The organism is Mesorhizobium sp. B2-3-4 (assembly GCF_006442315.1).
Lineage (GTDB): Bacteria > Pseudomonadota > Alphaproteobacteria > Rhizobiales > Rhizobiaceae > Mesorhizobium.
Genome location: NZ_VFVY01000006.1, coordinates 112,704 through 169,109 on the forward strand (window position 1 = coordinate 112,704; position 56,406 = coordinate 169,109).

At 64.9% G+C, this 56,406-nt stretch carries 54 protein-coding genes, 2 tRNA genes and 1 riboswitch (2 of these 57 running past the window's edge); of the genes, 24 read left to right on the plus strand and 32 right to left on the minus strand.

From position 1 onward, the window contains the following. A protein-coding gene (gene sucD / locus FJ967_RS11575; RefSeq protein ID WP_140731839.1) for a succinate--CoA ligase subunit alpha crosses the window boundary here: on the plus strand, positions 1-412 show its 3' end. Its footprint begins 488 nt before the window's first position; the window shows 412 of its 900 coding nt (coding positions 489-900); its start codon lies off the left edge, out of view; it ends in the stop codon at positions 410-412. Positions 413-418: 6 nt separating this feature from the next. Then, a complete protein-coding gene (locus FJ967_RS11580; protein WP_140731840.1) occupies positions 419-3,103 on the plus strand; it encodes a phosphoenolpyruvate carboxylase in 2,685 nt (894 codons plus the stop codon). Between the two features lie 73 nt (positions 3,104-3,176). Here FJ967_RS11580 and FJ967_RS11585 read toward each other — a convergent pair. After that, a tRNA-Leu gene (locus tag FJ967_RS11585) sits at positions 3,177-3,261 on the minus strand. A gap of 235 nt (positions 3,262-3,496) precedes the next feature. Between FJ967_RS11585 and lipB the strand changes: the two genes are divergently transcribed. Continuing rightward, positions 3,497-4,240, plus strand: coding sequence for a lipoyl(octanoyl) transferase LipB (lipB, locus tag FJ967_RS11590; protein WP_140731841.1), 744 nt, complete (start codon positions 3,497-3,499; stop codon positions 4,238-4,240). 7 nt (positions 4,241-4,247) lie between these two features. On the opposite strand, the gene FJ967_RS11595 is transcribed toward lipB, so the two are convergent. The 7 genes from FJ967_RS11595 to mce form a co-directional block, all read right to left on the minus strand. Further along, positions 4,248-5,498: a site-2 protease family protein gene (locus FJ967_RS11595; RefSeq protein ID WP_140731842.1), complete on the minus strand. Its 1,251-nt coding sequence runs from the start codon at positions 5,496-5,498 to the stop codon at positions 4,248-4,250. A gap of 414 nt (positions 5,499-5,912) precedes the next feature. After that, positions 5,913-7,199, minus strand: a complete 1,287-nt coding sequence (locus FJ967_RS11600; RefSeq protein ID WP_140731843.1) for a lipoprotein-releasing ABC transporter permease subunit — start codon at positions 7,197-7,199, stop codon at positions 5,913-5,915. 212 nt (positions 7,200-7,411) lie between these two features. Continuing rightward, entirely contained in the window at positions 7,412-8,140 is a 729-nt protein-coding gene (locus FJ967_RS11605; protein ID WP_181175793.1) for an ABC transporter ATP-binding protein, read from the minus strand. Beyond that, entirely contained in the window at positions 8,092-9,378 is a 1,287-nt protein-coding gene (locus FJ967_RS11610) for a lipoprotein-releasing ABC transporter permease subunit (protein WP_140731845.1), read from the minus strand. Before FJ967_RS11610 ends, FJ967_RS11605 begins: the two co-directional genes overlap by 49 nt. After that, positions 9,375-10,703: a proline--tRNA ligase gene (gene proS / locus FJ967_RS11615; protein WP_140731846.1), complete on the minus strand. Its 1,329-nt coding sequence runs from the start codon at positions 10,701-10,703 to the stop codon at positions 9,375-9,377. The genes FJ967_RS11610 and proS overlap by 4 nt, the downstream gene beginning before the upstream one ends. A gap of 643 nt (positions 10,704-11,346) precedes the next feature. Further along, positions 11,347-11,631, minus strand: coding sequence for a DUF1467 family protein (locus tag FJ967_RS11620; RefSeq protein ID WP_140731847.1), 285 nt, complete (start codon positions 11,629-11,631; stop codon positions 11,347-11,349). After that, a complete protein-coding gene (mce, locus tag FJ967_RS11625) occupies positions 11,628-12,032 on the minus strand; it encodes a methylmalonyl-CoA epimerase (RefSeq protein WP_140731848.1) in 405 nt (134 codons plus the stop codon). The genes FJ967_RS11620 and mce overlap by 4 nt, the downstream gene beginning before the upstream one ends. A 127-nt stretch (positions 12,033-12,159) precedes the next feature. Between mce and FJ967_RS11630 the strand changes: the two genes are divergently transcribed. Next, positions 12,160-13,023: an MBL fold metallo-hydrolase gene (locus FJ967_RS11630; RefSeq protein ID WP_140731849.1), complete on the plus strand. Its 864-nt coding sequence runs from the start codon at positions 12,160-12,162 to the stop codon at positions 13,021-13,023. A 16-nt stretch (positions 13,024-13,039) separates the two neighbouring features. Here the strand turns inward: FJ967_RS11630 and FJ967_RS11635 are convergent, their stop codons facing one another. The 20 genes from FJ967_RS11635 to FJ967_RS11730 all read right to left on the minus strand — a co-directional run bounded on the left by FJ967_RS11635 (position 13,040) and on the right by FJ967_RS11730 (position 32,579). Beyond that, positions 13,040-14,710 (minus strand): ribonuclease J, encoded by a 1,671-nt coding sequence (locus FJ967_RS11635; RefSeq protein WP_140731850.1) that lies wholly within the window; start codon positions 14,708-14,710, stop codon positions 13,040-13,042. 95 nt (positions 14,711-14,805) lie between these two features. Continuing rightward, positions 14,806-15,627, minus strand: coding sequence for a biotin--[acetyl-CoA-carboxylase] ligase (locus FJ967_RS11640; RefSeq protein WP_140731851.1), 822 nt, complete (start codon positions 15,625-15,627; stop codon positions 14,806-14,808). Between the two features lie 4 nt (positions 15,628-15,631). After that, on the minus strand, positions 15,632-17,068 hold the full coding sequence (gene nuoN, locus FJ967_RS11645) for an NADH-quinone oxidoreductase subunit NuoN (RefSeq protein ID WP_140731852.1): 1,437 nt from the start codon (positions 17,066-17,068) through the stop codon (positions 15,632-15,634). 18 nt (positions 17,069-17,086) lie between these two features. After that, a complete protein-coding gene (locus FJ967_RS11650; protein WP_140731853.1) occupies positions 17,087-18,592 on the minus strand; it encodes an NADH-quinone oxidoreductase subunit M in 1,506 nt (501 codons plus the stop codon). Then, positions 18,592-20,565 carry an NADH-quinone oxidoreductase subunit L gene (gene nuoL / locus FJ967_RS11655; RefSeq protein ID WP_140731854.1) on the minus strand — a complete coding sequence of 658 codons (1,974 nt, stop codon included), beginning with the start codon at positions 20,563-20,565 and terminating at the stop codon, positions 18,592-18,594. Before nuoL ends, FJ967_RS11650 begins: the two co-directional genes overlap by 1 nt. Before the next feature lie 10 nt (positions 20,566-20,575). Then, positions 20,576-20,884 carry an NADH-quinone oxidoreductase subunit NuoK gene (nuoK, locus tag FJ967_RS11660; RefSeq protein ID WP_019858930.1) on the minus strand — a complete coding sequence of 103 codons (309 nt, stop codon included), beginning with the start codon at positions 20,882-20,884 and terminating at the stop codon, positions 20,576-20,578. Between the two features lies 1 nt (position 20,885). Next, positions 20,886-21,506, minus strand: a complete 621-nt coding sequence (locus FJ967_RS11665; protein ID WP_140731855.1) for an NADH-quinone oxidoreductase subunit J — start codon at positions 21,504-21,506, stop codon at positions 20,886-20,888. Between the two features lie 130 nt (positions 21,507-21,636). Further along, positions 21,637-22,128 (minus strand): NADH-quinone oxidoreductase subunit NuoI, encoded by a 492-nt coding sequence (gene nuoI, locus FJ967_RS11670; protein ID WP_027046992.1) that lies wholly within the window; start codon positions 22,126-22,128, stop codon positions 21,637-21,639. After that, complete coding sequence (gene nuoH, locus FJ967_RS11675) at positions 22,128-23,171, minus strand: NADH-quinone oxidoreductase subunit NuoH (RefSeq protein ID WP_140731856.1); 1,044 nt, start codon at positions 23,169-23,171, stop codon at positions 22,128-22,130. Before nuoH ends, nuoI begins: the two co-directional genes overlap by 1 nt. Positions 23,172-23,173: 2 nt before the next feature. Further along, on the minus strand, positions 23,174-25,255 hold the full coding sequence (gene nuoG / locus FJ967_RS11680; RefSeq protein WP_140731857.1) for an NADH-quinone oxidoreductase subunit NuoG: 2,082 nt from the start codon (positions 25,253-25,255) through the stop codon (positions 23,174-23,176). Further along, positions 25,255-25,566 (minus strand): pentapeptide repeat-containing protein, encoded by a 312-nt coding sequence (locus FJ967_RS11685; protein ID WP_140731858.1) that lies wholly within the window; start codon positions 25,564-25,566, stop codon positions 25,255-25,257. Before FJ967_RS11685 ends, nuoG begins: the two co-directional genes overlap by 1 nt. 9 nt (positions 25,567-25,575) lie before the next feature. Beyond that, positions 25,576-26,277: an NADH-ubiquinone dehydrogenase gene (locus FJ967_RS11690; RefSeq protein ID WP_140731859.1), complete on the minus strand. Its 702-nt coding sequence runs from the start codon at positions 26,275-26,277 to the stop codon at positions 25,576-25,578. Between the two features lie 65 nt (positions 26,278-26,342). Beyond that, positions 26,343-27,647 carry an NADH-quinone oxidoreductase subunit NuoF gene (gene nuoF, locus FJ967_RS11695; RefSeq protein WP_140731860.1) on the minus strand — a complete coding sequence of 435 codons (1,305 nt, stop codon included), beginning with the start codon at positions 27,645-27,647 and terminating at the stop codon, positions 26,343-26,345. Positions 27,648-27,658: 11 nt separating this feature from the next. Further along, positions 27,659-28,966: an NADH-quinone oxidoreductase subunit E gene (locus FJ967_RS11700; RefSeq protein WP_140731861.1), complete on the minus strand. Its 1,308-nt coding sequence runs from the start codon at positions 28,964-28,966 to the stop codon at positions 27,659-27,661. 22 nt (positions 28,967-28,988) lie between these two features. Next, positions 28,989-29,360 (minus strand): hypothetical protein, encoded by a 372-nt coding sequence (locus FJ967_RS11705; protein WP_140731862.1) that lies wholly within the window; start codon positions 29,358-29,360, stop codon positions 28,989-28,991. A gap of 2 nt (positions 29,361-29,362) precedes the next feature. Further along, positions 29,363-30,553 (minus strand): NADH-quinone oxidoreductase subunit D, encoded by a 1,191-nt coding sequence (locus FJ967_RS11710; RefSeq protein WP_140731863.1) that lies wholly within the window; start codon positions 30,551-30,553, stop codon positions 29,363-29,365. A 66-nt stretch (positions 30,554-30,619) separates the two neighbouring features. Then, positions 30,620-31,000, minus strand: coding sequence for a four helix bundle protein (locus FJ967_RS11715; protein WP_140731864.1), 381 nt, complete (start codon positions 30,998-31,000; stop codon positions 30,620-30,622). Between the two features lie 34 nt (positions 31,001-31,034). Beyond that, complete coding sequence (locus FJ967_RS11720; protein ID WP_140731865.1) at positions 31,035-31,637, minus strand: NADH-quinone oxidoreductase subunit C; 603 nt, start codon at positions 31,635-31,637, stop codon at positions 31,035-31,037. Positions 31,638-31,641: 4 nt separating this feature from the next. Continuing rightward, complete coding sequence (locus FJ967_RS11725; RefSeq protein ID WP_015317338.1) at positions 31,642-32,223, minus strand: NADH-quinone oxidoreductase subunit B; 582 nt, start codon at positions 32,221-32,223, stop codon at positions 31,642-31,644. After that, positions 32,214-32,579, minus strand: a complete 366-nt coding sequence (locus tag FJ967_RS11730; RefSeq protein ID WP_140731866.1) for an NADH-quinone oxidoreductase subunit A — start codon at positions 32,577-32,579, stop codon at positions 32,214-32,216. The genes FJ967_RS11725 and FJ967_RS11730 overlap by 10 nt, the downstream gene beginning before the upstream one ends. A 334-nt stretch (positions 32,580-32,913) precedes the next feature. Between FJ967_RS11730 and FJ967_RS11735 the strand changes: the two genes are divergently transcribed. The 8 genes from FJ967_RS11735 to FJ967_RS11770 all read left to right on the plus strand — a co-directional run bounded on the left by FJ967_RS11735 (position 32,914) and on the right by FJ967_RS11770 (position 42,957). Beyond that, positions 32,914-34,113, plus strand: a complete 1,200-nt coding sequence (locus tag FJ967_RS11735) for a winged helix-turn-helix domain-containing protein (protein WP_140731867.1) — start codon at positions 32,914-32,916, stop codon at positions 34,111-34,113. A 29-nt stretch (positions 34,114-34,142) separates the two neighbouring features. Continuing rightward, a riboswitch (cobalamin riboswitch) is annotated at positions 34,143-34,351 on the plus strand. A gap of 37 nt (positions 34,352-34,388) precedes the next feature. Next, complete coding sequence (locus FJ967_RS11740) at positions 34,389-34,817, plus strand: DUF1636 family protein (RefSeq protein ID WP_140732002.1); 429 nt, start codon at positions 34,389-34,391, stop codon at positions 34,815-34,817. 2 nt (positions 34,818-34,819) lie between these two features. Next, entirely contained in the window at positions 34,820-35,857 is a 1,038-nt protein-coding gene (cobW, locus tag FJ967_RS11745) for a cobalamin biosynthesis protein CobW (protein WP_140731868.1), read from the plus strand. An 18-nt stretch (positions 35,858-35,875) separates the two neighbouring features. Then, positions 35,876-39,310, plus strand: a complete 3,435-nt coding sequence (gene cobN, locus FJ967_RS11750) for a cobaltochelatase subunit CobN (RefSeq protein ID WP_140731869.1) — start codon at positions 35,876-35,878, stop codon at positions 39,308-39,310. Next, positions 39,307-40,788 (plus strand): precorrin-3B synthase, encoded by a 1,482-nt coding sequence (gene cobG / locus FJ967_RS11755; protein WP_140731870.1) that lies wholly within the window; start codon positions 39,307-39,309, stop codon positions 40,786-40,788. The genes cobN and cobG overlap by 4 nt, the downstream gene beginning before the upstream one ends. Before the next feature lie 14 nt (positions 40,789-40,802). After that, positions 40,803-41,435, plus strand: coding sequence for a precorrin-8X methylmutase (locus FJ967_RS11760; protein ID WP_140731871.1), 633 nt, complete (start codon positions 40,803-40,805; stop codon positions 41,433-41,435). Next, positions 41,432-42,196 carry a precorrin-2 C(20)-methyltransferase gene (locus FJ967_RS11765; RefSeq protein WP_140731872.1) on the plus strand — a complete coding sequence of 255 codons (765 nt, stop codon included), beginning with the start codon at positions 41,432-41,434 and terminating at the stop codon, positions 42,194-42,196. The genes FJ967_RS11760 and FJ967_RS11765 overlap by 4 nt, the downstream gene beginning before the upstream one ends. Then, complete coding sequence (locus FJ967_RS11770) at positions 42,193-42,957, plus strand: precorrin-3B C(17)-methyltransferase (protein WP_140731873.1); 765 nt, start codon at positions 42,193-42,195, stop codon at positions 42,955-42,957. Before FJ967_RS11765 ends, FJ967_RS11770 begins: the two co-directional genes overlap by 4 nt. Here FJ967_RS11770 and FJ967_RS11775 read toward each other — a convergent pair. Then, complete coding sequence (locus FJ967_RS11775) at positions 42,921-43,688, minus strand: cobalt-precorrin-6A reductase (RefSeq protein ID WP_140731874.1); 768 nt, start codon at positions 43,686-43,688, stop codon at positions 42,921-42,923. The genes FJ967_RS11770 and FJ967_RS11775 overlap by 37 nt on opposite strands. Before the next feature lies 1 nt (position 43,689). On the opposite strand from FJ967_RS11775, the gene cbiE reads away from it, so the two are divergent. The 9 genes from cbiE to FJ967_RS11820 are packed head-to-tail and all read left to right on the plus strand — an operon-like array spanning position 43,690 to position 51,656. Next, a complete protein-coding gene (cbiE, locus tag FJ967_RS11780; protein ID WP_140731875.1) occupies positions 43,690-44,934 on the plus strand; it encodes a precorrin-6y C5,15-methyltransferase (decarboxylating) subunit CbiE in 1,245 nt (414 codons plus the stop codon). Further along, on the plus strand, positions 44,931-45,317 hold the full coding sequence (locus tag FJ967_RS11785; protein WP_140731876.1) for a cobalamin biosynthesis protein: 387 nt from the start codon (positions 44,931-44,933) through the stop codon (positions 45,315-45,317). Before cbiE ends, FJ967_RS11785 begins: the two co-directional genes overlap by 4 nt. After that, positions 45,314-46,078: a precorrin-4 C(11)-methyltransferase gene (cobM, locus tag FJ967_RS11790; RefSeq protein ID WP_140731877.1), complete on the plus strand. Its 765-nt coding sequence runs from the start codon at positions 45,314-45,316 to the stop codon at positions 46,076-46,078. The genes FJ967_RS11785 and cobM overlap by 4 nt, the downstream gene beginning before the upstream one ends. Continuing rightward, complete coding sequence (cobA, locus tag FJ967_RS11795) at positions 46,075-46,893, plus strand: uroporphyrinogen-III C-methyltransferase (RefSeq protein WP_140731878.1); 819 nt, start codon at positions 46,075-46,077, stop codon at positions 46,891-46,893. The genes cobM and cobA overlap by 4 nt, the downstream gene beginning before the upstream one ends. Continuing rightward, entirely contained in the window at positions 46,890-48,203 is a 1,314-nt protein-coding gene (locus tag FJ967_RS11800; protein ID WP_140731879.1) for a cobyrinate a,c-diamide synthase, read from the plus strand. The genes cobA and FJ967_RS11800 overlap by 4 nt, the downstream gene beginning before the upstream one ends. Positions 48,204-48,206: 3 nt before the next feature. Continuing rightward, complete coding sequence (gene cobS / locus FJ967_RS11805) at positions 48,207-48,989, plus strand: adenosylcobinamide-GDP ribazoletransferase (protein WP_140731880.1); 783 nt, start codon at positions 48,207-48,209, stop codon at positions 48,987-48,989. Positions 48,990-49,013: 24 nt separating this feature from the next. Next, on the plus strand, positions 49,014-50,024 hold the full coding sequence (gene cobT / locus FJ967_RS11810) for a nicotinate-nucleotide--dimethylbenzimidazole phosphoribosyltransferase (protein WP_140731881.1): 1,011 nt from the start codon (positions 49,014-49,016) through the stop codon (positions 50,022-50,024). A 19-nt stretch (positions 50,025-50,043) separates the two neighbouring features. After that, positions 50,044-50,376, plus strand: a complete 333-nt coding sequence (locus tag FJ967_RS11815; RefSeq protein WP_140731882.1) for a hypothetical protein — start codon at positions 50,044-50,046, stop codon at positions 50,374-50,376. Positions 50,377-50,399: 23 nt separating this feature from the next. Beyond that, positions 50,400-51,656, plus strand: coding sequence for an MFS transporter (locus tag FJ967_RS11820; protein WP_140731883.1), 1,257 nt, complete (start codon positions 50,400-50,402; stop codon positions 51,654-51,656). Between the two features lie 69 nt (positions 51,657-51,725). On the opposite strand, the gene FJ967_RS11825 is transcribed toward FJ967_RS11820, so the two are convergent. Both FJ967_RS11825 and FJ967_RS11830 read right to left on the minus strand, forming a co-directional pair. Next, a tRNA-Lys gene (locus FJ967_RS11825) sits at positions 51,726-51,801 on the minus strand. 129 nt (positions 51,802-51,930) lie between these two features. Further along, positions 51,931-52,839: a PhzF family phenazine biosynthesis protein gene (locus FJ967_RS11830; RefSeq protein WP_140731884.1), complete on the minus strand. Its 909-nt coding sequence runs from the start codon at positions 52,837-52,839 to the stop codon at positions 51,931-51,933. Between the two features lie 101 nt (positions 52,840-52,940). On the opposite strand from FJ967_RS11830, the gene FJ967_RS11835 reads away from it, so the two are divergent. Genes FJ967_RS11835 through FJ967_RS11845 form a run of 3 tightly spaced genes read left to right on the plus strand, consistent with a single transcriptional unit; the run spans position 52,941 to position 56,159 of the window. Beyond that, the gene (locus tag FJ967_RS11835) at positions 52,941-54,227 is read left to right on the plus strand and encodes an efflux RND transporter periplasmic adaptor subunit (RefSeq protein ID WP_140731885.1); all 1,287 of its coding nucleotides are present in this window, start codon (positions 52,941-52,943) and stop codon (positions 54,225-54,227) included. A 4-nt stretch (positions 54,228-54,231) separates the two neighbouring features. Continuing rightward, a complete protein-coding gene (locus FJ967_RS11840; protein WP_140731886.1) occupies positions 54,232-54,939 on the plus strand; it encodes an ABC transporter ATP-binding protein in 708 nt (235 codons plus the stop codon). Positions 54,940-54,941: 2 nt separating this feature from the next. Then, positions 54,942-56,159: an ABC transporter permease gene (locus FJ967_RS11845; RefSeq protein WP_140731887.1), complete on the plus strand. Its 1,218-nt coding sequence runs from the start codon at positions 54,942-54,944 to the stop codon at positions 56,157-56,159. A gap of 34 nt (positions 56,160-56,193) precedes the next feature. Here the strand turns inward: FJ967_RS11845 and FJ967_RS11850 are convergent, their stop codons facing one another. After that, positions 56,194-56,406, minus strand: the final stretch of a protein-coding gene (locus FJ967_RS11850) for a lysozyme inhibitor LprI family protein (protein ID WP_140731888.1). 639 nt of this gene lie beyond the right edge of the window; the window shows 213 of its 852 coding nt (coding positions 640-852); its start codon lies beyond the right edge, outside the window; its stop codon occupies positions 56,194-56,196.

The following is a 56,406-nucleotide window of genomic DNA, read 5'->3' on the forward strand; positions in this document are numbered from 1 at the left end:
CGAGGCGGCCTCGCAGATGAAGGCGCTCGGCATCGGCGTCTCGACCAGCGTCGGCATCGGCGGCGATCCGATCAACGGCTCCTCCTTCAGGGACGTCCTGAAGCTGTTCGAGCACGACGACGAAACCGACGCCGTGGTGATGATCGGCGAGATCGGCGGCCCCCAGGAAGCCGAAGCCGCGATCTGGGCGCGCGACAACATGCGCAAGCCGCTGATCGCCTACATTGCCGGTCTGTCGGCGCCGAAAGGCCGCCGTATGGGCCATGCCGGCGCCATCATCTCGGCCTTCGGCGAGTCGGCGCAGGAGAAGGTCGAGATCCTCAAAGAGGCCGGCGTCATCATCGTGCCGACACCGTCATCCTTCGGCGAGGTGGTGGCCGATACGCTGGCGCGGACGAAGAAGGCGGCTTGAAACGGTTTGGAACAGAGCAGGCGCATCAAATTTCGCGAGGACGAGCGCAGCCTCCTGTTGCGCCTGCTGCTTCAGGTCGCCAGCGCGCGTGAGCCCGAGATCGCCGCCGTCCTGAACGGACGCAGGTCGCTCGTCTCGCTCGCCCCGCAACAGCGCATCCCGGCGCTCCAGGCGAGCGGCGTCTGGTTCCAGTTGCTGGCGATATCAGACGAGTTGCTGGCCATGCGGGCGCGGCGCGAGCTGGAACAAGGCGCCGGCGTCGACGACGTGCCGGGATCCTTCGCCAGCGTGATCGCGCAGATGGCGGCGAACGGCCACTCGGGCGCAGACGTCCAGGCGCGGCTCGATGAACTCTGTGTCGGCCCGACCATGACCGCGCACCCGACCGAGGCCAAACGCGTCACGGTGCTGGAGATCCATCGCCGCATCTATCGCAAGCTGACCGAGCTCGACCAGCCGCGCTGGGCGCCGCGCGAGCGCGACCTTCTGGTCGCCGATCTGGAAAGCGAGATCGAGCTTCTGTGGATGACGGGCGAGCTGCGGCTGGAACGCCCGACGGTCGAACGCGAAATCGCCTGGGGCCTGCATTTCTTCCGGGAAGTCATCTTCGAGGCAACACCCCAGCTCTACGGCAAGCTTGAGGACGCGCTGGAGCGCCACTATCCCGGAGCGCCGATCCGAATCCCCTCCTTCATGCGCTATGCCTCATGGATCGGCGGCGACCGCGACGGCAATCCCAATGTGACGGCCGCGGTCACCGCGCACGCCATCGCCGAATACCGCGATACCGCCATGGGCTGGTATCTGGCGCAGGTGCAGCGGCTGGTGACGGTGCTCAGCGCCAGTTCGAACGTCGTCGAGCTGCCGACAAGCTTCATGCCGGTGCTGAAAACGGCGCTCGATAGAAGCGGACAGGCCGACCTGATCGCCGGGCGCAACCCTGACGAACCGCTTCGCCAGTTTGCTTCGGCCCTGCTTGCACGGCTGGAGGCGACGCGGGACGGCGGCACGGCGGCGTACCCGTCGGCGGAGGTGTTTCGTGCCGACCTGAGCGCGCTGTCTTCGGTCCTCGATAGGATCGGCGGGCGCGCGGTCGCCAGGCGTTTCGTCCGGCCCCTGCTTTGGCAAGTCGGAAGCTTCGGCTTCCGCACGGTCTCGCTCGACGTGAGGCAGAACTCGACGGTCGTCAACCGCGTGCTGGCAGAGCTGTTCGCGCTGACGGATCCCGCCGATCCTGTCACGTCGGGGACACCGCAATGGTCGGCGCGCATTCGCAAAGCCATCAGCGAGGGCGAGCGGCTGGAGATCGACGCTGACCGGCTCTCGGCGGAAGCTGGCGACCTGCTTTCGACATTCTCCGTCATCGCCAGACATGCCTCCAACGAGGATCCCGACGCAATCGGTTGTTTCGTTCTGTCGATGACCCGCTCCGTTGACGATCTGCTCGCGGTCTATCTGCTGGCGCAATATTGCGGGCTTTCGACCGCGCCCGGTGGCGGCGGCACGGTCAGGCTGCGGATCGTACCCTTGTTCGAGACCATCGCCGATTTGCAGGCGGCCCCCGGCATATTGAACGGGTTGCTCGACATCTCGCTGGTGCGGCGCACGGTGCGTGATTTCGGCGGGCGCCAGGAAATCATGCTTGGCTATTCCGATTCCAACAAGGATGGCGGCTTCCTCGCCTCCAACTGGGAACTGGCCAAGGCGCAAAAGCACCTTGCCGCCGTCGGCCGCAAGCACAAGGCCAGGATCAGCTTCTTTCACGGTCGCGGCGGCTCCGTCAGCCGTGGCGGCGCGCCGACCAGCCGCGCGATCGCGGCGCAGCCGCAAGGCACCGTCGCCGGCGCCATGCGGGTCACCGAGCAGGGCGAGGTCGTATCGTCGAAATTCGCCAATCGCGGCACCGGCCTCAACCAGCTCGAGATCCTGGCCGCCGCCGTACTGGCCCACAGCGTCGGGGCGCCGGGCGATGCCGAGCAGGAGGAAACGCCCGAGTTCAACGAAGCGCTGGAAGCGCTGGCCGGCATGTCGCAGGCATCCTATGCCACGCTGATGGCCGAGCCTGGTTTCCTCGACTATTTCAACCAGGCGAGCCCGGTCGCGGAACTGGCGCTCCTGAAAATGGGCTCAAGGCCGGATCGCCGTTTCGGCGCCAAAGGCATTGCCGATCTGCGCGCCATTCCCTGGGTGTTCGCCTGGAGCCAGAACCGCCTTCTCCTGACCGGCTGGTATGGCATCGGCAGCGCGCTGAACGCCTTCGTCGCGGTGCGCGGCGAGGCCGGGCGGGAGCTTCTGGCCCGCATGTTCGAACACTCGCGCTTCTTCCGCCTGATCGTCGACGAGGCCGAAAAGACGCTCTACCAGGCCGATATGGAGATCGCGCGGCTCTACGCCGAACTGGTGGCCGACAGCATTGCCGGCCAACGAATCCATGCCCGGATCGCCGCAGAATACGAGCTGACGCGGCGCCTGATCGGCGATCTCACCGGAGGCGACCTCTCCGCGCGCTTTCCAATGTTCAAGCGGCGTTTCGACAGCCTGCGGCGGCAGATGGACGACATCCACCGGCTACAGGTCGATCTCTTGCGCGATGTCAGGAAAAACACCGGCACTGCGGATCAAAAGCGGGCGACCGACGCCCTGCTTGTGTCGATCAATTGCATTTCGGCGGGCCTGGGGTGGACGGGATAGGCGCGTTCTCGCCGAACTCCGCTGCTGTCCCGAAGGACGCCCTCACCCGGATCACAAGGTCGGTCGGGATAATTGGTGCGGTCGAGAAGACTCGAACTTCCACGGGTTGCCCCACAGCGACCTCAACGCTGCGCGTCTACCAATTCCGCCACGACCGCACGTGGTAGGAGCCGGAACCGACCGGCTCGCGGCGTGTAGCAAATCGTTTCCGGCGAAACAAGTGCGCAATGCGCAATAATCCTAAGCGATTGGCATAACAGTCCACAGGATCGGAATAAGCACGCAAAACTGGACGTTTGCGCCCGATATCGCCATATGGATGGCAATTGCACATCGCCCGAAAGCGCAAGGCGGTTTTGGGAGCGGGCGTGCATCGAGCGAAAACGAAAAGTCATGCCAGAACGCAGCCAGATCGCCACGTCGTTCCTGCCCCTGCCCGGCTCGGCGCCGGTCGAATGGGCGGTCGAGCCCGGCCTCACCGCCTATCCCGATGCGCTTGCCTTCATGGAGGCGCGCGCCGAGGCGATCCGCAGCGGGGCCGCCGGCGAGATGGTCTGGCTGGTCGAGCATCCGCCACTCTACACGGCCGGCACCAGCGCCCATATCGAGGACCTGATCGAGCCTGACCGCTTTCCGGTCTTCGCCGCCGGCCGCGGCGGCGAATACACCTATCATGGGCCAGGCCAGCGGGTCGCCTATGTCATGCTTGATCTGAAGCGCCGGCGCGAGGATGTGCGCGCCTTCGTCGCCGCGCTCGAACAGTGGATCATCGGCACGCTCGCCGCCTTCAACGTGCGCGGCGAACGCCGCGAGGATCGGGTCGGCGTCTGGGTGGTGCGGCCGGATCGCCCTGCCCTGCCGGACGGAACGCCGGCCGAAGACAAGATCGCGGCCATCGGCATCCGGCTGCGGCGCTGGGTCAGCTTTCACGGCATCGCCATCAATGTCGAGCCTGACCTCTCCCATTTCGGCGGCATCGTGCCTTGCGGCGTGCAGGACCATGGCGTCACGAGCCTCGTCGACCTTGGCCTGCCGGTCACCATGGCCGATCTCGACCTGGCCCTGAAATCCGCCTTCGAGGATGTGTTCGGTCCCGCCGCGGCCTTGTCGGTCGAAGCGGCTCGTAAGACCGGCTGACCGGGCTTCAGATCAACTGCGCTGATGCCCACAGCACGCCGCAGCCATGGATGGCGAACACTGCGAGCAAGGCACCGGCAATGACGAAGCGGTCGACGGTGCCGATCGGTTCCAGTTCGTGACGGGGTTTTACCCCGCTGCCGACGGTGAGCAGGCTGAGGATCGAAAACACCGCCCCGGCCGCCAGCAGAAAGCCCAGCGAAAAACCCGCCTGCCAGCCGAGAGCCAGAAAGGCCGACAGCAGCGAGAAGGATGCCAGCGCCAGCACGATCGGCCCCGGGCAGATCTGGCGCAGCACCTGGCCGCCGTCGAATTTCCACACCGGCACCAGATTGGCGATGTTGAACAGCGCCGCGCAGCCGGCCAGGGCCGCCAGCAGCGCCGCGGCCGCCTTGTGGCCCTCGCCGCCGGCCAACACGCTGGCGGCAATGACGATCGGCACCAGGAAGGCGGAGAACCCCGCCCCCATCAACGCCACGAACGCCACTTCGAAACGGCTGTTGTAGGGCCGGCCGCCAATGGCTATGCCGCCGAGCAGCGGGATGAAGATCATCCGCGCCCTGCGATGGCCGGTCAGCCGGAACGCCGCCATGTGGCCGAGTTCGTGCAGCGCCACCACAGACGTCAGGATCGCGGCCAGCGCCAGCCCGACGAGATGGAGGCCGAAGAACGGCCACAGGATCAAAGCCGACAGAACGGCAAAGCCGACCTGGCTCAGCGGATGCTCGAACCAGCCGCCCTTGCGGTACTGTCCGGTTCTTGCCCAGCCCTGCAGCTTGGAGAGCTCGCGGCGCATGGCGAAGAACCGGAACACCAGGAAAGCGACGCCGCGATACCGGTCGGTCTGGGTCAGCGTCACCCGCGTGCCGCCGTGCACCGACACCAGTTCGGCGGTCTCGCAGTAATCCTTCCAGAACGAGGTATCGAGCGCGGTATCCTCGACCACACGCATTGAGAAGCGGCTGCCCTCGACGACATCCTCAAACCGCGCCTTGCGCTCGATCGGCTTGCCGTCGCGGCCTTCCCACGACAGCATGATGCGGGCCACGCCCTCGTGGTCAAGGGGCTGCGCCGACAGGATCTCGCCGGACCAGCCGGCATCGCTGCCAAGCGGCCACAGCGCCTGCCAGAGGCGCTGCCGGTCCATTGCCACGATGCGGCTCGACCTGACCGTGCGCAAACCAAGCGGCACGGTCATTAAGAGAAAAATCAGCCCGAGATTGCTGGCCACGAGAATGGCCGTGACGATGGGCGACACGTGCGCGCTGCTCCCTGCCTTGGAGCCTCATCCTAGAGCCGCCTCGGCAAGAAAGACTTAACGGCGCCACGGCCTTCGATGACCGCGCCGGCAAGATCGGCAAAGGCCGCAAAATCACATGGCTCCGATCCACATCGCCATGGAAACGAGAAACGCGCTCATGCAAACCAGCGAGACGACATCCTGAACCAGATCGGTCATAACTCTCTCCTGTTGTTGATATGTTTTTAATTTGTTCTAATTTTGTTCCAAAGTCAACGCACATCAGCCGCGGGAAAGACGAAATCGCGAGGCGTTGGTATCGCAAGGTTAAGAGAAGGTTTACGACCTGATATGCCGGCCGAAGAGCTCACGCACCCGCACTCTCCGAGACAGTGATGCAGGACGCTTTTCAGCTCAATGATGGGCTGGGCACTACTCGTGTCTCAACGCTTCGACCGGATCGAGGCGAGCCGCCTGCCAGGCTGGAAACAGCGTCGCCAGGAACGAAAGCACGAGCGCCATGGCGATGACCGAAACGGTCTCGCTGAACTCCATCCTGGCCGGCAGCTCGTTGAGGAAATAGAGCTCGGGATTAAACAACACCTTCCCGGTCATCCAGGAGAAGAACTGGCGGATGCGTTCGACGTTGAGGCAGATGAAAACGCCAGCAAGCACACCGGCAAGGGTACCGACAACACCGATCGCCGCTCCAGCCATCAGGAAAATACGCAGGATGGCCCCACGTGAGGCGCCCATCGTGCGCAAGACGGCGATGTCGTGCCCCTTGTCCTTCACCAGCATCACAAGGCCCGAAATGATGTTCAGGGCCGCCACCAGCACGATCATCGTCAGGATCATGAACATCACATTGCGCTGGACCTGCAGCGCCGAGAAGAAACTCTGGTTACGCTGGCGCCAGTCGTTCAGGTAGATCTGCTGCTGCGCAGCCTCCTCCACCTTGGGCCTGATTGCGTCGACGTCGTCGGGATTGTCGAGATAAACCTCAAGGCTCTGGGCCTTCCCCTCCGAATTGAAATACAATTGCGCTTCGGAGAATGGCATATAGATGATCGAAGCGTCGTATTCCGACATGCCGACCTCGAAGATCGCCGTCACCGGATAGGCCTTCAGCCGGGGTGTGGTGCCGAACGGCGTCACGTCGCCGTCCGGTGAAATCAGCGTGATCGTGTCACCGAGCGTCAGGCCGAGATTCTTTGCCATGCGCCCGCCGATGGCGACGCCGCCCGCCGTATCGAAACCGGCGATCGAGCCTTGCTTGATGTTGCCGGTGACCAGGGTGACCTTGCCGAGGTCGCCGCCCCTGATACCACGCACCAGGGCGCCGCTGCCGGCACCGACATTGCCTCGCGCCAGAACCTGGCCTTCGACCAGCGGAACGGCATATTTGACGCCGGCCACTCCGTTGATGCGCGTGGCAAGCCCTGCATAATCCTCCAGCGGAAGATCGACCGCCGTGACGACGAGATGCCCGTTGACGCCAAGAATGCGCGACAAAAGCTCGGCCCGGAAACCGTTCATGACAGCCATCACCACGATCAGCGTCGCCACACCCAGCATGATGCCGAGGAAGGAAATCGATGCGATGACCGAGATCACCGTTTCCTTGCGCCGCGAGCGCAGATAGCGCCACGCCACCATGCGTTCGAAACCCGAGAACGGTCCGGCGCCGGCCGGCCTGATTGCCGAAGCCTCGCTCATGCGGCGATACCCAGGCGTTTGAGAGCGGCGGGCAGCCCCACTGATTGGCGCTTACCGCTCTTGCAGGTCAGCAAATAGCGGGACAAACGCATGATCCGGTCTGGAAGGCCGTGACGGAACAGACGCATGACCTGCTTCGATGCAAAGGCTTCATAGTCTTTTCACCCCGACGAAAACCCGCGCCACTCCGGAACACCGCGAATGGCGCGTGCCTACAGCGGCACCACTTTCCCCTCGGCCAGCGTCACGCGCCGGTCCATGCGCGAGGCCAGCTCGTGATTGTGCGTGGCGATCAGCGCCGCAAGACCCGATTGCCGCACCAGCGCCTCCAGCGCCTCGAAGACGTAGGACGCGGTCACCGGGTCGAGATTGCCGGTCGGCTCGTCGGCGAGCAGCACCAGCGGCGCGTTGGCGACGGCGCGCGCGATGGCGACGCGCTGCTGTTCGCCGCCGGACAGTTCGGAAGGCCGGTGCGACGCGCGCTTGCCGATCTGCATGTAGTCGAGCAGCTGCGCCGCGCGCTCGCCCGCTTCCTTGCGCGACAGCCCCTTGATGAGCTGCGGCATCATGATGTTTTCCAGCGCCGAGAATTCCGGCAGCAAATGATGGAACTGGTAGACGAAGCCGACATCGTTGCGGCGAATCGAGGTGCGCTCGTCGTCCGACAGGCGCCCGCAGGCGCGTCCGGACAGGATCACGTCGCCGGCATCAGGCCGTTCCAGCAGGCCGGCCGTATGCAGCAGCGTCGACTTGCCGGTGCCTGACGGCGCCACCAACGCCACCATCTCGCCGCGGCGCAGCGAGAAATCGGCACCGTTCAAAATGGTGAGCTTGCGCGGCCCCTGCACATAGTGCCGCTCGACGCTCTTCAGCTCGATGATCACCTCGGCCACTACTCGTACCTCAAGGCTTCGACCGGATCGAGGCGGGCGGCCCGCCATGCCGGAAACACCGTTGCCAGGAAGGACAGCGCAAGCGCCATGATGATGACATAGGTCGTCTCGCGCGGATCCATCTTGGCCGGCAACTGGCTGAGGAAATAGAGCTCCGGATTGAACAGCACCTTGCCGGTCATCCAGGAGAAGAACTGGCGGATCGATTCGATGTTGGTGCAGATGACGACGCCGAGCAGCACGCCGGCAAGCGTGCCGGTGACGCCGATCGCCGCCCCCGTCATCAGGAAGATGCGCAAAATGGCGCCGCGCGAGGCGCCCATGGTGCGCAGGATGGCGATGTCATGCCCCTTGTCCTTCACCAGCATGATCAGTCCGGAAATGATGTTGAGCGCCGCCACCAGCACGATCAGCGTCAGGATCATGAACATGACGTTGCGCTCGACCTGAAGGGCCGAAAAGAACGTCTCGTTGCGCTGGCGCCAGTCGACGAGGTCGATCGGGCGTTGCGCGGCCTCCTCCACCTTCGGCTTCAGCGCGTCGACATCATCGGGATTGTCGACATAGATCTCGATGGTCTGCGCCCGGCCGTCCATGTTGAAATAGAGCTGCGCTTCCGAAAACGGCATGTAGACGATGGAACTGTCATATTCGGACATGCCGACTTCGAAGATCGCGGCGATCTTGTAGCCCTTCATGCGCGGCGTGGTGCCGAGCGGCGTCACATCCCCGTCCGGCGAGATCAGCGTGATCGTGTCGCCGAGCGTCAGGCCGAGATTCTCGGCCATGCGCTTGCCGATGGCGACACCCTCGCCCGTGTCGAAGCCGTCGAGCGAGCCTTGCTTGATGTTGCTGGCCACGATGGCGATCTTGCCGAGGTCTTCGCCCCGGATGCCGCGCACCAGCGCGCCGGTGCCGCCGCCGACATTGCCTTGCGCCAGCACCTGGCCATCGATCAGCGGGATGGCGTATTTCACCCCGGACACGCCGTTGATGCGGCTGGCGACCTGGGCATAGTCCTCGAGCGGCGAATCGAGCGGCTGCACGATCAGATGGCCGTTGACGCCCAGGATGCGCGTCAAAAGCTCGGCGCGGAACCCGTTCATCACGGCCATGACCACGATCAGCGTGGCGACGCCCAGCATGATGCCGAGGAAAGAGATCGAGGCGATCACCGAGATCACCGTCTCCTTGCGCCGCGAACGCAGATAGCGCCACGCCACCGTGCGTTCGAAGATGGAAAAGGCGCCGGCGCCCGCCGATCTCGCTGCCGCCGCCTCGCTCATGCGGCGGCACCGAAGCGTTTTGCGGCGTCGGCGATCGGCAGCGTGACGCGCTCGCCGGTCTTGCGGTTCTTGATCTCGACTTCGCCGGCGGCCACGCCGCGCGGCCCGACGATCACCTGCCAGGGCAGGCCGATCAGGTCTGCGGTGGCGAATTTGCCGCCCGGCCGCTGGTCGGTGTCGTCGTAGAGCACGTCCTTGCCGGCGGCGGTGAAGGCGGCGCTGAGTTCGTCGCAGACGCGGTCGCACTCGGCGTCGCCGGCCTTCATGTTGATCAGGCCGATGTCGAACGGCGCCACGGCCTCCGGCCAGATGATGCCGTTCTCGTCATGGCTGGCCTCGATGATCGCCGCCACCAGCCGCGACGGGCCGATACCGTAGGAGCCGCCCGAGGCGAAATGGTCCTTGCCGTCGGGTCCGGTCACCTTGGCGCCCATCGGCTTGGAATACTTCTCGCCGAAATGGAAGATATGGCCGACCTCGATGCCGCGTGCCGAGACCTGATCAGCCGCCGGTACGCTTGCCCAGGCCGCCTCGTCATGCATCTCGTCGGTTGCCGCGTACGGCGTCGTCCATGTCTTGACGATATCCGATATCTCGCCGTCATTGGCGAAATCGGTGTTCGCGCCGGGCACGGCAAGCGACAGATAGTCGCGATGGCAGAAGACCTGGCTTTCGCCGGTGTCGGCCAGGATGATGAATTCATGGCTGAGATCGCCGCCGATCGGCCCGGTATCGGCCCGCATCGGGATGGCCTGCAGGCCCATGCGTGTGAAGGTCCTGAGATAGGAAACGAACATCCTGTTGTAGGCGGCTCGCGCGCCCTCGAAGTCGAGATCGAAGGAATAGGCGTCCTTCATCAGGAATTCGCGCGAACGCATGACGCCGAAGCGCGGCCGCACCTCGTCACGGAACTTCCACTGGATATGGTAGAGGTTGAGCGGCAGGTCCTTGTAGGACTTGACGTAGGCGCGGAAAATCTCGGTGACCATTTCCTCGTTGGTCGGCCCGTAGAGCATGTCGCGGTCCTGGCGGTCCTTTATGCGCAGCATCTCCTTGCCGTAGTCGTTGTAACGGCCGCTCTCGCGCCAAAGATCGGCCGACTGGATGGTCGGCATCAGGATCTCCAGCGCGCCGGCGCGGTTCTGCTCCTCGCGGATGATCTTGCAGACCTTGTCCAGCACCCGCTTGCCCAGTGGCAGCCAGGAGAAACTGCCTTGCCCCTGCTGGCGGATCATGCCGGCACGCAGCATCAGCCGGTGCGAGACGATTTCGGCCTCGCGCGGATTTTCTTTCAGGATAGGCAGGAAATAGCGCGACAAACGCATGGACTGGTCCGTGATTGAGAATGGCAACGCCAGAATCGGCGCGGCGCAGGCTTGCTTGCCCCGGCTTCATAGCGATTTCATGACGGAATGGAAACCCGGCCATCCCAGCACATCGGCCCGCTTCGGCCCGGAATCCCTCGGTTTTCGATCGGCCCGCGCCAGCAATCGGGCATACCGAATGTCTTCGGAAGTGACCGTCAATTCTTTGCGCGCGTCAATCGCGAACATGCCGCAAAGGCTCTAACGGCCCTCATTGGTCGTTTCAAAAGCAAAGCCTGCCGCACTATTGTGCAGTGCAGCACGAGAATGCCCGTTTCAAGGCAAAATTCTTCGTGACATTTTCATTTCCCTTAGGCTAATGTGCCCCGATAACCGAGAGGGCAGAAAAAAATCTGCCTTCCTACGCGGTCAAAGTCTTGGGAGGATGCGATCTAGGCGCGGTTACTCGCTGCCGCCGGAAACCGGAAACAGATCGGACGCGTTTAATTGCAAGGCCTCGTGCCTTGCATTTTTTTTGTGCAATCATCTGGTTAGCACCGAGACTTGCCAGGCTGCATGACCTTGCGTCAGCAGTTGATGGCCGCCAGGCAGGCGGGCCTGCCGATGCCGCTCCGATCTTGTCGAACCACCCTCCCGGGGCGGCCTACTTAGCGGGGGTCTGGCCGAAATCCGGCACGATGTGCGGGATGTCGTTGAGGCTGTATCCCAGCCCGTGGGTCAAGCCGTAGAAGGTGCCCATGACAATAGCCGTGACGATGGTGGTGCGGATCACCGCGCGCAGCATATGCGGCCCGCGCGGCGCGCTCGCGACTGTACCAAGCGTCACGTCGTGATCGTCGTCCTGCGTCCTGACGCTGAACGGCAGCACGACAAACAGCACCACCCACCAGGTCGCGAAAAACAGCGCGGTGAACGAAACCCAGCTCATGATTGCTCCAGTTCGATCAGCGTACCGAAGAAGTCCTTCGGATGCAGGAACAGAACCGGCTTGCCATGCGCGCCGGTCCTGGGATTGCCGTCGCCGAGCACCCGGGCGCCGGCGGCCTTGAGCTGGTCGCGCGCGGCCAGGATGTCGTCGACCTCGTAGCAGAGGTGATGCATGCCGCCAGACGGGTTCTTCGCCAGGAACGCCGCGATCGGCGAGCTCTCGCCAAGCGGCTCCAGCAATTCGATCTTCGTGTTGCCGACATTGACGAACACAACGGTGACGCCATGCTCCGGCAAGGCCTGTGGCTCGGTCACTTCGGCGCCGAGCGTGTTGCGATAGGCTGCAACGGCGGCAGCCAGATCCGGCACCGCAAGCGCGACGTGGTTCAGCCGTCCGAGCATGTGCGCGTCTTTTTCTCCGAGGTCCAATGACTGGCGTCATACGTCAAATCGATCGCGATCAACAGTCTTTCGCCAGGAGCGCACTGTCGCACCTGTTCCAGCCTGTCCGCGCGAAGTACAAGGGCCAATGTCCGGAACCAGCCCTGCCCGCCCCCGCGTTTTCAACTTCGATCTCGGATCTTTCAAGGTTGCCGCCCTGCTCGACGCCGCCGATATCAGGGACAATCTTGCATCGGCCTTCGCGGTCGGCCAGCCGCCGGCGGCAGTGCTCGAACTCGCGGTCTCGAACTTCATCGACCAGGATCGCTACGAGCACTGCTTCATCCCGACGCTGATCGACACCGGTTCCCAAAAGATCCTGTTCGACACCGGCTGCGGAGATGAGGACAGTTCGCTTCTGGATTGCCTGCAAGAATTGGGGCTCGGCCCCGAAGATATCGATGTGGTGGTCATCACGCATGGGCACCCGGATCACATAGGCGGGCTTGTCCGGGACGGCGAACCGGCTTTCAACCGCGCACGCTTTGTGTTCGGCGCGGCGGAATTCGCCTTCTGGACCGAGGGCAAAGCGGTGCGCCCCGCCAGGTTGGCCAATCGTGATCTCTTCAGGCGCATCTGCACCGACCTGGCCGACCGCGCGACATTCATTGAGCCCGGAGACGAAGTGGTGCCGGGCATCACCGCCATCGACGCGGCCGGTCACTCACCCGGGCTGCTGGCATTCCTTGTCGAAAGCAGTGGACGGCAATTGCTGATCTGGTCGGATGCTTTCCTGCACTATGTCGTGTCCGTCCAGCGTCCGGACTGGCACGCCGATTTCGACGACGACAAGGAAAAGGCAGTCGAGACCCGCAAGCGGCTGCTGGCCATGGCTGCCGACCGGCGACTGCTCGTCGCCGGCCACCACATGCCGTTTCCGGGCCTGGGTTATATCGGACGGATAAACGGCACCTTTCGCTGGATTCCGGTCAGCTACCAGTTGAACACCTGACCAGCCGTCGCCCGTTTCAGCGGGTGACGAAAACCGTAACCAGCGGTTTCTTGCCCCAGGCTTCGTTGGCCGCGCCGCGTACCGCGCGCCGCACCGCCTCCTGGACCAGGTCCAGGTCCTTGCGACGCTGGCGGGGGATCGAATCGACCGCGCCGACGGCCGCATCGATCATCAAATCCTCGAGCGTCTCGCCGCTGGCGTCGGCCTCGGCAACGCCGATGGCGACGAGATCGGGATCGCCCGCCAATTCGTACTTGTCGTCGAGCACGACATTGACCGCGACATGGCCCGCGAAAGACAGTTTGCGCCGATCGCGTATGCCCATCGCCTGGTCGGTGCCGATCAGATTGCCGTCCTTGTAGACGCGGCCGAACGGCACCTGGTCGATGATGGTGGCGGGACCGGGCGCGAGCCGCAGCATGTCGCCGTCGCGCACCTGCGCCACCTGGCCGATGCCCGACATCGACATCAGCGAGCCCTGCGCCACCAGATGCGCGGCCTCGCCATGCACGGGGACGCCGATTTGCGGCCGCACCCACTCATACATCTTGCGCAGCTCGCTGCGGCGGGGATGGCCCGAGACATGCACCAGCGCATCGCCGTCCTCGATGATCTTGATGCCGAGATCGATCAGGCGGTTCTTGATCTCGAGGATCGCCTTCTCGTTGCCGGGAATGGTGCGCGAAGAAAACACCACCGTGTCGCCAGCTGTCAGCGACACCGATTTCATCTCGTCACGCGACAGCTTGGCAAGGGCCGCCAGCGGCTCGCCCTGGCTGCCGGTGCAGATGATGACCAGGTTCTCGCGCGGGATGAAGCCGAAATCTTCCTCGGCGATGAATTCCGGCAGCCCGTCCATATAGCCAAGCTCGTCGGCCACATCGATCACCCGCTTCAGCGAGCGGCCGAGCACCAGACATTGGCGGCCGGCATCGCGCGCCGCCCTGGCGATGGAAACGATGCGCCCGACATTGGAGGAGAAGGTGGTGACGGCGACGCGACCCTTGGCCGCCTGGATGACGCCCTTCAAGCCCTCGCCCACGGCCACTTCCGAAGGCGATTCGCCTTCGCGCAGCGCATTGGTCGAATCGCAGATCAGCGCCAGCACGCCCTTGTCGCCATAGGCGCGAAAGCGCGCTTCGTCGGTCTTGGGTCCGATCGTCGGTTCCGGATCGATCTTCCAGTCGCCGGTATGGATGACGGTGCCGGCCGGCGTGGTGATGGCCAGCGACATCGGCTCGGGAATGGAGTGCGCCACCGGAATGGCTTCGATCTGGAACGGACCGACGGTGAACTTTTCGCCGGCCCGGTAGATCGTCACCGGGATCTTCGGCGCGCCCTGCTCACCCTGCCGCTTGGCGTCCAGCAGGCCGGCGCTGAAAGGCGTCATCCAGACCGGCGCCTTCAGCTTCGGCCAGATGTCGAGCAGCGCGCCGTAGTGGTCCTCATGCGCATGGGTGATGATGATGCCGCGCAGATTGGCGAGGTTTTCCTCGATGAAGCGTGTGTCGGGCAGGATCAGGTCGACGCCCGGATGCGCCGTGTCGGGAAAGGTGACGCCGACATCGATGACGATCCACTCGCGCGCGCTCGCCGGGCCGTAGCCGTAGAGGGCGAAGTTCATGCCGATCTCGCCGACGCCGCCGAGCGGCACGAAGACGAGTTCGGCGGTGTCCGCTTTCGCCATGATATTTTCCTTCCTGGCCCTCAGGCCAAGCCGTTAAAGCAATTCCGCCAAAAGTGTCTAACGGTTTTCAATCCGGAATTGCTCAAAAAACAAAACTATACCCGGGCGGACGCGACCGCGCCGAAATGCACATCGCCGGCGGCCACCGTCAAAACAACCCCTTCATCGTCGCGGATCACGAAACGGCAGTCCTCGTCAATGGTCTCGAAGACGCCACGCACCACATTACCGTCAATTCTGACAGCAACCTCGCCGCCAAGGCCCGCCGCGCGGGCCAGCCAACGCTTCCTGATGGCGGCAAGGCCACGCCCTTCGTCCCACAGGCGGGCATTCTCGCTCCAGGCATCCGACAGCGCCAGAAACAGCGTTTCGGCGTCGCAGGCCGCGCCGAGCGCATGCAGCGACGTCGCGGGGTACGGCAAATCCGGCGGATGCGCCACGACATTGACGCCGATGCCGACCGCCACCGCGAAGCGGCCGCCATCAAGCATCGCCGACTCCAGCAGGATTCCTGCCAGTTTGGCGCCGGAGGCGAGCACGTCGTTCGGCCATTTCAGCTCGAAGCGGTTCTGTCCCTGGCTGGCGCCGTCGAGGCCGATGGCGATGCGCCCTTTCGGCACGACCGCGTCGAGCGCATCGGCAAGTGACAGGCCGGCAACGAACCCCAGCGTTGCCGCGACACGAAGCTCGCCACCGGTGATGACGAGCAAGGTCGCCGCCATATTGCCTTCAGGCGACACCCAGGCCCGGCCGCGCCGCCCTCGCCCGCTCTCTTGCTTCTTGGAGACGACCCACAATCTGCCGGGATCGCCTGCCCTTGCATGGTCGAGCGCCACCGTGTTGGTGGAGCCGACGCTGTCATGGGCTTCGAGCCGGAACCCTTCCGACGCCGAGGTTGGAGCCAGCCGAAATGCCATCCCGTCAGAAGAACGTCTTGGCCGCGGCTTCGGCATAGGTGCCGATCGGCCCGCCGATCAGCACATAGAACAGCACGAAGGCGCCCGAGACGCCGAGCACCAGGCGCAGCTCGCTGGCCATCGGCACGAAGCCGCCGACCGGCTCGTCGAACCACATGATCTTGATGATGCGCAGATAGTAATAGGCGCCCACCACCGAGGCCAGCACGCCGATGATCGCCAGCGCATAGAGATTGGCATTGATGGCGGCGAGGAAGACGTACCACTTCCCCCAGAAGCCAGCGAGCGGCGGGATGCCGGCCAGTGAGAACATCAGGATGGTCAGGATCGTCGCCATCACTGGGTTGGTCGACGACAAGCCGGCCAGATCGCTGATCTGCTCGACATTGCCTTCCTTGCGCCGCATGGCGAGGATGAAGGCAAAGGTGCCGAGCGTCATCACCAGATAGATCAGCATGTAGATGGCGACACCGCGCACGCCGGCCTGGCTGTTGGCGGCAAGGCCGACCAGCGCGTAGCCCATGTGGCCGATCGAGGAATAAGCCATCAGCCGCTTGATGTTGGTCTGGCCGATCGCGGCGAAGGCGCCGAGCGCCATGGAGGCGATCGAAATGAAGACGATGATCTGCTGCCAATCGGCGGCGACCGGCTTGAACGCGCCCATGGTGACGCGCACGATCAGCGCCATTGCCGCCATCTTGGGCGCTGCCGCCAGGAAGGCGGTGACCGGTGTCGGCGCGCCTTCGTAGACGTCCGGCGTCCACATGTGGAACGGCACCGCCGAGATCTTGAAGGCAAGGCCGGCCAGCACGAAAACGAGACCGAAGACGAGGCCAAGCTGGCGTTCGCCGCTGCCAAGTGCGGTGGCGATCTCCTGGAATCCGGTGTTGCCGGTATACCCATAGACCAGGCTGATGCCGTAGAGCAGCATGCCTGACGATAGCGCGCCGAGGACGAAATATTTCAGGCCGGCCTCGGTCGAGCGCAGATTGTCACGGTTGATCGCCGCCAGCACATAGATCGCCAGCGACTGAAGTTCGAGGCCGAGATAGAGCCCGATCATGCCGTTGGCCGAGATCATCAGCATCATGCCCAGCGTGCACAGCAGGATCAGCACCGGATATTCGAACTTGTCGAAACGTTCCGCCTTGGCAAAGCGCATCGACATGACCAGCGTCACCGCCGAGCCGACCAGCGCCAGCACCTTCATGAAGCGGGCGAAGGAATCCTGGACGAAGGCATGGCCATAGGCACTGCCCTGCCCCGTGGAAAAGAGCAGCCAGGCGCCCGATATCACCAGCACGGCAACCGCAAGGCCGGTCACCGTGTTGGCGGTGTTGGAGCGCGAATAGGCTCCGACCATCAGCAGCGCGAGCGCGCCGATGGCAAGGATCAGCTCGGGCGTCGAGAGCGACAGGCTGGAGAGAAGGTCCGGCGTCATGGTTCGCAAAACCCCTGATCAGTTCGCCGCCGCGGTCTGCGCGGCGCCGATGGATGCGGTGACATTGGTGACGAGCGCCTTGACCGACTGGGCCGTCGCATCGAAGACGGGGGCCGGATAGACGCCGAAGAAGATGACCAGCACGACCAGCGGGTAGATGATCGCCTTTTCGCGTGTCGAGAGATCAAGCAGCCCCTTCAGGCTGTCCTTGGTCAGCGCGCCGAAAATCACCCGGCGGTAGAGCCAGAGCGCGTAGGCGGCCGACAGGATGACGCCGGTGGCGGCGAAGAACGCCACCCAGGTGTTGACCCGGAACACGCCCAGCATGGTCAGGAATTCGCCAACGAAGCCCGACGTGCCCGGCAGGCCGACATTGGCCATGGTGAAGATCAGGAACACGGTGGCGTATTTCGGCATGTTGTTGACCAGGCCGCCATAGGCCGCGATCTCACGCGTATGCATGCGGTCGTAGATGACGCCGACGCACAGGAACAGCGCGCCCGAGACCAGGCCGTGGCTCAGCATCTGGAAGATCGCGCCCTGTACGCCTTCCTGGTTCATGGCGAAGATGCCCATGGTGACGAAGCCCATATGGGCGACCGACGAATAGGCGATCAGCTTCTTCATGTCCTCCTGCATCAGCGCCACCAGCGAGGTGTAGATGATGGCGACGACCGAGAGCGTGAACACCAGCGGCGCGAACATCTCGGATGCCAGCGGGAACATCGGCAGGGAGAAGCGCAGAAAGCCGTACCCGCCCATCTTCAGGAGGATGCCGGCCAGGATGACCGAGCCGGCGGTCGGCGCCTCGACGTGAGCGTCCGGCAGCCAGGTGTGCACCGGCCACATCGGCATCTTCACCGCGAAGGAGGCGAAGAAGGCAAGCCACAGCCAGGTCTGCATGTTGGCCGGGAAGTTGTGCGTCAGCAGCGTCGGGATGTCGGTCGTGCCGGCCTGGAAGAACATCGCCATGATGGCGAGCAGCATCAGCACCGAGCCGGCGAGCGTATAGAGGAAGAACTTGAACGAGGCATAGACGCGCCGCTTGCCGCCCCAGACGCCGATGATGATGAACATCGGGATCAGGCCGGCTTCGAAGAAGACGTAGAAGAGCACGATGTCGAGCGCGCAGAACACGCCGATCATCAGCGTTTCCAGGAGCAGGAAGGCGATCATGTAGGCCTTGACGCGCTTCTCGATCGCTTCCCACGACGCCAGGATGCAGAGTGGCATCAGGAAGGTCGTCAGGATGACGAACAGCATGGAGATGCCGTCGACGCCCATATGGTAGGAGATGCCGGAATCGAGCCAGGCGACCTTTTCGACGAACTGGAAGCCGGCCTGCGAATTGTCGAAGCCGGTCCAGATGAACAGCGACACCACGAAGGTGAAGGCCGTGGTTATGAACGCGATGGCGCGGATGTTGCGGCGCGCATTTTCGCTGTCGTCCCTGATGAACAGGATAAGCAGCGCACCAACCAGCGGCAGGAAGGTGACCAGCGAGAGGATTGGCCAGGCGGTCATCAGAGCATCATCCAGGTGACGAGTGCGGCAACGCCGATCAGCATGGCGAAGGCATAGTGGTAGAGGTAGCCGGTCTGCAGTTTGACGACACGGTTGGTGACATCGACGACGCGCGCCGAAATGCCGTCAGGCCCAAGCCCGTCGATGATGGTGCCGTCGCCGGTCTTCCACAGGAAGGAACCGAGGCGCTTGGCCGGCCGCACGAACAGGAAGTCGTAGAGCTCGTCGAAGTACCACTTGTTGAGCAGGAACGCGTAGAGCCCGCGATGCTGCGCGGCGAGATTGGCCGGCATTTCCGGCGAGCGGATGTAGAACTTCCAGCCCAGCGCCAGGCCGATCAGCATGGCGATGAAGGGCGACAGCTCGACCCACAGCGGTAGTTCGTGGATTTCGTGCAGGATATGGTTGTCCGGCAGCGTGAACAGGGACGCCTTCCAGAACTCGCCATAGCCTTCGCCGATGAAGGAATTGTGGAAGATGATGCCGGCAAACAGCGCGCCTGCCGCCAGCACGAACAGCGGCACCAGCATCACCGGTGGCGATTCATGGACGTGGTGCATGACCTCGTGGCTCGCCCGCGGCTTGCCATGGAAGGTCATGAAGATCAGCCGCCAGGAATAGAAGGAGGTGAAGCCGGCGGCGATCACCAAGAGCACGAAGGCAAGGCCAGCGACGGAATTGTGCCCGGCAAAGGCCGTCTCGATGATGGCGTCCTTGGAGAAGAAGCCGGCGGTGCCGATGACGGTCACCGGGATGCCGACGCCGGTCAGAGCCAGCGTGCCGATCACCATCATCCAGTAGGTGGTCGGGATCAGCTTCCTCAAACCGCCCATCTTGCGCATGTCCTGCTCGTCGGACACGGCATGGATGACCGAGCCCGAGCCGAGGAACAGCAGCGCCTTGAAGAAGGCGTGCGTGAACAGATGGAAGATCGCCGCGCCATAGGCGCCGACGCCGAGCGCCACGAACATGTAGCCGAGCTGCGAGCAGGTCGAATAGGCGATGACGCGCTTGATGTCGTTCTGGACGAGACCGACGGTCGCCGCGAAGAAGGCGGTGAAGGCGCCGATGAAGGTGACCACCGTCAGCGCCGAATGCGACAGCTCGAACAGCGGCGACAGCCGCGCCAGCATGAACACGCCGGCCGTCACCATGGTGGCGGCATGGATGAGCGCCGACACCGGGGTCGGGCCTTCCATCGCGTCCGGCAGCCAGGTGTGCAGCGGCACCTGCGCCGACTTGCCCATGGCGCCCATGAAGAGCAGCAGGCACACGACCGTCATCGCCGCCTGCTTGTCCAGCGCATGGCCGAGGAAGGTGAGCACGGCGGCGCCCTGCGGCGCGCCTTCAGCCGGAATGAACGTCGCCGCATTGGCGAAGATGGTGCCGAGATTGACCGAGCCGAACAGCACGAAGACGCCGAAAATGCCGAGGGCGAAGCCGAAGTCGCCGACGCGGTTGACGACGAAAGCCTTGATCGCCGCGGCATTGGCCGACGGCTTCTTGTACCAGAAGCCGATCAGCAGGTAGGACGCCAGGCCCACCCCCTCCCAGCCGAAGAACATCTGCACGAGGTTGTCGGCCGTCACCAGCATCAGCATGGCGAAGGTGAACAGCGACAGATAGGCAAAGAACCGCGGCCGGTTCGGATCGTGGTGCATGTAGCCGATCGAATAGATATGGACCAGCGCCGACACGGTGTTGACCACCACCAGCATCACCACAGTCAGCGTGTCGATCCTGAGCGCCCAGGAGACGTCGAGCCCGCCGGACTGGATCCAGTGCAGCACCGGCACGGTGAATACCTCGCCATGGCCGAAGCCGACGCTGAAGAAGGCAACCCATGACAGCACCGCCGAGATCACCAGGAAGCCCGACGTGATGTATTCGGACGCCTTGGCGCCGAGCGCGTTGCCGAACAGGCCTACGATCAGGAAGCCGAGCAGCGGAAGGAAGACGATCGCTTGATACATAATAGCCCCGTCAACCCTTCATCATGTTCACGTCTTCGACCGCGATCGACCCGCGGTTGCGGAAGAAGACGACGAGAATGGCAAGTCCGATCGCCGCTTCAGCCGCCGCCACCGTCAGCACGAACAGCGCGAACACCTGGCCAACCAGATCGCCGAGCGCCGCCGAGAAGGCGACGAAATTGATGTTGACCGCCAGCAGGATCAGCTCGACCGACATCAGGATGACGATCACGTTCTTGCGGTTCAGGAAGATGCCGAACACGCCGAGCGTGAACAGGATTGCCGATACGGTCAGATAATGTGCGATGCCGACGACCATCTCAGACTCCTTCGCCCGACTTGACCTTGCGGATTTCCATGCCGGTCGCCGGCGTACGGCCGACCTGCGCTGCGATCGACTGCCGCTTGACCCCTTCCTTGTGGCGCAGCGTCAAGACGATGGCGCCGATCATGGCGACCAGCAGCACGAGGCCCGAAATCTGGAAGTAGTAGAGGTAGTCGGTATAGAGGATGTCGCCGAGTGCGGCCGTGTTCGAGCGCGCGGCAAGGTCAGGAATGGGCTTTGCGACCGTCGCGGCAAGTTTCGGCGCGAAGGTGTAGCCGCCGAGCACGACAATCAGTTCCGCCGCCAGGATCAGCCCGACCAGCGCGCCGATCGGCGCGTATTGCAGGGCGCCGCTCTTGAGCTCCGCGAAATCGACGTCGAGCATCATGACGACGAACAGGAACAACACCATGACGGCGCCGACATAGACGACGAGCAGGATCATCGCCAGGAACTCGGCGCCGGTCAGCATGAACAGGCCGGCGGCGTTGAAGAAGGTCAGGATCAGGAACAGCACCGAATGCACGGGGTTGCGCGACGAAATGACCATGAACGCCGATGCCACGGCGACAAAGGCGAAGAGGTAGAAAAAGGCCGCCTCTAGTCCACTCAGCATTGGGGATCCCCCGGGTTCCTGTCCAAACAGGACGCTCGTCCTGTTTGTTGTCTTTGGCTTCGTCCCGCCTCCGGTAGCGAAGCCGCGTTGTCCTTAGACGAGGCCCCTCGCCCCGTCCATGCGTCAAATGTCAGCGGTAAGGCGCGTCCAGCGAGATGTTGCGCGCCAGTTCGCGCTCCCACCGGTCGCCATTCGCCAACAGCTTGTCCTTGTCGTAGTAAAGTTCCTCGCGCGTCTCCGTCGCGAACTCGAAATTCGGGCCCTCGACGATGGCGTCGACCGGGCAGGCTTCCTGGCAGAAGCCGCAATAGATGCATTTCACCATGTCGATGTCGTAGCGCACCGTGCGGCGTGTGCCGTCATTGCGGCGCGGGCCGGCCTCGATGGTGATCGCCTGCGCCGGGCAGATCGCCTCGCACAATTTGCAGGCAATGCAGCGTTCCTCGCCATTGGGGTAGCGGCGTAGCGCATGCTCGCCCCGGAAGCGCGGGCTGGTTGGCCCCTTCTCGTGTGGATAGTTGATCGTCTCCTTCGGGGCGAAGAACTGGCGCATCGACAGGAAGAAGGCGCTGACGAAATCCTGCAGCAGCAGCGATTTTGCGGCCTGGGAAAGAGCGGACATCACGCAAACCCCGTGATCTTGAGGAAGGCCGCGGTGGCGACGACCATGAACAGCGAGATCGGCAGGAACACCTTCCAGCCCAGCCGCATCAGCTGGTCGTAGCGGTAGCGCGGCACGAAGGCCTTCACCATGGAGATGCCGAAGAACACGAAGCAGACCTTCAGCACGAACCAGATCACGCCCGGCACCCAGGTGAAGGGCGCGAAATCGAACGGGGGCAGCCAGCCGCCGAGGAACAGGATGGTGGCCAGCGCGCACATCAGCACGATCGCGACATACTCGCCGAGGAAGAACAGCAGGAACGGCGTCGAGGAATATTCGACCATATGGCCGGCGACGAGTTCCGATTCGGCTTCGACCAGGTCGAAGGGCGGGCGGTTCGTCTCTGCCAGCGCCGAGATGAAGAAGATGACGAACATCGGGAACAGCGCCAGCCAGTTCCAGTCGAGGAAGGTGTTGGGCAGGCCGAGCCGCGTGCCCAGCCCGTCATGCTGGGACAGCACGATATCGCTGAGGTTGAGCGAGCCGGCGGTAAGCAGCACCGTGACGATGACGAAGCCGATCGAGACTTCGTAGGACACCATCTGCGCGGCCGAGCGCAGCGCGCCGAGGAACGGGTATTTCGAGTTGGACGCCCAGCCGCCCATGATCACGCCATAGACCTCAAGCGAGGAGATGGCGAAGACATAGAGGATGCCGACATTGACGTTGGCGATCGCCCAGCCCTCATTGACCGGGATGACCGCCCAGGCCGAGATTGCCAGCACCGCCGACACCAGCGGCGCCAGGAGGAACACGCCCTTGTTGGCGCCCGACGGAATGACCGGCTCCTTGAAGACGAACTTCAGCAGATCGGCGAAGGCCTGCAGCGTGCCCCAGGGGCCGACGACGTTCGGACCGCGGCGCAACTGCACGGCCGCCCAGATCTTGCGGTCGGCGTAGAGGATGTAGGCGACGAAAACCAGCAGCACGACGATCAGCACGACCGACTTCAACAGGATCAGCAGCGCTGGCAGCACGTAGAAGGAGAAGAAGGTGTCCATGCTTATTCCGCCGCCTGCTTGAAGCCGCTCTTGGCCAATGCCGAGCACTCAGCCATCACGGCCGACGCCCGCGCGATCGGGTTGGTCAGGTAGAAATCCTTCACCGGCGAGGTGAAGGTGCCCTTGTTCAGCCGTCCGCCGAGCTTCGCCACGCCGGCGATGTCCCCGGCATTGCCGGCCGCGACCTGGTCGATCCGGGCCAGATGCGGGTACTCGCCATAAAGCTTGGCACGCAGTTGCGGCAGCGAATCGAACGGCAGCTTCTTGCCCAGCACGTCGGACAGCGCCCTCAGGATCGCCCAGTCCTCGCGGGCATCGCCCGGTGCGAAGCCGGCGCGGTTGGTCTGCTGCACGCGCCCTTCGGTGTTGACGTAGGTGCCGGACTTTTCGGTGTAGGCGGCCGCCGGCAGGATGACGTTGGCGCGGTGCGCGCCGGCGTCGCCATGGGTGCCGACATAGACGACGAAGGCGCCGCCGGTCTTGCTCATGTCGATCTCGTCGGCGCCGAGCAGGAACAGCACGTCCGTTTCGCCCAGCATCCCGGCAACATTCTTGCCGCCCTCGCCCGGCACGAAGCCGATGTCGAGGCCGCCGACGCGCGCCGCCGCATTGTGCAGCACGGCAAAGCCGTTCCAGTCGGCGCGGGTGGCGTTCACGGCGCCGGCGAGCCTGGCTGCCTGGCCGAGCACGGCCGCTCCGTCGGCGCGCGCCAGGGCGCCCTGGCCGACGATGATCAGGGGATGCGTCGCCTTCTTCAGCGTCTGGAAGAACTTGCCATTGCCATCGGCCAGGTCCTTCAGCGAATCCGGTCCGGCGCCGAGCAGTTCGTAGTCATAGCGTGTGTCGCCGACATCGCCGATGACACCCACCGGCAGATTGCCGAGGCGCCAGCGCTTGCGGATGCGGGCATTGAGCACCGAAGCCTCGAAGCGCGGATTGGCGCCGATGATCAGCACCGCGTCGGCCTGCTCGATGCCTTCGATGGTCGGGTTGAAGATATAGCTGGCGCGTCCGAGCGACGGATCGAGCGCCGCGCCATCCTGGCGGCAATCGGTGTTCTTCGAGCCGAGCGAAGCTATCAGCAGCTTCAGCGCATAGATTTCCTCGACGGCGGCGAGATCGCCAGCGATGGCGCCGATCTTGTCGGGAGCCGCCGCCGAAACCGCGCCCTTGATCGCCGCGAAAGCTTCGGCCCAGCTTGCCGGAACCAGCCTGCCGTCCTTGCGCACATAGGGGCGGTCGAGGCGCTGCGTGCGCAGGCCGTCCCAGATGAAGCGGGTCTTGTCGGAAATCCACTCCTCGTTCACCGCCTCGTTGACGCGCGGCAGGATGCGCATCACTTCACGGCCACGGCTGTCGACGCGGATCGCCGAGCCCACGGCATCCATGACGTCGATGGATTCGGTCTTGGTCAACTCCCACGGCCGCGCCTGGAAGGCGAACGGCTTGGAGGTCAAAGCGCCAACCGGACAGAGATCGATGACATTGCCCTGCAGCTCCGAAGTCATCGCCTGTTCGAGATAGGTGGTGATCTCGGCGTCCTCGCCACGACCGATCAGGCCGAGTTCGGAAATCCCGGCGACCTCGGTGGTGAAGCGCACGCAGCGCGTGCAATGGATGCAGCGGTTCATCACCGTCTTGACCAGCGGGCCGATATACTTGTCTTCGACGGCGCGCTTGTTCTCGTGATAGCGTGAGGAATCGACGCCGAAGGCCATAGCCTGGTCCTGCAGGTCGCACTCGCCGCCCTGGTCGCAGATCGGGCAATCCAGCGGATGGTTGATCAGCAGGAACTCCATCACGCCTTCCCGGGCCTTCTTGACCATCGGCGTGTTGGTGAAAATCTCAGGCGGCTCGCCGTTGGGGCCGGGGCGCAGGTCGCGCACGCCCATGGCGCAGGAGGCCTGCGGCTTGGGCGGTCCGCCCTTCACCTCGATCAGGCACATGCGGCAATTGCCGGCGATCGACAGCCGCTCATGGAAGCAGAAGCGCGGCACTTCCGCGCCCGCGTCTTCCGCCGCCTGCAGCAGCGTATAGTGGTCGGGTACAGTGATTTCTTTCCCGTCGACCTTGAGCTTTGCCATCAATTGCCCCCGGCGGTCTTCGCCGTCTCATATGCTTTGAAAAGGTCGCCGAGCCTGATGCCATTGATCATCATGCCGGCGACCTCAGCGTTTTCTATCTTCACGTTGCTCATGTTCACGTTGGTGAAATGCGCATTCGAAAGGTTTGCGTCTTCCACCTTGGCGTTGCTCAGGTTCGCGTTCAGGATCGTCGACACCGACAGGTTCACGTTGTGAAACCGCGTGTTCGACATGTTGACGTCGTCGAAACACGAATTGGTGACGACCGCGCAGCGCACGTCCAGAACATCGCGTTTGTCGTGAACCTCCATTCCGGTCCCCTACCTCTTGCCCTTGGCGGCCAGGGCCGTTGCCTGGCCGGTCCAGTCGTCGCGGCCGATGCGGCCGTTGAACGACAGATAGTCGTCGATCCAGGCGATCTCCTGCGGCGACCATTGGCCGATCTGGGCGTAAGTCCAGATACCGAGGCCGTTCAGCACCTTCTCCAGCTTCGGGCCGATGCCCGATATCGCCTTCAGGTCCGAAGGCTTCGCCGGCCTGTCCATGCCCCTGGGCTGGCGGAAATCCTCGGGCAGCAGCACCTCGGGCACATCGCCCGTTGCCGGCCCCGCATCGGCCACGGGCGCCGCGGTGGCGGCTTCCTTGGCGGCGATGTCGGTGACTTCCTGCGCGAATGACTGGGCCTCGGCGATCAGGGTCTTGGCCGTCGCCCGCGCCTTGGTGGACGAAGAGTTTGCGTCTTCCATCCGCTCGACGCGCGCCTCGAAATCCTCGATCAGCGGTTGCATCAGGCGCTGTGATGCCTCGGCAGCTCCCGAAAGCGCGCCCATCCAGACGCCGAGCGCATGATTGGCGAGCCCCATGCCAAGCGCCGACATGGCCACCGCACCCGCGACAGGGTGCGCGAAAAGGTTGACGGCGCTGGCCATCTCCTTCGGCATCATCCTGGTCAGGTCCTGGTTCATCTTCTCGATCTGGTCCAAATTGGGCATCAATGGGTAGGGTGTCGAATACGGCGCCATAGAGTTCTCCTGGTCGTTTCTTCGTTCGCCCCGCCCCGTCTTCTTCCCGCGTTCAAAAGTCTCTTTTATTCCGCCGCCACCATCACCGGCTCGGCCCGGTGCGCGTTGCGCGAAAACTCGTCGATGCGCCGCTCCACCTCGCCGCGGAAATGCCGCATCAGGCCCTGGATCGGCCAGGCCGCCGCATCGCCCAGCGCACAGATCGTGTGGCCCTCGACCTGCTTGGTGACGTCGAGCAGCATGTCGATCTCGCGCTTCTGCGCCTCGCCGCGCACCAGCCGCTCCATCACCCGCCACATCCAGCCGGTGCCTTCGCGGCACGGCGTGCACTGGCCGCAGCTCTCATGCTTGTAGAAGTAGGAAAGCCGCGCGATCGCCTTCACCACGTCGGTCGACTTGTCCATGACGATGACGGCCGCCGTGCCGAGGCCGGACTTCAGGTCGCGCAGCGCGTCGAAATCCATCGGCGCGTCGATGATCTGCTCGGCCGGCACCAGCGGCACCGAGGCGCCGCCCGGAATGACCGCGAGCAGATTGTCCCAGCCGCCGCGAATGCCGCCGCAATGGGTCTCGATCAGTTCACGGAACGGAATCGACATCACCTCTTCGACCGTGCACGGATTGTTGACGTGGCCGGAGACGCAGAACAGCTTGGTGCCGACATTGTTGGGTCGGCCGAAGGACGAGAACCAGGCAGCGCCCCGGCGCAGGATGGTCGGCGCCACCGCGATCGACTCGACATTGTTGACGGTGGTCGGGCAGCCATAGAGGCCGACATTGGCCGGGAATGGCGGCTTCAGGCGCGGCTGGCCCTTCTTGCCTTCGAGGCTTTCGAGCAGCGCCGTCTCCTCGCCGCAGATATAGGCGCCGGCGCCGTGATGCATGTAGACGTCGAAATCGTAGCCCGATGTGTTGTTCTTGCCGATCAGCTTGGCCTCATAGGCCTCCTCGATCGCGCGCTGCAGCGCCTCGCGCTCGCGGATGAACTCGCCGCGCACATAGATGTAGGCAGCGATCGCGCCCATGGCGAAGCCAGCCAGCAGCGCACCCTCGACCAGCGTGTGCGGATCGTTGCGCAGGATGTCGCGGTCCTTGCAGGTGCCGGGCTCGGATTCATCGGCGTTGATGACGAGATAGCTCGGCCGGCCGTCGCTCTGCTTGGGCATGAACGACCATTTGAGGCCGGTCGGGAAGCCGGCGCCGCCACGGCCGCGCAGACCCGACGCCTTCATCTCGTTGACGATCCATTCGCGCCCCTTGGCGACGATGCCGGGCGTGTTGTCCCAGGCGCCGCGCGCCATCGCGCCGGCCAGCGACTTGTCGAAGAGGCCGTAGATGTTGGTGAAGATGCGGTCTTTGTCCTGAAGCATTTTTCGTACCCTCAGACCGGCTTCTTGCCGAAGACGCGGATGTATTCGGCAACCCCGCCCTTGGCGAGCGCCTTGGCCTGCTTGACCCAGTCGTCGCGGTCGATGCGGCCGTGGAAGGAAAGATAGCCGTCGACCCATTCGCGCTCGGCCTTCTTCCACGACGCGACCTGCGCGAAGGTGAAGATGCCGAGTTCATGCAATATGCCTTCGATCTTGGGACCGACGCCCGAGATCAGCTTGAGATCGTCGACAGCCGCCGGCCGGGCGATGCCGGTGGGGCGGTTCTTGTCTTCCAGCGAAGGCTTTGCCGGCTTGGCGGCGGGCGCCCTCATTTCCGGAGATTTGGCCTCGGGCGCCTTGAAGGCGGACGCCGGTTCGGCCTTGGCGATCGGCCCATTGCGCTGCTTGGAGACCTTCTCGACCTGCGGCGCCGCCTTGTTGGCGTTGGCGGCCGAATGCAACGGCGCCGAGACGCTCGCCGCCTTCTCCGCCGCCGGCGCCACCTTGGCTTTCGATGGCGTCTTCAGGGCCGGGCTGGTTTCGGGCGCATCGGTCTTGGGCTTGCTGGCATTGGACGGCGCCACAGGCGCGGCGGGCGCGGCAGCCGCCGGTGCCGGCACTGGCGCCGCTATGATCGCGTCGGGGGCCGCCTTGGCGGCCTTGGCTGCTTCCCTGGCCTCCTTGTCGCGGGTCGACTTCAGGATCGCCTTCTCGCTTTTGAGCGACGTGAGGCCGGATGCCGGCTCCGAGCCGGTACGGCCGTTCTGCGGTCCCGGCGTCACCGAAGCGCCTTTGCCCGCGTCGTAGAGATCGATGATCTCGGCCAGGCGCTCGGGCGTCAGATCCTCGAACGTGTCCTTGAACACCATGACCATCGGCGCGTTGACGCAGGCACCAAGACACTCGACCTCTTCCCACGACAAGGTGCCCTTGTCATTGGTGTGGAACTGGTCGTGATGGATTTTCGAGCGGCACACATCCATCAGCGCTTCCGAGCCGCGCAACATGCAGGGCGTGGTGCCGCAGACCTGGATGTGGGCGCGCGTGCCGACCGGATTGAGCTGGTACTGCGTGTAGAAGGTCGCAACCTCGAGACCACGGATGCGCGGCATGCCGAGCATGTCCGAAATCGTCTCGATCGCCGCCTTGGTGACCCAGCCTTCCTGTTCCTGCGCGATCATCAGCAACGGAATGATCGCCGACTGCTCGCGGCCTTTCGGATACTTCTTGATCCACTGCTTCGCCGCAGCCGCATTCGCCTTGTTGAAGGCGAAGGACGCTGGCTGGACGCTGGCTTCTGCGAGACGACGGACTGACATGGATTTCTTCGCTTATGTTTTCTTATTGAACCGAACCGGACACGCGATAGCAGTTCTCAGATTGTCCCAATACGCATACAAACTCTTCTCTACCACGCTTGAGACGGACATATTCGTCGTATCGATCCCCAACCCAAGACACGCAGTCAGGCCGCAGTCGGCCGGGCATCTGGGCAACGAACGACTGGATTGGGCAAGACGGAATGGAGTGAGCAACAATTGCCTGATCCATCGGCGCTTCCCTCTTGTATGTACGGCCCATCAACAAATCACCTTCCGCGACCAGCTCAAATCCGATCTTGAGCAAATCCCTGGATAGCAGCCTGCCATCCGGCCCCCAGGCTGGAGCCTGGGCCGCCATCGTTACAACCGCAGCGGTGAGGAGCAGGTTCATCGTTACCGATCCACCTCCCCGAAGACGATATCGAGCGAACCCAAAACGGCGGTGACGTCGGCCAGCAGGTGGCCGCGGCACAGGAAATCCATGGCTTGCAGATGCGCGAAACCGGGGGCGCGCAGCTTGCAGCGGTAGGGCTTGTTGGTGCCGTCGGAGACCAGATAGACGCCGAATTCGCCCTTTGGCGCCTCGACCGCCGCATAGACCTCGCCGGCCGGCACGCGATAGCCCTCGGTGTAGAGCTTGAAGTGATGGATCAGCGCTTCCATCGAGCGCTTCATCGCCTGGCGCTTGGGCGGCACGACCTTGCCGTCGAGGTTCGACACCGGGCCGGTGCTTTCCTTGCCGAGCAGCAGGTCGACGCACTGGCGCATGATCCTGGCCGACTGGCGCATTTCTTCCATGCGCACGAGATAGCGGTCGTAGCAGTCGCCGTTCTTGCCGACCGGGATGTCGAAATCCATTTCGGAATAGCATTCATAGGGCTGCGATTTGCGCAGATCCCACGGCGAACCCGAGCCGCGCACCATGACACCCGAAAAGCCCCAGGCCCAGGCGTCTTCCAGCGAAACAATGCCGATATCGACATTGCGCTGCTTGAAGATGCGGTTGCCGGTGAGCAGCTTGTCCAGATCGTCGATCGACTTCAGGAACGGGTCGATCCATTTGCCGATATCCTCGACAAGCTGCCGCGGCAGGTCCTGGTGGACGCCGCCAGGCCGGAAATAGGCGGCATGCATGCGCGAGCCGGAGGCGCGCTCATAGAACACCATCAGCTTTTCGCGCTCGACGAAACCCCAGAGCGGCGGCGTCAGCGCGCCGACGTCCATTGCCTGCGTCGTCACATTGAGAATGTGCGACATGATGCGGCCGATTTCGCAGTAGAGCACGCGGATCAACTGGCCGCGCCTTGGCACCTCGATGCCGAGCAGGCGCTCGGCGGCGAGCGCGAAGGCATGCTCCTGGTTCATCGGCGCGCAATAGTCGAGCCGATCCAGATAAGGCACCGCCTGCAGGTAGGTCTTGGCCTCGATCAGCTTCTCGGTCCCGCGATGGAGCAGCCCGATATGCGGATCGACACGATCGACGACTTCGCCGTCGAGTTCCAGGACAAGGCGAAGCACGCCGTGCGCCGCCGGATGCTGCGGTCCAAAGTTGATGTTGAAATTGCGGACGGAGGTTTCAGCCATTCTGGCGCCTCTGGCGACGAGTCAGTAGTGAGTAGTGCGTAGTGACCATCAATCTCAATGCCTGCTTCATTCCGCCGCCTGCTTGGCCTGCACCGTTCGAATAAGAGACCTCATCATTTTTCCAATCTCTTCGCATCGCAGCAGCAGCTCAATCTCATCGTCTTTTCGCAGCAGCCCAACGCGGCATGCCAGCAATACGTGCGTTTCCAGTTCCTTCAACGAGCCTTGCGCCATGCGCAAGAACTGACAGAAAGAACCTCTGTTTTCCCGGCCATATCCCTCAGCAATGTTCGCCGCGATCGAAACCGCTGATCGGCGCATCTGAGAGGTCATGCCGTAAATCTCATCCCTCGGAAACTCTTTGGTGAAGCGGTAACAATCCTCGGCGAGCGTCATCGCCGATTGCCAGACCTTCAAGTCGCGATAGGATTCGATCCTTTGCTCCAATTCTTTCCCTACTGACTACTCACTACTTCCCTACTCACTGCTTCGCTTTTTCGTCCCCGGGCAGCACGTAGTCAGTGCCTTCCCAAGGGGAAAGAAAATCGAAATTGCGGAATTCCTGCTTGAGCTCGACCGGCTCGTAGATCACCCGCTTTGCCTCGTCGTCGTAGCGCACCTCGACAAAGCCGGTCAGCGGGAAATCCTTGCGCAGCGGATGGCCTTCGAAACCATAGTCGGTCAAAAGGCGGCGCAGGTCCGGATGGCCTGAAAACAGCACGCCGTAGAGATCGTAGGTCTCGCGTTCGAACCAGTCGGCGCCGGGATAGACGCCGGTGATGGAGGGCACCATCGTCTCCTCGTCGGCCTGAACCTTGACGCGGATGCGCACATTCTGCTTCGGCGACAGGAGGTGATAGACGACGTCGAAACGCCTGGCGCGCGACGGATAGTCCGCGCCGCTCACGTCGATGATCGAGATGAACTGGCAGCGCGCGTCGTCGCGCAGGAAGGTTACCACCTCGACCAGATCACGCGGTTCGACGTGGATGGTGAGTTCGCCATAGGCGAGCACCGCGTCGTTGACGCGGCCGATCAGCTTCTCGCCGAGATAGGTCGACAGTTCGCTAAGGGATGCGGCCATGGATTTACCGTTCGATCGTGCCGGTGCGGCGGATCTTCTTCTGCAGGAGAAGAATGCCGTACAGCAGGGCTTCGGCGCTCGGCGGGCAGCCGGGCACATAGATGTCGACCGGCACGACGCGGTCGCAGCCGCGCACCACCGAGTAGGAATAGTGGTAGTAGCCGCCGCCATTGGCGCAGGAGCCCATCGAGATGACGTAGCGCGGCTCCGGCATCTGGTCGTAGACCTTGCGCAGCGCCGGCGCCATCTTGTTGGTCAGCGTGCCGGCGACGATCATAATGTCGGACTGGCGCGGAGACGCGCGCGGCGCGACACCGAACCGCTCCGAATCGTAGCGCGGCATCGAGGTGTGGATCATCTCGACCGCGCAGCACGCCAGACCAAAGGTCATGAACATCAGCGAGCCCGAGCGTGCCCAGGTGATCAGCGCCTCGGTCGAGGTGACCAGAAAACCCTTGTCGGCAAGCTCATTGTTGATTTCGAGGAAGAAGGGATCGTCCTCCCCCACCGGCCGGCCGGTGTTGGGATCGATGATGCCCTTGGGCTTCGGCGCGACGAGGGTGCCTGAACTGTCGTTCAATCCCATTCCAGCGCTCCTTTTTTCCATTCATAGGCAAAGCCGATGGTCAGCACTGCCAAAAACACCATCATCGACCAGAAACCGAGCATGCCGATCTTCGAGAACGACACCGCCCAGGGAAACAGGAAGGCGACTTCCAGGTCGAAGATGATGAACAGGATCGACACCAGGTAGAAACGGATGTCGAACTTCATGCGGGCGTCGTCGAACGAGTTGAAACCGCACTCATAGGCGGACAGTTTTTCGGGATCCGGGTTGCGATAGGCCACCAGGAACGGCGCGACGAGCAGCGCCAGGCCGACCACCAGCGCCACGCCGATAAACAGGACGATGGGCAGGTAGGAACTCAAGAGTGCGCTCATGCTGCGGCTTTCCGTTGGCGCCAATCCACTTTGATTACAGCACCGGACCTTAATGCGGAAGCGTGACAGTTTAACCGCTGAACCGTTTTAAGGAGCCTATGCTGCAACGCGGCGAGGGTTAGCGCAGCACTTCCAGCGAAGCAAGTCAAACCTTGTTCAAAACACGGAGCTGGACGGCATTCCGGGAGAAACTGGTCTCATACGCTCCTGTTTGATTTCCTTCAATTTTTACTCCACTTTTCTCTCCTGACAGGGTTGCCGCCAAAACCCTGCTAGCATGGGTTGGAATCACATCTCGCAACGACATCCAAAAGGCCGCCGGAGACGCATCCGCATGAAGGAAAAGATCTCCCTTGCCACAGCCCGGCGCATCGCGCTCGCCGCCCAGGGGTTTCTCGATCCCCGCCCCACCGGCACGCCCGACCGCCGCCACTTCGCCCGCGTGCTCTCCCGCACCGGCCTGCTGCAGATCGATTCCGTCAGCGCGGTGGTGCGCGCGCATTATATGCCGCTCTATTCGCGCCTCGGCCCCTACCCGCTCGCTTTGCTCGACAACGCCGCGGTGACGCGCAAGCGCACGGTGTTCGAATACTGGGCGCACGAGGCCTCCTTCCTGCCGGTCGAGACCTACCCGCTGATGCGCTGGCGCATGCAGCGCGCCGAGCAAGGCGACGAAATGTATCTGGGGCTGGCCAAATGGGGCCGCGAACACGCCGCCTATATAGAAGAGATCTACCGCGCGGTCGCCGAGCGCGGCCCGATCGCCGCCTCCGCGCTGGAGGGCCAGAAAGGCTCCGGCGGCTGGTGGGGCTGGAGCCACGCCAAACACGCCTTCGAATGGCTGTTCTGGGCCGGGCGCATCACCACGGCGCACCGCCGCGGCTTCGAGCGCTTCTATGACCTGCCCGAGCGCGTCCTGCCGCAGGCGATCCTCGATCTGCCGGTGCCGGCCGCAGAGGACGCACACCGCGAGTTGCTGCGCATTTCCGCCCGCGCCCATGGCATCGCGACATCGGGCGATTTGCGCGACTACTTTCGTCTGTCGCCGGCCGACATGAAAGGCCGGCTGGAGGAACTCGTCGAGTTGGGCGAGCTCGTGCCGGTGCGCGTCGAAGGCTGGGACAAGCCGGCCTACCTTCATAAGGACGCCCGCCTGCCCCGCAAAATCGAAGCCCGCGCCTTGCTGGCGCCATTCGATCCGGTCGTCTTCGAACGCTCGCGCAGCGAACGGCTGTTCGATTTCCACTACCGCATCGAGATCTACACCCCGGCCGAAAAGCGCCAATATGGCTATTACGTCCTGCCTTTCCTGCTCGGCGACCGGATCGTGGCGCGAGTCGACCTCAAGGCGGATCGCCCGGGAAGTGTGCTTCGCGTGCACGCGGCCTATGCCGAGCGTGGCGCGCCGCCTGAAACGGCGGCGCAGCTCTTCGAGGAACTGAAGCAGATGCAGGCCTGGCTTGGCCTTGAGCGCATGGAAGTGACGCCGGCGGGTGATCTGGGGCCGGCGCTCGCCGACATCGCGATGTCGTAAGCCCGCGTTGACACCGCCGCCTGCAAGGGCCTAAATCCAGACCAGACGGTCCCCTGCCCGCAACGGCAAGGGCCAAGAGGGAATGCGGTGCGGGAGCGAAAAACCCCAAATCCGCGGCTGTCCCCGCAACTGTAAGCGAAGAGCCAAGGCCGAAAGCCACTGGGATTGTCCCGGGAAGGCGGCTACCCAAGGCGATGACCCGCGAGCCAGGAGACCTGCCGTCTGGAATGCTAGAATCCGATCGCCTGGCGGGTTTTCCGGGCAAGGAGCCTGATTTGGACCGCGACGCCAGTTTTTCGGCTGAAACAACGGACATTTTGTCCGGCGAGGATGATTCCCTGGCCGGGGTAACGGTCATTGTCTGCGCCTCCTGTCGCGACGAGACCGGCTCCGACGCCCATCCCCGGGCCGGCGAAATATTGGCTGAAGATACGCGCCAGGCCGCCTCGGGCGAGAAGATTCGCATCCGCACGGTCGAATGCCTCGGCAATTGCAAGCGCCGCCTCAGCGCCGCGATCCTGCGCGACGGCTGCTGGAGCTATGTCTTCGGCGACCTGACCGCGACCAGCGGCGCCGACCTCGTCACCGGCGCCAAACTCTTCGCCACCTCGACCGACGGCCTCATCCCTTGGCGAGGCCGGCCCGATTCCCTCAAGCGCGGCCTCGTTGCCCGCATTCCACCTCTCGACCTGTTGAAGGATTGATCATGAACGCTTCCGTTTCCCGTGTTCCCTGCACCGTCGTCACCGGCTTTCTCGGCGCCGGCAAGACGACGCTGGTCCGCCATCTCCTCGAAAACGCCGGCGGCAAGCGCATTGCGATCATCGTCAACGAGTTCGGCGACATCGGCATCGACGGCGAAATCCTGAAGGGCTGCGGCATCGACACCTGCCCGGAGGAAAACATCGTCGAACTGGCCAATGGCTGCATCTGCTGCACCGTCGCCGACGATTTCGTACCGGCGCTCGACCAGATCCTGTCGCTCACCCCCAAGGTCGACCACATCCTGATCGAAACCTCGGGCCTCGCTCTGCCCAAGCCGCTGGTCCAGGCCTTTCAGTGGCCGACTGTGAAGAGCCGCGTGACCGTCGACGGCGTGATCGCCGTGGTCGACGGCCCGGCACTGGCCGAGGGCCGTGTCGCCAACGACATGGACGCTCTCCAGGCGCAGCGCGCCGGCGATGAAAGCCTCGACCACGATGATCCCGTCGAGGAAGTGTTCGAAGACCAGATCGCCTGCGCCGATTTGATCATCCTGTCGAAGAGCGACCTGATGGACGCTGCCGGTTCGGCCCGCGCCAACGCCATCGTCAACGAACATTCCGCCCGCGCCGTGAAGATCGTGCCTACCTCGCACGGCAAGGTCGATCCCTCGGTGCTGCTCGGCCTCGGCCTTGCCGTCGAGGATGACATCGAGAACCGCAAGTCGCATCATGATGGCGCGTTCGACCACGAGCATGACGACTTCGACACCTTCATCGTCGACATTGCCTCGATCGCCAATCCGGACGAACTGGCCAAGCGCGTCGCCACCGCCGCCGAACAGGAAAACGTGCTGCGCGTGAAAGGCTTTGTCGAGGTCGGCGGCAAGCCGATGCGGCTCCTGCTGCAGGCCGTCGGCCCGCGCGTCAATCACTACTACGACCGCGCCTGGACGGCCGAGGACGACCGCCGCTCGCGTCTCGTCGTCATCGGCCTCAAGGGGCTGAACCGCCCGGCAATCGAGCGTATACTCGCCGGCTGATTTCAGACACGGACAGCGATGCACATCCTCACCACGACCTCCGCTTCGCTCGACGATCTCGCCGAGCCTGTCGATCTCAGGCAGACGCCGGCGGATATCGTGGCCCTGTCCTTCACCGACAGCGATCTTGCAGGACTGGCGGCGGCTTGGCAGGCCGACGCCGGCCGCCTGCCCTCCATGCGGCTGGCGGCCCTTCGCGACCTGCGCCACCCCATGTCGGTCGACCTCTGGGCCGACAGCGTCGCCCGCCACGCCAGGATCATCCTGGTGCGCATCCTCGGCGGCTACGACTGGTGGCGCTACGGCTGCGACCAGCTCGCCGCCATTGCCCGCCAACGCGGCATTAAACTGGCGCTGCTTCCGGGTGAAAGCCACGACGAGGACCTCAGGCTGATCGAGGCCTCGACGCTGCCGCGCGCCGAACTCGACGCCCTGCTCGGCTATTTCCGCGAGGGCGGCCCGGCCAATATGGGCGCGCTGGTGCAGCGGCTGGCACGGCTGGCTGGGGCGGAAGCGGCGGTCGCTGATGCGGTGAGCGTGCCGAAGGCGGGGTACTATCAGCCGGGTGTGGGAGTCATTGACAAACCTGATCTTTCAGATGTCGGCGAACTCGACGCCGAAAACCTCGGCGCCCCTGTCATCCCGATCCTCTTTTACCGCTCGATGCTGCTGGCCGCCGACGTCGCGCCGATCGATGCGCTTTTTGAAGCGCTGGAGCAGCGCGGCATGCTCCCCGCCCCCATTTTCGTCTCCAGCCTGAAAGACCCGACCTCTCTGGCATTCGTCGAAACCGCGCTGGCTTCCCTGAAGCCCGCCGCCATCATCACCGCGACCGCCTTCGCCTCCGGCGCCGAACCCGGTGTGGAAACCCTGTTCGACCGCGCCGGCGTGCCCGTCTTCCAGGTCATCGTCGCCACCACGCGTCGCGACGTCTGGGAAAACAACCAGCGCGGCCTGGCGCCCGCCGACCTCGCCATGCATGTCGTGCTGCCCGAACTCGATGGCCGCATCCTCGCCGGCGCGATTTCCTTCAAGGGCGAGAGCGATATCGACCCGGCACTTGGCCACCGCGCCGTCGCCAACCGACCGGAACCGGATCGCGTGACGCAAGTGGCCGACCGTGTGGCGGCGTTCATCCGCCTGCGGGAAACACCACATGCCGAACGCAAGCTGGCGATCCTGATCCCGGATTACCCCAGTGCACCGGGCCGAACGGGATATGCCGTCGGCCTCGACGTGCCATCCAGCGTGCTGGCCATGCTGCAGGACTTGAGCGAACAGGGCTATGTGGTTGGAGAGATTCCGCAAACGCCACGGGAATTGCTGGATTCGCTGGAACGGGGCGATGAGGGGCTCGGGCTGGAGGATTATTTCGAACTCTCGAGAGAACTGCCCGCGGAGGCGGTTGCTGCGGTAAGTGCAGCTTGGGGCAAGGCAGAGGACGAGACAGGTCTGCACGAGGCCCCCCTCTCTGTCCTGCCGGAGAGGGGGGCCTCGCGCAAGCCTTCACCATCGGCCAGAAAACGCTTCCCCTTCCGCGCCGCCACCTTCGGCAACATCACCGTCGCGCTGGCCCCCGATCGCGGCCGCTCCGCCGACCGGCGTGCCGATTATCACGATCCGACGCTGCCGCCGCGCCACGCCCTGATCGCCTTCGGCCTCTGGCTGCGTAAATCCCTTGGTGTCCATGCCCTGATCCATGTCGGTGCGCACGGCACGCTGGAATGGCTGCCCGGCAAGACGGTTGCGCTGTCGCAAAACTGCTTTCCCGAGATCGTCACCGGCCCACTCCCGGTCATCTATCCCTTCATCGTCTCCAATCCCGGCGAGGCCGCGCAGGCCAAGCGGCGCATTGCCGCCGTAACCCTTGGTCATCTGCCGCCGCCGCTGACCGGCGCCGGTCTCGACGAAGACCAGCACAAACTGGAACGCCTGGTCGACGAATACGCGCAGGCCGACGGGCTCGATCGCCGCCGCCGCGACCGGCTGGCCAGGCTGATCGTCGACACGGCGCAAAAGACCGGGCTCGCCTCCGAAGCCGGCGTCGCCAGCACCGACGCACCCGACGAGGCGCTGCGCCGCATCGATGCCTGGCTCTGCGACCTCAAGGATTTCGCCATCAAGGACGGGCTGCATATCTACGGCCGCGCCGCCGACGACGAGCCCGACGCCATGCGTCGCCAGAGCACTGATGCCGAGAAGGCAGCGCTGCTCGCCGCCCTCGATGGCCGCCACGTCAAGGCCGGCCCGGCCGGCGCGCCCGCGCGCGGACGGTCCGACGTGCTGCCCACCGGCCGCAACCTGTTCACGTCGGACCCGCGCACCATGCCGACGCCGACCGCCTATGATCTGGGCAAGGCGGCGGCCGACGAGGTGGTGCGCGCCTACATGCAGTCGCATGGCGACTGGCCGCGCTCGCTGGTCATCGACCTCTGGGGCTCGGCCTCGCTGCGCACCGGCGGCGAGGAGATCGCGCAAGGGCTGGCCCTAATGGGCTGCCGCCCGCAATGGGACGCCGCGACCGGCCGCATATCAGGCATCGAGGTGCTGCCTCCGGCCACGCTCGGCCGGCCGCGCGTCGATGTAACCTGGCGCATATCGGGCCTGTTCCGCGACATGTTCCCGACCCAGATCGCGCTGATCGATGCCGCCGCCAACGCCGTTGCCGCCCGCGACGAGGACGATACGGAAAACCCGCTGGCGGCCAGGACCCGCGCCGACGGCAAGATCAGCCCGCGCATCTTCGGCACCTCGCCCGGCACCTACGGCGCCGGCATCGAGGATCTTATGGCGCGTGGCGACTGGGCCGCGCGCGAAGAGATCGGCCGCGCCTATCTCGACGCCACCTCGCACGCGTATGGCGGCGCCGGCGGTGAAGGCATCTCGGCGCCCGGCGCCTTCGAGGGACGCCTCGCCGAGGCCGACCTTCTCGTCCACACCGGCGACGATCCCGGCCGCGACATCCTCGAAGGCTCCGCCGATGTCGCCTTCATCGGTGGCTTTTCAGCGGCACTCGCAGCGCTTGGCCGGAACGCCGATGTCATCGTGCTCGACACGACAGATCCGCAAAAACCCAGGCCGCGTTCGGTCGGCGAAGCCGTGTCGCGGGTGGTGCGCGCCCGCGCGGTCAATGCGCGCTTCATCTCGGGCCAGATGCGCCACGGCCCGCGCGGCGCCTCCGAATTCGCCGAAACAGTCGACCGCTTGGTCGGCTTCGCCGAAACGACCCATGCCATACCGGGTGCGCTGATCGAAGCGGTGCACGATGCCTATCTCGGTGATCCAAACGTCCGCGCGTTCATCCTGCGCGAAAACCCGGCCGCCGCCAAAGTCATCGCCGAGCGTTTTCTCTCGGCGCGCCGACGCGGCCTCTGGCATCCCTTGCGCAACTCCATCGACGACGATCTCGCGGCGCTCATCGCCGAGGCCGAAGCGCTGGGGGTGGCGGCATGAACGCCTTCTCGCGCCGCGGCGCCTGCCCGGCCCTGTCGGCGCCGATGCAGACGGGTGATGGCTTGCTTGTGCGGCTCAACCCGGTTGCCAGAGGATTATCACCGAAGCTTTTGATCGCACTGGCCGAATCGGCACAGCGGCACGGCAACGGCATCATGGAAGTGACTGCGCGGGGCAGTTTGCAGATACGCGGACTGACGGCGGAAAGTGCGACGCTGCTGGCAGCGGAGGTCGATGCGCTGGGCATTGCGGTGCGCACCGGCGTGCCGATCGAGACCGGGCCGCTGGCGGGGATTGACCCACAGGAGATTGCCGATCCCAGGCCACTGGCTGAGCGGATCAGGGTGGCGGTCGAGGAAGCGGGGTTGACGCCAAGGCTTGGGCCGAAAGTGTCCGTGGTTGTCGACGGTGGCGGACAACTGACGCTGGATGCGGTGACCGCGGATGTGAGGCTGAAGGCGGTGCGAGCCGGCAGCGGCATCGTTTGGAGCGTATCGGTTGCCGGCGACGGCCGAAACGCGAAGGTATTGGCAAAGGTCGACGCGGATGCAGCGAGAGACATTACCGTCGCTGCGCTCAGGATGGTCGCCGAAAAGGGCCGCGAAGCGCATGCGAGGGATCTTTCGGAGCGACAGTTGGTCTCTCTCGCAGGCTGGCTATGCTTGACAGGTTCGCGCGAGGCCCCCCTCTCTGTCCTGCCGGACATCTCCCCCTCAAGGGGGGAGATTACGCTGTCACCTATGGTTTCGCCAATCTCCGGCGTTGCTAAGGAAAAGCCGGCGTCAAGGCTGCTGATCTCCCCCCTCGAGGGGGAGATGTCCGGCAGGACAGAGAGGGGGGCCTCGCGCCGACCTATCGGCCTTTTCCCCGTAGCCGGTGACACTTTCACCCTCGGCATCGGCCTGCCCTACGGCAGCATGCCGGCAGACAAGCTCATCACCCTCACCCAATCCGCCCTTACCCTCGGCACGTCAGAAATCCGCCTCGCCGCAGGCCGCGCGCTGCTCTTCCTCGGCCAGCCACACGCCGCCAACCAACCTCTCCAAACCACCGCCGCCACCCTCGGCTTCGTCACCTCCCCCGCCGACCTGCGCACCCGCATCGCCGCCTGCCCCGGCACCCCTGCCTGCGGCTCCGGCCGCATCGCCACGCGCGATATCGCCGAAGCGATCGCCGCCGAAAACGCAGGCGATCTCGACTTCACCCTGCACATTTCCGGCTGCGCCAAGGGCTGCGCGCATCCCGGTCCGGCGGCGCTGACAATCGTTGGCGGCGAAAACGGAGCCGGACTTGTCGTGAACGCGACGGCAAAGACCCTTCCTGCCGGCTACAGGCCGGGCTATGACGCCGCGCGCGGCGTCAGTCGCGTCGCGGCGATGATCCGCAGCGAACGACTTCAGGGCGAAACCGCCGCCGCTTGCCTGACAAGGCTGGGCGCGGCCGGCGTAGCCGATGCTTACCGACGGGCCCAAAACTAAAAACGGAAATGAGCATGGCCGCCTACGACTACATTCATGACGGCAACGCGATCTACGAGCGTTCCTTTGCCATCATCCGCGCCGAGGCCGATCTCAAGCGCTTTTCCGAAGCCGAGGCCGATGTCGCCATCCGCATGATCCACGCCTGCGGCCAGGTCGAAGCGGCAGGCCATTTTGTCTTCTCGCCTGATTTCGTCAACGCCGCGCGCAACGCGCTTGCCGCCGGCGCACCGATCTTCTGCGACGCCGAGATGGTCTCGCACGGCGTCACCCGCGCCCGGCTGCCGGCCGGCAATGAGGTGATCTGCACCTTGCGCGACCCGCGCACCCACGACATCGCCAGGGAGATCGGCAACACCCGCTCCGCCGCCGCGATCGACCTCTGGGGCGAGCGCATGGCGGGCTCGGTGGTCGCCATCGGCAATGCGCCGACAGCGCTGTTCTATCTGCTGGAAAAACTGCGCGATGGCGCGCCGAAGCCCGCTGCCATCGTCGGCATGCCGGTCGGCTTCGTCGGCGCCGCCGAATCCAAGGATGCGCTTGCCGAGAATTCCTATGGCGTGCCCTACGCCATCGTGCGCGGCCGGCTCGGCGGCAGCGCTATGACCGCCGCCGCGCTCAACTCGCTGGCGAGGCCGGGCCTGTGAACGCGCCGATCCAAGAAGGGGTAGCCAAAGGCCGTCTTGTCGGCGTCGGCACCGGTCCCGGCGATCCCGAATTGTTGACCTTGAAGGCGGCGCGAGCCTTGGCTGAGGCCGATGTCGTCGCCTATTTCGCCAAGCGCGGCAACAACAGCAATGCGCGCGCCATCGTCGAGGCGCGTTTCCGGCCCGACATGCTGGAACTGCCCTTGCTCTATCCCGTCACAACGGAAATCGACAAGGATCACGACGACTACCGCTCGCAGATCACGGGCTTCTACGAAGAATCGGCTGAAAGAGTCGCCGAGCATCTCGAAGCCGGCAAAATGGTTGCCGTGCTGTCGGAAGGCGACCCGCTGTTCTACGGCTCCTACATGCACCTGCATGTGCGCCTCGCCCACCGCTTTCCGACCGAAGTCATCCCCGGCGTCACCGCCATGTCCGGCTGCTGGTCGCAGACCGGCCTGCCGATCGTCCAAGGCGACGACGTCCTGACGGTGCTGCCCGGCACGATGAGCGAGTTCGAACTGAGCCGGCGCCTCGCCGACACCGACGCCGCCGTCATTATGAAGGTCGGCCGCAACCTGCCGAAGATCAGGCGAGCGCTGGAGGCGACCGGCAAGCTGACGCGTGCCGTCTATGTCGAGCGCGGCACCATGGCCGGCAGCGTTTCGATGCGGCTCGCCGACAAGCCGGACGACAAGGCGCCCTATTTCGCCATCGTGCTGGTCGCCGGCTGGTCCGGCAAGCCTGGAGCGCAGGCATGAGCGGCCGTCTCACCGTCATCGGCCTTGGCCCGGGCAATGCCGATCAGGTCACGCCGCAAGCCAGCCACGCCGTCGCCGAGGCAAAATTCTTCTATGGCTACAAGCCCTATCTCGACCGGCTTGAGCTGAGGCCCGACCAGACCCGCATCGCGTCGGACAATCGCGAGGAACTCGCCCGTTCCAACGAGGCGCTGGCAAAGGCCGCCGAGGGCCATGACGTCGCCGTCGTCTCCGGCGGCGATCCCGGCGTCTTCGCCATGGCGGCGGCCGTCTGCGAGGCGATCGAGGCCGGTCCGGCCGAATGGCGCACGGTCGATGTCGCCGTCGTGCCCGGCGTCACCGCCATGCTGGCGGTCGCTGCCCGCATCGGCGCGCCGCTCGGTCACGATTTCTGCGCCATCTCGCTGTCCGACAATCTGAAGCCGTGGGATCTGATCGAACTGCGTCTTCTGGCGGCGGCCGGCGCCGGCTTCGTCATCGCGCTCTACAATCCGATCAGCAAGGCGCGTCCCTGGCAGCTTGGCCGCGCCTTCGAGTGCCTGACCGCGATCCTACCCGGCACCACGCCGGTGATCTTCGGCCGTGCCGCGGGCCGGCCGGACGAGCGCATCGAAGTGTTCCTGTTGGCCGACGTCGACGCCGGCAAGGCCGACATGTCGACCTGCATCATCATCGGCTCGCCGGAAACCCGCATCATCAAGCGCGGTGACAAGCCGGCGCTGGTCTATACGCCTCGCTCTGCGTCGGGCTCAAGAAAATGACCGACCATCGCGAACAGCGCTTCGACGGATTCGGCCGCGGGCACTCGTGGCAGCTCGGGTCTGCGCACCATGATCACATCGACGCCAAGCGCCCTTGCGGCGGCGATCTTGCCGTAAGTGGCGCCCCCGCCGCTGTTCTTGGACACGACCACGTCGATGCGTTGCTGTTGGAGCAACGCGGCCTCGTCCGTTTCGCGGAACGGCCCGCGCGCCAGGAGATAGTCGGCATCCGGGACAGCCAGCCTGGGTTCGACCGGATCGACGCTGCGGATGAGATAGTGGTGCTGGGGTGCGGCCTCGAAGGCCGCGACCTCCTGCCGGCCAAGCGCCAGGAAGACGCGGCGCGGCATCTCGCCAAGCACCCGCGCCGCTTCCGCGACACTGTGGACCTCGAGCCAACGGTCGCCTTTAACGGCCTCCCACCCCGGACGCCGCAAGGCAAGGATCGGCACGCCGGCCTTGCGCGCCGCAGCTTCTGCATTGGCGGAGATTTGCGCCGCATAGGGATGCGTGGCGTCGATCAGCACACCAGTGCCCGTCTCGCTGAGATAAGCGGCCAGGCCGTCGGCGCCGCCGAATCCTCCGCTTCGCACGGGCACGCCTTGCGCCAGCGGACTTTCCGTGCGGCCGGCCAGCGACAGCATGACCGAGAAATCCGGGCGCGCGGCCAGTTTCCCCGCCAGTTGCCGGGCTTCGGTGGTGCCGCCGAGGATCAGAATACGGTGGGTCATCATGCCTGCTGAAGGTTCGCGCGCCGTCAAACTCGCCCCGAAAAAGTGGCTCACCGTAGTCGGCATCGGCGAGGACGGTCTAGCGGGTCTGGGCGACGAGGCCAAGCGGCGGATCGCCGAGGCCGAATTCATCTTCGGCGGCAAGCGGCATCTGGCATTGGTAGCGGCCTTCGCCAAGGGCAAGCAGCGTCCCTGGCCGGTGCCTTTCGACAGCGCCATGGCCGACGTGATGGCGCTTGCCGGCAGCAAGGTCTGCGTCCTCGCCTCCGGCGACCCGTTCTTCCACGGTGTCGGCGCCACCCTTGCCCGCAAGGTCAAGGCCGAGGAAATGCACGTCATCCCGGCGCCTTCGGCCATTTCGCTTGCCGCCGCGCGGCTCGGCTGGGCGCTGCAGGACATCGAGATTGTCTCCTTGCATGGCCGCCCGATCGACCTGATACGGCCGTTGCTGCAGCCGAGGGCGCATCTTCTGGCACTGACGTCGGACGCCGAGGCGCCGGCTGCGATTGCCCGCCTGCTCACCGCGCTTGATTTCGGCGCCTCGCGGCTGACGGTCCTGGAGGCTCTGGGCGGACCGAACGAAGACCGGCGCACGGCGCGCGCCGATGCCTTCGACCTCGAAAATATCAATCCGCTCAATGTTCTGGCCATCGAAATTGATTCGAATTCGCAGGCGCGCGTGCTGCCTTTGACGTCGGGACGTGCCGACCATCTGTTCGAGCATGACGGCCAGATCACCAAGCACGATATCCGCGCCGTCACCCTGTCGGCGCTGGCACCGAGGCGCGGCGAATTGCTGTGGGATATTGGTGCCGGCTCAGGCTCCATCGGCATCGAATGGATGCTGGCGCATCCTTCGCTGCGCGCCATAGCCGTCGAGGCCGACCCGGCCCGCGCCGCCCGCATCGGCCACAACGCCGCTGCCTGCGGCGTTCCGGGCCTGGTGGTGGTCGAGGGCAGCGCGCCGAAAGCGCTGGCCAAGCTTGAGACGCCCGACGCGATCTTCATCGGCGGCGGCGGCAGCGATGCAGGCGTGCTGAACGCGGCCATCAAGGCGCTGCGTAGCGGCGGTCGTCTGGTCGCCAATGCGGTGACGCTCGAGATGGAAGCGCTACTTCTCGCCCAGCACAACAAACTTGGCGGCGATCTCACCCGCATCGCCATATCCCGGGTCGCTCCCGTCGGTTCGATGCAGGCCTGGCGGCCGGCCATGCCGGTCACGCAATGGAGCTGGGTGAAGCCATGATGGTCGCGGGCATCGGCAGCCGGAAAGGCGTGGATGTTGAAGATGTGCTCGCGGCGATCGAAACCGCTCTCGAAGCGCATGGCCTGGCGATGACGGCTCTGTCGGCCTTGGCCACCGCCGCGCTGAAGAAGGATGAACAGGCGATCGCCGCCGCCGGCCGCGCGCTGAACCTTCCGGTCGTCATTGTCGATGACAAAGCCCTTCAGGCCGCCTCGCCGGCCACGCTCAGCCATTCCGAGCTCTCGCGGGACCTGGCCGGCACGCCATCGGTTTCCGAAGCATCGGCCCTCGCGGTGGCCGGCAAAGGCGCCAGGCTGCTTGGCCCCCGCACAGTGCTCGGCCCGGCCACCTGCGCCATCGCCATCAGCGGAGACGCGTCATGACTGTCCATTTCATCGGCGCCGGTCCGGGCGCCGCCGACCTCATCACGCTGCGCGGCGCAAAACTTCTGGCAAGCTGCCCGGTCTGCCTGCATGCCGGTTCGATCGTCGCGCCCGAATTGCTGCAACACTGTGCGCCCGGAACGAAACTGATCGACACTGCGCCGATGTCGCTCGACGAGATCGAGGCAGCCTACGTCGAGGCTCACAAATCAGGCCACGATGTCGCCCGCCTGCACTCCGGCGACCTGTCGGTGTGGAGCGCCGTCGCCGAGCAAATCCGCCGGCTGGAAAAGCACGGCATCCCCTACACGCTGACGCCGGGCGTTCCTTCTTTCGCCGCCGCAGCCGCCGCACTGCGCCGCGAACTGACCATTCCCGAGGTCGCGCAGAGCCTGGTGCTGACGCGCGTCTCCGGTCGCGCCTCGAAAATGCCGCCGGGCGAAACCCTGGCCGGCTTCGGCCGCACCGGCGCCACGCTGGCCATTCATCTCGCCATCCACGCCATCGACCGCGTCGTCGCCGAACTGACGCCGCACTATGGCGGCGATTGCCCGGTCGCGATCGTCTTTCGCGCCTCCTGGCCGGACGAGCGCGTCCTGACCGGGACGCTGGCGACGATCGAGGCGCTGCTTGCCGCCGATCCGATGGAGCGGACGGCGCTGATCTTCGTCGGCCGCTCGCTGGCGGCGGAAGGTTTTGGCGAGAGTTCATTGTACGACGCGCACTATCAGCGGCGTTTTCGCGGACGGGACGGATTGTGAGCGGCAGCACCAATAAGAACGGCGACAATGCCACGCTGCAGCAGGCGCTGGCGCGCCTGAACTTCAAGCCGCGCGCGCTTGAGCCTGGCCATGTCTGGCTGGCCGGCGCCGGCCCCGGCGACCCCGGCTGCCTGACCCTGGAGGTGCTGGCGGCGTTGGCGGAAGCCGATGCACTGGTCTACGACGCGCTGGTCTCCCCCGACGTCGTCGCCGTGGCGGCTAATGCAGAGCTGTTCTACGCGGGAAAACGCGGCGGCAAGCCGTCGATGAAGCAGGACGACATCACCGCGTTGCTGGTGCGGCTGGCGCGGGAGGGCCGTCGCGTCGTCAGGCTGAAAGGTGGCGATCCCTATATTTTCGGCCGCGGCGGCGAGGAAGCTTTGGCTCTCGTGCGGGAAAACATCCCTTTCCGCGTCCTCTCCGGCCTGACCTCGGGCCTCAGCGCGCTGGCGGCAACGGGCATCCCCGCCACCATGCGCGGCATCAACAAGGCTGTCATCTTGGCGACCGGCCATGCCGCTGGCACCGATGACGACATTGATTGGGCAGCAATTGCCCGCACCGGCCAGCCTGTCGTGGTCTATATGGGCATGGCCAATTTGCCTGTCATAGCGGCGGCCCTGCTCGAAGGTGGGTTGGCGCCGTCGACGCCGGCAGCGGTGATCGTCGCCGCGACGACACCGCAGGAGCAAACGCTGGTCGCCACGCTCGCCACCGTCGCCGAGGAGGCCGCCGCCGCCGGCCTCGCCTCGCCGGCTCTGATCGTCGTCGGCGGCATCGTCGCCATGCGCGCGGCATTGGCGGGGCAGGTATGACGGCGCGCGCGATCATCATCGGCGCGCCGCGTTCCGGCTCGGGCAAGACCAGCGTCACCATCGGCATTTTACGCGCGCTCACCCGGCGCGGCCTGAAGGTGCGCGGCGCCAAATCCGGCCCCGACTATATCGATCCTGGCTTCCATACCGCCGCTACAGGCCTGTCCGGCGTCAATCTCGACAGCTGGGCGATGTCGCCGTCGCTCCTCAATGCCCTGGCGGCACAACAGGCCCACGACACAGATTTCGTCATCCTCGAAAGCGCCATGGGCCTGTTCGACGGCATCCCCGCGCCTTCGGGACGCACCGGTTCGGCCGCCGATCTGGCGCGCCTTTACGGCTTGCCCGTGCTGCTGGTGCTCGACGTGTCGGGCCAGTCGACCACGGCGGCGGCCGTCGCCAAGGGCTTTGCCACTTACGATCCGGATGTGCGCATGGCCGGCGTGGTGCTGAACCGGCTGGGCAGCGAGCGCCACCGCCGGCTCTCCGGCGATGCCATCGAGGCGACCGGCCTGCCGGTGGTCGGCGCCATCCTGCGCGACCCCACGCTGAACCTGCCCGAGCGCCATCTCGGCCTCGTCCAGGCCGGCGAATATGACGACCTGATGGCGCATCTCGACCGTCTGGCCGACATGGTCGAAAAATCCCTCGATCTTGACGCAGTGATGGAATTGGCGACACCGCTCGCTCCGGCCGCGGGCGAGTTCGCAGATGCCTTGCCGCCGCCCGGTCAACGCATCGCGCTGGCCGAGGATGCCGCCTTCACCTTCCTCTACCCGCATGTCGCCGCCTGTTGGCGCAAGGCAGGCGCCGAAATCGTTCCGTTCTCGCCGCTCGCCGACGAAGCGCCGCGCGAGGATTGCGATGTCTGCTGGCTGCCCGGCGGCTACCCCGAGCTGCATGCCGGACGCCTTGCCGGGGCGCAGGCTTTCAAGGCCGGCACAGCACGATTTGCCGTGACAAAGCCGGTCCATGGCGAGTGCGGCGGCTTCATGGTGCTGGGCGAAGCGCTGGAGGACGCCGAAGGCGTGACGCACAAGATGCTCGGCCTGCTCGGCCACTCGACCAGCTTCGCCAAGCGGAAGATGAACCTCGGCTACCGCGAGGCGCGGCTGCGCGCCAGCTGTCCGCTGGGTCCCGCAGGCGCGTCGATCCGAGGCCACGAATTCCACTATGCGCAGATGATTGCGACCGGCAATGACGAGCCGCTGGCCGACCTCGCCGACGGCCAGGGTAATCCGATCGGCGCTTCCGGCTACCGGCGCGGCCATGTCAGCGGCACCTTCTTTCATGCGATTGCGAGGAGCTAGATGATGAAGCTCCCCAAAATCACCCTGTCGCCTCGGCAAGTCCTCGACGACGTCGCGCTCTGCCTGGTCTTCTTCACCCGCCTGCCGCTGCCTGTCTTCGACTTTCGCGGCCGCAGCCTCGCCGCCGCGATCTGGTCCGCCCCTTTTACCGGCCTTGTCGTCGGCCTGATCGGCGCGATCGTCTTTGCCACGGCGGAACGGTTTGGCCTCGCCATAGGACCGGCCGCCGCCCTTGCCCTTGTCGCAACCGTGCTCACCACGGGCTGTCTGCACGAGGATGGACTGTCTGACGTCGCCGACGGCTTCGGCGGCGGCAAGTCGCGCGGACGCAAGCTCGAGATCATGCGCGACAGCCGCATCGGCGCCTATGGCGCCATGGCGCTGGCCTTGTCACTGCTGATCCGCTGGAGCGCTCTGTCGGAGCTTACCGACCCCACGCAGGCCCTCTTCGCCCTGGTGGCCGCGCATGCGGCATCACGTGGCGTGCTCGGCGCCTTCATGCATGTGTTGCCGCCGGCCCGCTCGGATGGCCTGTCGGCGGGCGCCGGCACCGTCTCGCTCGAAACGGCCATCGCCGGCGCCGTGCTCGGCGCAATCCCGCTTCTCCTGCTTGGCCCCGGCGGCGCCATCGCCGCGCTCATCTTGCTTGCCCTTTTGTTTGCCGCCTTCCACGCGCTTTGCCTCAACCAGATCGATGGCCAGACCGGCGACACGATCGGCGCCTTGCAGCAGTTGAGCGAAATCGCCGTGCTCCTCGTCGCATCCGTCGCGCTTTCCTCGACCTGATTCACTTTCGGAGATCTCGCCCTCATGTCTTTCAAATCCCTCGCTGAACTGCGCGCCGCCTGTCTCGACCTGCCCGCCGGCAGCGATGCGGCGGCCGATGCCGTCGCCCGCCGACAGGACACGCTGACCAAGCCGCAAGGCAGTCTCGGCAAGCTCGAATCGATCGCCGCCTGGCTGGCGCGCTGGCAGGGCCGCGACATGCCCAGGCTCGATCGGGTGAAAGTCTTCGTCTTCGCCGGCAATCACGGCGTCACCGCGCAGGGCGTATCCGCCTACCCTTCGGAAGTTACCGTGCAGATGGTGGCGAATTTCGCCGGCGGCGGCGCCGCCATCAACCAACTCGCCCGCGGCGCCGGCGCCGAACTCGATGTCATCCCGCTCGATCTCGACCGGCCAACCGGCGATTTCACGCAGACGGAAGCAATGGACGAGAACGCCTTCCTCGCCGCGGTTTCCACCGGCTATGACGCGGTGAGCAAAGACCTCGACCTCGTCTGCTTCGGCGAAATGGGCATCGGCAACACCACGCCGGCCGCCGCGATTTCGGCCGCCCTGTTCGGCGGCGGCGCGCAAAAGTGGACCGGACGCGGCACCGGCGTCGACGATGCCGGCCTGAAGCGCAAGGTTGTCGCCATCGAAGCCGGCCTGAAGCGCCACGCCGCCGCCCTGGCCGATCCGCTGGGGATCGCCGCGACACTTGGCGGCCGCGAACTCGCCGCCATCTTCGGCGCCACGCTGGCCGCCCGTCATCACGGCATCCCCGTGCTGCTCGACGGCTTCGTCTGCACCGCCGCCGCCGCCCCGCTGGCCAAGCTGCACCCGACCGGCCTCGCCCACACCATCGCGGCTCACGTCTCGGCAGAATCGGGCCATCGCGGCCTGCTCGAAGCGCTCGGCCTGCCGCCACTGCTCGATCTCGGTATGCGGCTCGGCGAAGGCTCCGGCGCCTGCGTGGCGGTCAACATCGTCCGCTCGGCGCTGGAATGCCATGCGAAGATGGCGAGCTTTGCCGAGGCGGGTGTTTCGAAAAAATGACCCGCCGGACTGCGGCAAGATGAGAAAATTTCACCCTGCCTATTCCGCGGCCCATATCCTTGTTGGAACCGGCGCCGCTCTTTGGCATGGCGGATATGCCGGTTACGGCGTGATGGAGACCGCGATTCTGGTCCCCTTTCTGATCTTTTTCTGGTGGCTCGTCAGCGATTTCTCAGGCGGCGAGGGCGGAACCGCCAGAGAAGGTGTGGCCACGAAAAAAGGGAATTGCCTTTCGATTGCGACGGTTTCTGAGCCAAATCTCTGGATCCGGCTAATCCACGACATAGTGGGATTCGGAGCAGGCTTGGCGAGCTTCGGCGGCGGAACAAGGTCCGGATCGCCGCGTTTCTGAGCGCGGTTCGGAGGACCCATTGCATGAGCGGATCTGCGACGCCGGCAGCGCCCCAGGTGGTTTGGCCTCTTCAACTCCTGAATTTCTTCATGGCCGATGCGCAGGCCGGCATCGGACCCTTTCTCGGCGTCTTCCTGCTGGCGCATGGCTGGGAAAGCGGGGCCATCGGCACGGTCATGACCATCGGCGGCGTGGCCGGCATGCTGATGACCACGCCGGCCGGCGCCTTGGTCGACACGACCGTACACAAGCGCCTTTATGTCGTCATGCCCTGCCTGTGCGTCATCCTCGCCTCGGCCATCATCCTGGTCTCGCAGCAATTCTGGCTCGTCGCCGCTTCGCAGGTGGCAACCGCGATTGCGGGAGCTGCGATCGGCCCGGCCATGGCAGGCATCACGCTGGGCATGGTGAACCAGCGCGGCTTCAACCGCCAGAACGGCCGCAACCAGGCCTTCAATCATGCCGGCAATGTGGTTGGTGCGGGGCTTTCCGGCTATCTCGGCTGGCGCTTCGGCTTCACCGCGGTCTTCGCGCTTGCCGCGATCTTCGGCGTCCTGTCGATCATTTCCGTCTGGTGCATTCCCGCCAGTTCCATCGACCATCGCGTCGCACGAGGAATGAAGGAAGGCGGCGCCGCGACTGTTCCTGTCAGCGGATACCAGGTGCTGGTCGAGTGCCGGCCGCTTCTGGTGCTGGCGGCGGCATTGGCACTCTTCCATCTGGGGAACGGCGCGATGCTGCCGCTCTACGGGTTGGCGGTGGTCGACAAGACCGAAGCCGACCCGGCTGGCTTTGTCGCCGTCACCATCGTGGTTGCGCAAGCGGTCATGATCGTGGTGTCGCTGCTAGCCATGCGGCTGGCCGAGACACGCGGCTACTGGCTCGTCCTGCTGATATCTTTTGCCGCCCTGCCCCTGCGCGGCGTGATCGCGGCGCATTCCATGTCGACCTGGGGTGTCTATCCCGTACAGGCCCTTGACGGCATCGGTGCCGGCTTGCAAGGCGTCGCGGTTCCCGGCCTTGTGGCCAGGCTCCTCAACGGCACTGGCCGCATCAACGTCGGCCAGGGCGCCGTAATGACAGTGCAAGGGCTCGGCGCATCGCTGAGCCCCGCACTCGGCGGCTGGATCGCGCAGGAGATGGGCTACGGCCCGGCATTCCTGATTCTTGGCGGCTTCGCCCTGGGCTCGATCGGACTCTGGCTGGCCTTTGCCGCGCTTTTGGGTCCCGCCTGCGCTTCCATGCCGGCGACAACGGCACCGGTTGAGATGAACGGATAACGCAACCGGCCCGAGACGCGCCAAACGCATCTCGCTTTCAGGGTCTTTCCACCAAGTCTTCCAGGAATTTGGTGGGTGCGCACAGGATTGAACTGTGGACCCGCTGATTAAGAGTCAGCTGCTCTACCAACTGAGCTACGCACCCACTCGGCCGGCAAAAACCGGCGTTGGCGGGCATATAGCCGCCGATACCGGTCCTGTCCAGCCCCGCCGGAATCATTTCCCGACAAATCTCACCGAGGGCCTCATTATCGCTCGGCGCGGCCCAGGTGCATCAGACGAACAGCTTGCCTTCCGCCACCTTGACCGCGTTGCCGCCAATGCGCGCGGAAGCCAGTTTTCCGGCCTTTACGGTCAGTTCGAGGCGGATGCGCGATGGCCGGCCCATTTCCAGCCCCTGCTCGATCCAAAGCTGCGAGGTCCCGTCCGTCGGCGCGTCGAAATGCATGATGGCGCCGGCAAAGGCAGCGGCCGCCGAACCCGTGGCCGGGTCCTCGTAGGACGGCGTGCCCGGGACGATCATGCGCACGTGGAAGGCGCTTTCGTGGTTCACCGTCTCGCGGCAGTAGACATAGGGGCTGGCGAAAGCCCACTCGCTCTTGCGCGGCGCCAGTTCCGACCAGGCCTGGTTGTCCAGGCGGATCCGGCCCGCCGCTTCCAGATTGGCGACCGGGATGGTCACATAAGGCACGCCCGCCGACCAGAACGAGACGCGGTGATTCTCAAAGCCGATTTCGTGCGGCGCCAGGCCAAGCGCGGCGCCGATGGCCGTGGGATCGGCTTCGAGCTTCAGCGGCTCGGGCAGTTTCGCTAGGTCGAATTCGGCGAAGGTGGCGCCATCGTGCCGGCTCACCGCGCAGCGCACAGGGCCGATATTTTCCTCCAGCACGAAGATGCCGGCACCGCCCTCGCCGGCCAGTTCCGCCAGCGCGATCGCCGAGCCGACGGTCGGATGCCCGGCGAACGGCATTTCATAATCGGGCGTGAAGATGCGGATGCGGTTTTTATGCCTGGGATCGTCCGGCGGCAGCACAAAGACAGATTCGGACAGGTTGAATTCGCGCGCGATGGCCTGCATCGCCGGCGTATCCAGTCCCTTGCTGTCCAGCACGACGGCCAGCGGGTTGCCGGCCAGTCGCTCGGTCGTAAACACATCGTAAAGCAAGTAATTCCGGGTTTGCATTCCTGCCTCATTCCCAACATGGGCGAAATTTAATTTGATATTCGAACCATCAAGCCTGATCTGTGCACAGATAGGGACATTGCGCATTATAGGGGTCTGGCGTGGACCAGATTGTCAATCTGCCAAAGACGGAATCGGATTCCGCCATCGAGACGGCACTGGGTCTCGACCAGACCGGCCGGCGCAGGACACGCCGGCGTGGCTGGCTCTATGCGTTGCTGACCCTCATCGTGCTGGCCGCGGGCCTTGGCTTCTATCAATGGTATGCGGGCACGCCGGCCAGGATCGACTACACCACGGTGCCGGCCGCCAAGGCCGACCTCACCGTCCAGGTGTCGGCGACCGGAACGCTGCAGCCCCTCACCCAGGTCGACATATCGAGCCAGCTTTCCGGCATCATCCGCTCGGTCGCGGTCAACGAGAACCAGCAGGTGAAGAAGGGCGATGTGCTGGCCGCGCTCGACACCGCCAAGCTGCAGGTCCAGATCGAGCGGGCCGAGGCATCCGCGAAAGGGGCGGCTGCCAATGTCGAGGATGCCACGGTGACGCTGGCCGAGAATGAAAGCGCGCTTGTCCGCGCTGCCGCCCTCACCAAGCGCGGCATGGCGACTGACCAGTCGCTGGAGGCCGCGACCGCGACGCGCGACCGCGCCAAGGCGGCGCTCGACAGCGCCGAGGCCAATCTCGCCATCGCCAATGCGGATTTGAAGTCGCAGCAGACCGACCTTGCCAACAGCACCATCTACGCGCCGATCGACGGCATCGTGCTGACCCGTTCGGTCGATCCCGGCCAGACGGTGGCCTCGTCGCTGCAGGCGCCGGTTCTGTTCGTCATCGCCGCTGATCTCAGGAACATGGAACTGGTGGCCGCCGTCGACGAAGCCGATATCGGCGCGGTCAAACCGGGCCAGCATGCCCGCTTTACCGTCGATGCATTCCCGGACCGGCCATTCGATGCCGAGATCCGCGATATTTCCTATGCCTCGGTCACCACCGATGGCGTCGTCACCTACAATGCGCGGCTTGAAGTCGACAACAACGAGCTTCTGCTGCGCCCCGGCATGACCGCCACCGTTTCGGTCGTCACCAAGGAGGCCAAGGGCGTGCTGACCGTGCCCTCTTCCGCCTTCCGCTATCGCCCCGCGCAGCAAGCGGCGCGCGGCTGGAGCTTCAGCGACCTGTTCACCGGCCGCATGGGGCGCGGCAACCGCCAGCGCCAGCCCGCGAAAGCACCGACCGACGGCTCGCGCACACTCTATGTGCTGGAGAACGGACGGCCGCATCCCGTCAACGTCAAGATCGGCTCCACCGACGGCGAACTGACCGAGATCACCTCCGGCCTGGACGAAGGCGCTGAAGTCATCACTGCTTCTCAGCAGCGGAGCTGACGCCGTGGCCGCCGGCGCGCCCCTCATCACCTTCGACACGGTCTGGAAAAGCTATGGCCAGGGCGAAGCCAAGGTGCACGCGCTGGCCGGCGTCGACCTCGCCATCCGGCGCGGCGAATTCGTCGCCATCATGGGTCCATCGGGCTCCGGCAAGTCGACGGCGATGAACATCATCGGCTGCCTCGACACTCCGACCGCCGGAACCTATTCCTTCATGGGCGTGGATGCCGGGCGGCTCGACCGCAACCGCCGCGCCATGCTGCGCAACCTCTATGTCGGTTTCGTCTTCCAGGGGTATAATCTTCTGGCGCGCACCACGGCGGCGGAAAATGTCGAACTGCCGCTGATCTATCGCGGCGTCGCCGCCCGCGAGCGCCGTGATCTTGCCATGCAGGCGCTGGCCGAGGTCGGCCTCGTCGGCCGCGAGCATCACACCCCGGCCGAGCTTTCCGGCGGCCAGCAGCAGCGCGTGGCGATCGCACGCGCCATCGTCACCAGGCCGACGCTGCTTGTCGCCGACGAGCCGACCGGCAATCTCGACACCGCCCGTACGCACGAGATCATGGAGTTGCTGACGCGGCTGAACCGCGATCTCGGGCTGACCATCACCATGGTTACACACGAGGCCGACGTCGCCGAATACGCCGAGCGCACCATCCGCTTCCTCGACGGCCACGTCGCCTCCGACACGTTGAAGCTGGAGACGGCGTAACCATGATCTGGGAAACCGTCCGCCTGTCACTGCGTTCAATCCGCCGCAACGTGCTGCGCTCGTTCCTGACCTTGCTCGGCATCGTCATCGGCGTCGCCGCAGTCATTGCGATGCTCACCATCGGCTCCGGCACCACGCAGAAGGTCAAGGCCGACATCTCCAAGCTCGGCAGCAACCTGCTGGTCGTGCGCGCCGGCCGCCCTGCCGGCCCCGGTGGTCCAGGCGGGCTCGACCAGGCCGTGCGCCCGCTCGCCGAAAAGGACCTGGCCGCGCTGGTTGCTCATCTCACCGGCGCGCGCGCCATCGCGCCGGCGGCGCAGAAGCAGGTCCGCGTCATCTTCGGCACCGAGAGCCTGACCTCGGGAGTGACCGGCACCGACAGCGCCTATCTGGACGCGCGCGACTGGAAACTGGTCTCCGGTCGCCCGTTCAGTGATTCCGAAACCCGCTCGGGCACCGGCGTCTGCCTGATCGGCGAGACGGTGCGCCAGCAGTTCTTCGGCGCCGGCGACCCGGAAGGCGAGATCATCCGTGTCAACCGCACCTCCTGCAGGATCATCGGCCTGCTCGAGCCGAAGGGCTATACCGGTTTCGGCCAGGACCAGGACAATGTCGTGCTGATGCCGCTCGCCGCCTATCAGCGCCGCGTCGCCGGCAACCGCGACATCGACAACATCTACATCGCCGCCGACGACCGCACGCCGACCACCGAACTGCAGCCGCGCGTCGAGGATATTTTACGTGACGCGCGCCGAATTACGCCCGACCGCGAGAGCGATTTCGGCATCCGCGACATGACCCAGATCGCCGACGCCATGGCCAGCGCCACCACCACCATGACCGGCATGCTGGGTGCGGTCGCCGGCGTCAGCCTCCTGGTCGGCGGCATCGGCATCATGAACATCATGCTGGTGTCGGTCACCGAGCGCACCCGCGAAATCGGCATTCGGCTCGCCATCGGCGCGCATGAAAAACACATCCTCATCCAGTTCCTGGTCGAGGCGACGGTGCTGTCGTTGCTTGGCGGCATCATCGGCATCCTGATCGGGCTGGGGCTGGCCGGCCTCGCGTCGGTCACACTGACCATACCGTTCGCGCCGAGCCCAGCGGTCATCCTGCTCGCCGTCGGCTTCTCGGCGCTGATCGGTATGGTGTTCGGCTTCTTTCCCGCCCTGCGGGGCGCCCGCCTCGATCCGATCGACGCGTTGCGGCACGAATAAAGCAGGCTTCGTCGCCTGCCCGCGGCGGCCCGCCTCAGTGGCCGCTGGCGCCGGCGGGGAAGGATTTGTCGGCGAGGCAGGCATCCATCCAACCGGCATCGGCGACGGTTTCGGACGCTTCAGGGTCAAGCTTCAGCTCTGGCTTGCCCGGCGCATCGTCCTTGCCGGCATTCATGTCCCAGCCGCCGTCGGCCGCGGCCTTGTCGACAGTCTCGTCGGGGCAGGTCTTGACGTCATTGCCGAAGCC

Excerpts from the sequence above, each read along its gene's own strand:
- lipB (WP_140731841.1), top strand. The coding sequence starts at position 3,497 with ATGCCAGAACGCAGCCAGATCGCCACGTCGTTCCTGCCCCTGCCCGGC.
- FJ967_RS11730 (WP_140731866.1), bottom strand. The coding sequence starts at position 32,579 with ATGAGCGCACTCTTGAGTTCCTACCTGCCCATCGTCCTGTTTATCGGC.
- FJ967_RS11820 (WP_140731883.1), top strand. The coding sequence starts at position 50,400 with ATGAGCGGATCTGCGACGCCGGCAGCGCCCCAGGTGGTTTGGCCTCTT.
- FJ967_RS11770 (WP_140731873.1), top strand. The coding sequence starts at position 42,193 with ATGAGCGGCCGTCTCACCGTCATCGGCCTTGGCCCGGGCAATGCCGAT.
- FJ967_RS11710 (WP_140731863.1), bottom strand. The coding sequence starts at position 30,553 with ATGGCTGAAACCTCCGTCCGCAATTTCAACATCAACTTTGGACCGCAG.
- cobM (WP_140731877.1), top strand. The coding sequence starts at position 45,314 with ATGACTGTCCATTTCATCGGCGCCGGTCCGGGCGCCGCCGACCTCATC.
- FJ967_RS11610 (WP_140731845.1), bottom strand. The coding sequence starts at position 9,378 with ATGAGCGAGGCGGCGGCAGCGAGATCGGCGGGCGCCGGCGCCTTTTCC.
- cobW (WP_140731868.1), top strand. The coding sequence starts at position 34,820 with ATGAACGCTTCCGTTTCCCGTGTTCCCTGCACCGTCGTCACCGGCTTT.
- FJ967_RS11815 (WP_140731882.1), top strand. The coding sequence starts at position 50,044 with ATGAGAAAATTTCACCCTGCCTATTCCGCGGCCCATATCCTTGTTGGA.
- FJ967_RS11685 (WP_140731858.1), bottom strand. The coding sequence starts at position 25,566 with ATGGAGGTTCACGACAAACGCGATGTTCTGGACGTGCGCTGCGCGGTC.
- nuoN (WP_140731852.1), bottom strand. The coding sequence starts at position 17,068 with ATGACGCCGGACCTTCTCTCCAGCCTGTCGCTCTCGACGCCCGAGCTG.
- FJ967_RS11630 (WP_140731849.1), top strand. The coding sequence starts at position 12,160 with ATGTCCGGAACCAGCCCTGCCCGCCCCCGCGTTTTCAACTTCGATCTC.
- nuoL (WP_140731854.1), bottom strand. The coding sequence starts at position 20,565 with ATGTATCAAGCGATCGTCTTCCTTCCGCTGCTCGGCTTCCTGATCGTA.
- FJ967_RS11800 (WP_140731879.1), top strand. The coding sequence starts at position 46,890 with ATGACGGCGCGCGCGATCATCATCGGCGCGCCGCGTTCCGGCTCGGGC.
- FJ967_RS11720 (WP_140731865.1), bottom strand. The coding sequence starts at position 31,637 with ATGGCCGCATCCCTTAGCGAACTGTCGACCTATCTCGGCGAGAAGCTG.
- nuoG (WP_140731857.1), bottom strand. The coding sequence starts at position 25,255 with ATGGCAAAGCTCAAGGTCGACGGGAAAGAAATCACTGTACCCGACCAC.
- FJ967_RS11690 (WP_140731859.1), bottom strand. The coding sequence starts at position 26,277 with ATGGCGCCGTATTCGACACCCTACCCATTGATGCCCAATTTGGACCAG.
- nuoH (WP_140731856.1), bottom strand. The coding sequence starts at position 23,171 with ATGGACACCTTCTTCTCCTTCTACGTGCTGCCAGCGCTGCTGATCCTG.
- FJ967_RS11650 (WP_140731853.1), bottom strand. The coding sequence starts at position 18,592 with ATGACCGCCTGGCCAATCCTCTCGCTGGTCACCTTCCTGCCGCTGGTT.
- FJ967_RS11700 (WP_140731861.1), bottom strand. The coding sequence starts at position 28,966 with ATGTCAGTCCGTCGTCTCGCAGAAGCCAGCGTCCAGCCAGCGTCCTTC.
- FJ967_RS11665 (WP_140731855.1), bottom strand. The coding sequence starts at position 21,506 with ATGCTGAGTGGACTAGAGGCGGCCTTTTTCTACCTCTTCGCCTTTGTC.
- nuoK (WP_019858930.1), bottom strand. The coding sequence starts at position 20,884 with ATGGTCGTCGGCATCGCACATTATCTGACCGTATCGGCAATCCTGTTC.
- FJ967_RS11785 (WP_140731876.1), top strand. The coding sequence starts at position 44,931 with ATGATGGTCGCGGGCATCGGCAGCCGGAAAGGCGTGGATGTTGAAGAT.
- mce (WP_140731848.1), bottom strand. The coding sequence starts at position 12,032 with ATGCTCGGACGGCTGAACCACGTCGCGCTTGCGGTGCCGGATCTGGCT.
- FJ967_RS11620 (WP_140731847.1), bottom strand. The coding sequence starts at position 11,631 with ATGAGCTGGGTTTCGTTCACCGCGCTGTTTTTCGCGACCTGGTGGGTG.
- FJ967_RS11830 (WP_140731884.1), bottom strand. The coding sequence starts at position 52,839 with ATGCAAACCCGGAATTACTTGCTTTACGATGTGTTTACGACCGAGCGA.
- FJ967_RS11735 (WP_140731867.1), top strand. The coding sequence starts at position 32,914 with ATGAAGGAAAAGATCTCCCTTGCCACAGCCCGGCGCATCGCGCTCGCC.
- cbiE (WP_140731875.1), top strand. The coding sequence starts at position 43,690 with ATGCCTGCTGAAGGTTCGCGCGCCGTCAAACTCGCCCCGAAAAAGTGG.
- nuoI (WP_027046992.1), bottom strand. The coding sequence starts at position 22,128 with ATGTCCGCTCTTTCCCAGGCCGCAAAATCGCTGCTGCTGCAGGATTTC.
- FJ967_RS11705 (WP_140731862.1), bottom strand. The coding sequence starts at position 29,360 with ATGAACCTGCTCCTCACCGCTGCGGTTGTAACGATGGCGGCCCAGGCT.
- FJ967_RS11845 (WP_140731887.1), top strand. The coding sequence starts at position 54,942 with ATGATCTGGGAAACCGTCCGCCTGTCACTGCGTTCAATCCGCCGCAAC.
- FJ967_RS11760 (WP_140731871.1), top strand. The coding sequence starts at position 40,803 with ATGGCCGCCTACGACTACATTCATGACGGCAACGCGATCTACGAGCGT.
- nuoF (WP_140731860.1), bottom strand. The coding sequence starts at position 27,647 with ATGCTTCAGGACAAAGACCGCATCTTCACCAACATCTACGGCCTCTTC.
- FJ967_RS11725 (WP_015317338.1), bottom strand. The coding sequence starts at position 32,223 with ATGGGATTGAACGACAGTTCAGGCACCCTCGTCGCGCCGAAGCCCAAG.
- cobS (WP_140731880.1), top strand. The coding sequence starts at position 48,207 with ATGAAGCTCCCCAAAATCACCCTGTCGCCTCGGCAAGTCCTCGACGAC.
- cobG (WP_140731870.1), top strand. The coding sequence starts at position 39,307 with ATGAACGCCTTCTCGCGCCGCGGCGCCTGCCCGGCCCTGTCGGCGCCG.
- FJ967_RS11600 (WP_140731843.1), bottom strand. The coding sequence starts at position 7,199 with ATGAGCGAGGCTTCGGCAATCAGGCCGGCCGGCGCCGGACCGTTCTCG.
- FJ967_RS11640 (WP_140731851.1), bottom strand. The coding sequence starts at position 15,627 with ATGGCATTTCGGCTGGCTCCAACCTCGGCGTCGGAAGGGTTCCGGCTC.
- cobN (WP_140731869.1), top strand. The coding sequence starts at position 35,876 with ATGCACATCCTCACCACGACCTCCGCTTCGCTCGACGATCTCGCCGAG.
- FJ967_RS11775 (WP_140731874.1), bottom strand. The coding sequence starts at position 43,688 with ATGACCCACCGTATTCTGATCCTCGGCGGCACCACCGAAGCCCGGCAA.
- proS (WP_140731846.1), bottom strand. The coding sequence starts at position 10,703 with ATGCGTTTGTCGCGCTATTTCCTGCCTATCCTGAAAGAAAATCCGCGC.
- cobT (WP_140731881.1), top strand. The coding sequence starts at position 49,014 with ATGTCTTTCAAATCCCTCGCTGAACTGCGCGCCGCCTGTCTCGACCTG.
- FJ967_RS11635 (WP_140731850.1), bottom strand. The coding sequence starts at position 14,710 with ATGGCGAAAGCGGACACCGCCGAACTCGTCTTCGTGCCGCTCGGCGGC.
- FJ967_RS11605 (WP_181175793.1), bottom strand. The coding sequence starts at position 8,140 with ATGGCGGGCCGCCCGCCTCGATCCGGTCGAAGCCTTGAGGTACGAGTA.